Origin of the sequence: Variovorax sp. VNK109 (genome assembly GCF_049445855.1) — a bacterium.
Classification (GTDB): Bacteria; Pseudomonadota; Gammaproteobacteria; order Burkholderiales; family Burkholderiaceae_C; genus JAGOCV01.
In genome coordinates this window covers 113,395-167,980 of the sequence record NZ_JBMSDV010000005.1, presented here as the reverse complement: position 1 = coordinate 167,980, position 54,586 = coordinate 113,395, and the positions used below count along the sequence as shown (strand labels likewise).

Sequence of the window (54,586 nt, the reverse complement as noted above, 5' to 3'; positions counted from 1 at the left end):
CTCACCATCCGCCGCCACCAGACCATGATGTTCAGCGCGACGTTCGCGCCCCGCATCCAGCAGCTGGCTGCGCGCGTCATGCGCGAGCCGCAACGTGTGCAGATCGACTCGCCGCAGGAAAAGCACGCCAACATCCGACAGGTGATGTTCTGGGCCGACAACGGCCAGCACAAGCGCAAGCTGCTGGACCACTGGCTGCGCGATTCGAGTATCAACCAGGCCATCGTCTTTGCCAGTACGCAGATCGAATGCGATGCACTGGCCGAAGAGCTGCAGCAGGAAGGCTTCAGCGCTGTCGCATTGCACGGCGCGCTGAGCCAGGGCATGCGCAACCGCCGCCTGATGGCGCTGCGCAACGGCCAGGTGCAGATCCTGGTGGCGACCGACGTCGCCGCACGCGGCATCGACGTCCCCACGATCACCCACGTCTTCAATTTCGGCCTGCCGATGAAGGCCGAGGATTACACCCACCGCATCGGCCGCACCGGCCGCGCAGGCCGTGACGGCATCGCCGTGACCTTCGCGGAATTCCGTGACCGCCGCCGCATGTTCGAGATCGAGTCGTACAACCGCCAGCCGCTCAAGGCCGAGGTCATCCCCGGCCTGGAGCCGCAGCAGCGTGCTCCGTCCATGGGCGGCGGCCGTCCCGAAGGACGCGGCAATGGTGGCGGCCGTGGTCGCGGTGGCAACTTCGGCGGTGGCGGTTTCGGCGGCCAGCAGCGTGAACGTCGCGGCCAGGACTTCGACCGTGGCCAGAGCTTCGGGCGCAAGCCGGGTTTTGGCGAGAGCAACCCTGAAGCGCGCTTCGGCGCGCCGCGTGGCGGCAACTTCGACGGTGGCCGCGGCAACTATGGCAGCGACGACGGTCGGGGCCAGCGTGGTCATGGACAGCATGGTTACGGCCAACCCGGTCACATCCAGCCCGGACATGGCCATGGTGGGCCGGCTCGCCCGGGCAATGGTGGCAAGGTGTTCGTGCCGCGCGATGCAAAGCGCAGCTTCAGCAAGCCGGCCGGCGGCAAGCCTCCTGCTCGCGCCAAGCGCCCGTAAGCTGACGAGGCAGAGCGGGTCTGTTGTCAGACACGTCTGACTCCAACGCACGTGTAGTTCCGATACGCCCGGACAGGGCTTCTCCTTAGAGTCGGTTTCATGGACGGCACCTTCTGCGGTCCGAAACCCAGGAGTTGCCCATGGTTGCCCCCAGCGTCCCGCTCTCTTCCGTCGTGTTGAACCGATCTTCGCAAAACCTGCTTCGCGAAGATCGTCCCGCATGGGCGCGCCCGCAGACGCCGTGGCCTTTCCGTGTCATCGACCCGCAACAACACCGCCCCGGCCAGCCGGCCAAGGCCGCTCAGGGCTGGACTTCGTGATGGCGGCTTCCGCTGCTTCGCCCGTCAAGCGCCCAGCACAGCATTTGCTGGGCGGTTTGCATGTGGCGGTGCTCGCCACCGACGGATTCGAGCAGGTGGAAATGACTGGTCCGGTCGATGCACTCCATGAAATGGGCGTCATCACCAAGCTCGTGTCCCCCGGCAGCGGAAAGATCCAAGGCTTCCACCATGATCAGCCGGGTGATTTCTTCGATGTCGATCTGACGCTGGATGAAGCGCGCGCCGACGATTTCGATGCGGTGCTGTTGCCTGGTGGTGTGCAGAACTCGGATGCCTTGCGCACCGATGTGCGTGCGCAGAAGTTCGTGAAGCACATGGATCGCGCAGGCAAGCCGCTCGCAGTCATCTGCCATGGGCCGTGGCTGCTGGTGTCGGCAGGGCTGGTGAAGGGTCGGACCATCACCAGCTGGCCGAGTCTGGCCGATGACGTGCGAAACGCAGGCGGCAAATGGGTCGACGAAGCTGCGCACGTGGACGACAACTGGGTCAGCAGCCGCAAGCCCGACGACATTCCCGCATTCAACGATGAGTTGGGCCGCCTTCTCGCCCGCCGCACCAAGGAAAGCGTGCGCGGAACGGCAGACGACATTCCCGCCGCAGCCGGCACCGGTGGCTGAACAAGGAGTCAGACATGTACGCAGCAGACGCATTCACCCGACCCTCCCAGCCCATCAATGCGATGGCGGACTACGACTTCCTTCGGGCGACGTACGAGGCCTTGTTGCGCGCGCGCCAGCCCGACTTGCCCGCCATCCAGGCCGCCTTCGAGGCGCTCGATGCAGCCCATTCCCGCCTGAAAGTCATGCATCAGCGCATGATGGACAGCAATGCCGCGTTGCACTGAAAGGGACACCGTGTACCAATCTCCCGCAAGGCACGCGCAGACGAATGGCGGTGTTCCTCCGCCGGAGCCGTTTCCGCCGATCACCCCGGACCCCAAGCCCGGTTCGCCCGAGCCGGAAACGCCGGTGATCGACCCCGAAAAAGGCGTGATCGCGCCCGTCAAGCTTCCGGGCGATCCGGACCAGCCGAACCAGAAACGCGTGCACTGACCCGGCGCGGCGAGTCGCGTCATACTCCGCAGGTCCTACACGCGGAGACTCACCGATGAGCCAGGCGCCATCAATCACGACATCCCTTACCGATCTGCTCGGAACGTCGCTTCCGCTGGTTCAGGCGCCCATGGCCGGTGTGCAGGGCAGTGCTTTGACCATTGCCGTATCGAACGCCGGCGGGCTGGGCTCATTGCCCTGCGCCATGCTCGGCCTCGATGCGATGCGCAAGGAGATCGAAGCCATCCGCGCGCAGACGGACAAGCCGTACAACGTCAACTTCTTCTGCCACCAGCCGCCCGAACCCGATGAAGCGCGCGAAGCTGCATGGCGTCGGGCGCTGACGCAGTATTACGAAGAGCTCGGTATCGATCCGCAAAGCATTCCTGTCGGTCCGGGCCGCACGCCGTTCAGTCATGAAGCGGCCGACCTCCTCGAAGATTTCCGCCCGCCGGTCGTGAGCTTCCATTTCGGGTTACCGTCCAACGAATTGCTCGACCGCGTGCGTAGCTGGGGCTCGAAGATCCTCTCGTCCGCCACGACGGTGGACGAGGCCGTATGGCTGCAGGCGCACGGCGTGGACGCCGTCATTGCGCAAGGCATCGAGGCGGGCGGGCATCGCGGGCATTTCCTGCCTGGCGGCGTCGACACGCAGCCCGGCACCTTCGCGCTGTTGCCGCAGATTGTGAAAGCAGTGAAGCTGCCAGTGATCGCCGCCGGGGGCATTGCCGACGCGCAAGGCGTGAAAGCTGCGCTGGCGCTCGGTGCAGCCGGCGTGCAGGTCGGCACCGCGTACCTGCTGTGCCCCGAAGCCACGACCAGTGCCGTCCATCGCGCCGCGATCAAGAGCGATGCAGCGCGCACAACGGCGCTGACCAACCTGTTCACCGGCCGGCCCGCGCGCGGCATCGTCAACCGCGTCATGCGGGAGCTCGGGCCCATCAGCGCCCTGTCGCCGGAATTTCCGCTGGCCACTTCGGGCATCGCCCCGCTGCGCGCGGCCGCCGAGAAGCAGGGCAGTGGCGACTTCACGCCGCTGTGGTCCGGCCAGAACGCGAGTGGCTGCCGGGAAATCCCTGCAGCGGAAATGACGCGCGCGCTGATGAGTTGAAGGAGACGACGACATGCAACAACACCCGATCGACCAATGGCACAGGATCATGCAGCGCCGCGACCCGGTCGAGCTCGGCACTTTTCTGGCGGACGACTGCGTGTTCTTCTCGCCTGTGGTTCACAAGCCGCAAACCGGCAAGACGCTGACTGCCTGGTATCTCGCCGCGGCGTTCCAGGTGTTCTTCAACGACAGCTTCCGCTATGTGCGCCAGATCATCGGCCCGAACGACGCGATGCTCGAATTCGAAACGACCATCGACGGCACACTGGTCAACGGTGTGGACATCATCAAGTGGAACGACGAAGGCAAGGTCACCGAGTTCAAGGTGATGCTGCGACCGCTCAAGGCCGTCAACCTGATCCATGAGCGGATGGGGGCGATGCTTCATGCGTTGCAGCAGCAACAGTGAATGAAGGGTGACAGACAAAGAAAAAGGGACTTGGTCTGAACCAAGTCCCTTTGTCGGTGGTGGGTCCTGAGTGACTCGAACACTCGACCTACGGATTAAGAGTCCGCTGCTCTACCAACTGAGCTAAGAACCCACGCGAAAACTGTCATGGTGGAGAGGAGGAGGATCGAACTCCCGACCTTCGCATTGCGAACGCGACGCTCTCCCAGCTGAGCTACCCCCCCACAACGAGCTTTATTGTAGCAAGATGCGCTTGGAGTAGCAGCAAGCCCTCTATTATGCCGCAAAAATTGTTGCTTCCGGTAGCAACCGCCAGCGTCATGTGTCTGTGTCAATATCGCCCGTTGCCCGCAAGGGGTGCAGGAGCCAAGCTATGACTACCAACTACAACCCCGAGTGGCTGGACCGCATGTACAACAACAGGGCGCTGGTGCCCGATCATGCGGACTATTTCTCGCGCTGGGCGGCTCAGTCTGCGCTGGCGCGCGCGACGCAGCGTTGCGAGGTCGACCTCGCCTACGGCGATGGCCCGCAGGAGACGCTGGACATCTTCCCTGCGCGGTCGGGGCACGGCCTGGGCCCGGTGCTGGTGTTCATCCACGGTGGGTATTGGCGCTCGCTGGACAAGGCCGACCATTCCTTCATTGCGCCGGAGCTGACGCAAGCCGGTGCCTGCGTCGTCGTGCCGAACTACGCACTGTGCCCGGCCGTGACCATTCCCGACATCACGCTCCAGATGGTGAAGGCGCTGGCGTGGACATTCCGCAACATCGCGCGCTTCGGGGGCGATCCCGGGCGCATCACGGTGGTGGGGCATTCGGCCGGCGGCCATCTGGCGGCAATGCTGATGGCCTGCGTCTGGCGTGCCTACGACGCGACGCTACCGGAGCGGCTGGTGAAGAACGCGCTCTCCATTTCGGGTCTGTACGATCTCGACCCGATCATGCACACGCCTTTCCTGAAAGACGCGTTGCGTCTCACGCCGGAGCAGGCGCGCAAGGCCAGTCCGGCCCTGCTGCCCAAGCCGCGCAGCGGCGTGCTCTATACGGTCGCGGGCGCGGACGAAAGCGCGGAGTTCCTGCGCCAGAACGTGCTGATCCAGGAAGTCTGGGGCAAGAAGACGGTGCCGGTGTGCGAGGCGCATCTGCGACGCAACCATTTCAGCATTGTCGAGGCGCTGACGCAGCCTGGTGAACGGCTGCACCGGCTGGCTCTGGATCTGCTCGCCTAACCCCCGGAGGAGGGCTGGCGGGCGTGCCTACATCAGCAGGTGTTCGCCTGCGTTGTCGCCGCCGAGGATGACGTAGTTCACTTTGCGCACATCCATCAGCTTCTTGCCGCCGGCGTAGCTGATGGAGCTCTGCACGTCCTGTTCCATCTCGATGAGCGTGTCGGCGAGCTTGCCCTTGACCGGCTCCAGGATGCGCTTGCCTTCGACGTGCTTGTATTCGCCCTTGTTGAAGTCGCTGGCGGAGCCGTAGTACTCCTTGAACAGTTCTCCGTCGACTTCCACCGTCTTGCCGGGCGATTCCTCGTGGCCGGCGAACAGCGAGCCGATCATCACCATCGACGCACCGAATCGGATGCTCTTGGCAATGTCGCCATGACAGCGGATGCCGCCGTCCGCGATGATGGGCTTGGTCGCCACGCGCGCGCACCACTTGAGCGCCGACAACTGCCAGCCGCCGGTGCCGAAGCCGGTCTTGAGCTTGGTGATGCAGACCTTGCCCGGGCCGATGCCGACCTTGGTCGCATCCGCGCCCCAGTTCTCCAGGTCGATCACCGCTTCGGGCGTACCCACGTTGCCGGCGATCACGAACGAGGCGGGCAGCTTTTCCTTCAGGTAGCCGATCATGTTCTTCACGCTGTCGGCGTGGCCGTGCGCGATGTCGATGGTGATGTATTCGGGCACCAGGCCCTCGGCGACGAAGCGGTCCACCGTCTCGTAGTCCGCCTTCTTCACGCCCAGAGAGATGGATGCGTACAGGCCCTGCGCCTTCATGTCGCGCGTGAACTTCACGTTGTCCAGGTCGAACCTGTGCATGACGTAGAAATAGCCGTTCTTCGCCAGCCAGAGGCTGATGTCGTCGTCCACCACCGTTTTCATGTTGGCGGGCACCACCGGCAGGCGGAACTTGCGGCCGCCCAGCTCCACGCTGGCGTCGCATTCGGAACGGCTTTCCACGCGGCACTTGCGCGGCAGCAGCAGGACGTTGTCGTAGTCGAAAATTTCCATGATTGAAACCAAGCTCCAGAAGGAATCGTTGAGAAACGAGTGAGCGCTTGGCCTGGCCGGTCTTCGTGGCCTGAAACACCCTTGGAAGGGGTGCGGCAACAAAAAACCGGGCGCAAGAAACTTGGGCCCGGTGACTGATTCTACCCCCGTGCTGCGGCCCCTTCATATGCATGGACATATGAGGCCGACATGCGCGCTCATCTAGCGGCTTGCTGACGCGGAAAGGCCTGCCGGCTTCCTACAATGCAGGGATGCTTTTTCCCGATCCCCCGCAGACGCAGGACACGATTCCGCTGAGTCCTCTGATTGCCAGCCTCAACGACGAACAGCGCGCTGCCGTCATCCTTCCCGACGAGCCTGCGCTGATCCTGGCCGGCGCCGGCTCGGGCAAGACCCGCGTGCTCACCACGCGCATCGCCTGGCTGCTGCAGACGGGTCGTGTCACGCCGGGCGGGCTGATGGCCGTGACCTTCACCAACAAGGCCGCGAAGGAAATGATGACGCGCCTGACTGCCATGCTGCCGGTCAACGTGCGCGGCATGTGGATCGGTACGTTCCACGGCCTGTGCAACCGCTTCCTGCGCGCGCACTACAAGCTGGCAAACCTGCCGCAGTCGTTCCAGATCCTCGACACGCAGGACCAGCTCTCGGCCATCAAGCGGCTGATGAAACAGTTCAACATCGACGAAGAGCGTTTCCCTGCCAAGCAGACGCAGTGGTTCATCTCCGGTTGCAAGGAAGACGGCCTGCGCGCGAAGGACGTGGAAGCGCCCGACTCGGACACGCGCAAGAAGATCGAGATCTACCAGCTGTACGAAGACCAGTGCCAGCGCGAAGGCGTGGTGGATTTCGGCGAGCTCATGCTGCGCAGCTATGAACTTCTGCGTGACAACGACGCGGTGCGCGAGCATTACCAGCGGCGCTTCCGCCACATCCTGATCGACGAGTTCCAGGACACCAACAAGCTGCAGTACGCGTGGATCAAGATGTTCGCGGGGCAGCACAACGCGGTGTTCGCCGTGGGCGACGACGACCAGAGCATCTACGCTTTCCGTGGTGCGCGCGTGGGCAACATGGCTGACTTCGTGCGCGAGTTCAACGTGCAGCACCAGATCAAGCTGGAACAGAACTACCGCAGCTACAGCAACATCCTCGACTCGGCCAACGAACTCATCAGCCACAACCGCAACCGCCTCGGCAAGAACCTGCGCACGACGCAGGGGCCGGGCGAGCCGGTGCGCGTCTATGAATCGACAAGTGACCTCGCCGAGGCGCAGTGGATGGTCGACGAGATGCGTCAACTGGTGCGCGATGGCAACGAGCGCAAGGAAATCGCCGTGCTCTACCGCAGCAATGCGCAAAGCCGCGTCATCGAAACCGCGCTGTTCAATGTCGGCATGCCCTACCGCGTCTATGGCGGCCTGCGCTTTTTCGAACGCGCGGAAATCAAGCACGCGCTGGCGTATCTGCGCCTGCTGGAGAACCGCAACGACGACACCAGTTTCCTGCGTGTCGTGAACTTCCCGCCACGTGGCATCGGTGCGCGCAGCATCGAGCAGTTGCAGGACGCTGCGCGTGCCGCGGGCACGTCGCTCACCGAAGCAGCGGCCGCTGTGACCGGGCGAGCGGGAACGAATCTCAGCGCATTCGTGGCGAAGATCGACGTGCTGCGTGAGCAGACGCAGGGCCTCACGCTGCGCGAGATCATCGAGCTGATGCTGGAGCAAAGCGGGCTCATCGAGCACTATCGTGCCGAGCGCGAAGGCCAGGACCGCGTGGAAAACCTCGAGGAACTGGTCAACGCGGCGGAAAGCTTCGTCACGCAGGAAGGCTTTGGCCGTGATGCGGTGGCTTTGCCCATCGACGAGCTCGGCCCGGGCGTACTGCGCCAGAGTCCCGCGAGCCAGGGTCTGGACCCGAGCCTGCCCGAGACGAACGAGCCGGCGCCGGATTACGTGCCGCCCGACGCCGAGACCGGGGAAACGCTCAGCCCGCTGGCGGCCTTTCTCACGCACGCTGCGCTCGAGTCGGGCGACAACCAGGCGCAGGCCGGGCAGGACGCCGTGCAACTCATGACTGTGCACTCCGCCAAGGGCCTGGAGTTCGACTGCGTGTTCATCACCGGCATGGAAGAGGGCCTCTTCCCGCACGAGAACTCGCTGAGCGACTACCAGGGCCTGGAGGAAGAGCGCCGCCTGATGTACGTGGCAATCACGCGCGCGCGCAAACGCCTCTACCTCAGCCATTCGCAGACGCGCATGCTGCACGGGCAGACGCGCTACAACGTCAAGAGCCGGTTTTTCGACGAACTGCCCGAGTCGGCGCTCAAGTGGCTGACGCCGAAGCAGCAGCCGATGGCGGACCGCTATGGCTTCGGGGGTGGCGGATACAGCCGCGAGCGCTCTGGTGACGGTTGGCCTCCATCGAGCGGCGGGCGCAGTTCAGCGGGCGGCGCCAGCTGGGATGCGGCGCGCTACGCCAGCCCACCCACGCCGCCGCAGAAAGCGCCATCGGCCCACGGCCTCAAGCAGGGCATGCGCGTCTTCCACACCAAGTTCGGGGAAGGCACGGTGCTCATGCTTGAAGGCGCGGGAGACGACGCACGTGCACAGGTCAACTTCCCGCGCCACGGCGTGAAGTGGCTCGCACTCAGCGTGGCCAAGCTCACGCCGGTGGAGTGACGGACGAGCCGGCCCGCGCCGTCAGCGCACGGCCGGGTGCGGCGTGGCGGGCTGCTCGTCCATGTAGCCCTTGCCGTCCTTCACGCCCTTGCGGCCTGCAATCTGCCACGCCGTGCGCTGGTCGATGAGCTGCGCGAGAAACTCGAGTTCTTCGTCGGTATGGTTGATGGCACGCGCGGGCGTGAGCATGCGTCCGTTCTTCGGTTCGACCTCGCCCCAGAAGGCCTGGTGGTAGTCCGCGCGGCTGACGGCTGCATCGCCGCCCGCGTCCATGTTCACCACGCCATAGCAGTTGCAGAAGTAGCTGCGGCTGTTCTGCTCGGGAAAGACTTCGGTGTACACGCCCGTTCCACGGATGCCTGCCGTCAGCGTGGGCGTGACGATGGAGCGGTCGTAACCCTTACCCCACACGCTGGCGACAGCGCCTGTCACCAGCCGCAACAGGCTCACTGCAGTGAGCGATCGGCCGCGCTCCACGGTGAGCCGCGAGTTCTGGCGCACCTGGAAAGACGCATTGCCGATGACGAAGATCAGGCTTGCACCCGGCCCGGTCTGGATGTCGTCGCCGGTCTGCACGGTCTGTTGTGACGAAAAGCGCCGGCCGTTGACCTGCACGTCGCCCACCATCTGCACCACGTTGCTGCGCTGTTGGGCGTGCGCAGCTGCGAAGCCGCCCATCGCCGTCCATGCAGCGGCCGCCTGCAGGAAGCCGCGACGCTGGAACCAGAGGATCTCTTTTTCGGTACGGCCTTGCAGGTGGTGCTGTGTCATGGTGTGGGGTCCGGTGGGGGTGGAGAGCTTGGTACTTCTGCGGTGAAACTGTCGATGAACGTGAAGTAGATCGAGGTGAAGAACATGGCTGCCAGCGTGAGCACGACGGGCATCAGAATGGCCGGGGCGATCTGCGGCGAACCCAACATGGCGATGACCAGCGTGGCGACCATCAGGACTGCAGCGATGACCAGCGTCCACAGCAGTCCGTAGACGGTGAACGCGCTGAAGTTGCGCCACACCGCCACCACGCTGAAGAACAGGCTCTTGGCGGGCGTGATGCCGTGCCAGTGCACCAGCGCCGGCGCGAACCAGAACATCACCGCCAGCGGGAAGTGCAGGGCCAGCAACAGCAGCATGCCCTTGTCGACCTGCTCGCCGGGTGAAGAAGCAGGCGGCTGTCCCAGGATCAGCGTGGCGATCGCGTTGACCAGCAGCGAGCCGGCCGCATAGATGAAACCCAGCTGCATCATGCTGCGCAGCCGCTGGCGGCCAGCCTTGAACGCGCTGACCAGGACGGCGGGCATGGGGAAGCGGCCCTTGGTCGCTTCCTGCGTGGCGACCATGAGCCCCAGCGTCGCGGCCGGCGTGATGGCGAGCATGAGCACGAGGCCGATCCACGGCACGGCCGATAGCAGGGCCACGGCGGCCATGTACATGAAGAAGAGGCCGGTCAGCGCCAGCGGCTGCTGCCAGAACGTGCGGACACCGAGCTTGACCCACTGAACGCCGGTGCGCGCGGGGACCAGGTTGAGTTTCATGGCTTCAGTGCCTGTGCGGTCACGGGGTGCGAGACGCGTTCGCGCAGCACGCGTTCGAAGTGCGTCGGATCGTGGGGCTGCAGCATGGCGGCTTCACGCGGAAGGTGGAAGTCCCATAGACGGGAGATCCAGAAGCGCAGCGCACCCGCGCGCAGCATGGCGGGCAGCAGTTCGCGTTCTGCGCGGGCCAGCGGACGGGTTGCATCGTAGGCCGTGAACATGGCATGCGCGCGCCCTGCGTCGTGCCGGCCGGTGGACAGGTCGATGCACCAGTCGTTCATGCAGACGGCCAGGTCGAACAGCCAGGTGTCGACGCCTGCGAAATAGAAGTCGAAGAAGCCGGTGAGTTCGTCGCCGTCGAACATCACGTTGTCGCGGAACAGGTCGGCATGCACCGGGCCGCGCGGCAATGCGGCGTAAGCGGACGATGCGGCGACGTGGTTCTGGAAGGCCAGTTCGCCGCGCAGCAGCGTGGCCTGGCTCGGGTCGAGGAAGGGCAGGACGACGGGCACCGTCTCGTTCCACCACGGCAAGCCTCGGAGATTGGGCTGGCTGCGGTTGAAATCGCGCCCGGCCACGTGCATGCGCGCCAGCATGCGCCCCACGGCGGCGCAGTGCGCCATGCCGGGTGAGAGCTGGCTTTTGCCGCTCAACTTGTTCACCACGGCGGCAGGCTTGCCGCACACCGTGTGCAGCAGGTCACCGGCCTCGTCGGGCTGCGGGTCCGGCACCGGGATGCCCCGCAGTGCCAGGTGCTTCATGAGGTGAAGGTAGAAGGGCAGTTGCGCGAACGTCAGGCGCTCGAACAGTGTCAGCACGTATTCGCCACCGGAGGTGGTCGCGAAGTAGTTGGTGTTCTCGATGCCGCCTTCGATGCCGCGCAGCGATTGCAAGTCGCCCAGCCGCAGGCTCTCCATCAGGGCGCGTGCTTCGTCTTCCGGAACTTCGGTGAAAACCGCCATGGGTGCCGGCGGTCAGAACTTGCCGATGCTCCAGACCCGCGTGCCGCCGCCGCCGCTGGCGCCTTCGCGCACAGGCAGCGGCGCGCGCACGCCATCGGCCGGTTTGACTTCGTAGCCCGGCACATTGGTCTTGGGTTGCACGGTGATGCTCTGCGTCTGCCCGCCGACGCGGACTTCGTCCACGCGCGAACCGGCATCCTCCACGACGATGCGCTCGATCTTCTGGTTGCTGCGATCGGCCGGGACCGGCTCGCGCGCCAGATCGGGCGGGGGCGGCACCTGGGCCTGCGCCAGCGAGGCGGCGGCCAGCAGTGCGGCTGTCAGTAGGGAGGGCAGTACGTGGGATTGGAGGCGCATGGAGCCGATTGTAGGCGGGGCCACGGCGTGCACAATGCCCCTATGAGTGACACGACAAGCGACCGCAGAACCCTCGTCCTGGTGGACGGTTCCAGTTACCTTTACCGGGCCTTCCACGCCATGCCCGACCTGCGGGCCGTCCCCGGCGATCCGTCCAGCCCGGCCACCGGCGCCATCCGCGGCATGATCAACATGATGCAGAAGCTGCGCAAGGACGTGCGGGCCGACTACGCCGTCTGCGTGTTCGACGCGTCCGGCCCCACTTTCCGCGATGCGCTGTATCCCGAGTACAAGGCCAACCGTTCGCCCATGCCGGACGACCTGCGTTCGCAGATCCCGCCCATCCACGAGGTGGTGCGCCTGCTGGGCTGGAAGGTGCTGGCCGTGCCCGGCGTCGAGGCCGACGACGTCATCGGCACGCTGGCCGAGACGGCCGCGAAGCAGGGCGTGGACGTCATCATCTCCAGCGGCGACAAGGATCTGAGCCAGCTCGTGACCGAGCGCATCATGGTCATCGACACCATGAACGACCGCCGGCGCGACGTGGCCGGTGTCACCAGCGAATTCGGCGTGCCCCCCAGCCTGATGCTCGACTACCAGACCCTCGTGGGCGACAGCGTGGACAACGTGCCCGGCGTGCCCAAGGTCGGCCCCAAGACGGCAGTGAAATGGCTGATCGAATACGGATCGCTGGAGGCGCTGGTCGAACGCTCGGGCGAGATCAAGGGCGTGGCCGGCGAAAACCTGCGCGGCGCGCTCGACTGGCTGCCCAAGGGGCGCGAACTGCTCAAGATCAAGACCGACTGCGACCTTGAAGGACACGTGAGCGGGCTCCCGTCGCTGGAAGACTTGGCTATGGGCGGCCAGGATTCCGAGGCGCTGCGCGCTTTTTCCGAGAAGTATGGCTTCAAGGGCCTGGTGAAAGCGCTCGAAACGCAGGCGGTACAGCCGGAGCAACTCGAGCAGCATGTGGCCAGGCGTTCCGGCAGCGATTCACCCGGCCTGTTCGACGAACCGCCACCGGCAGCCACGCCGCAGGCGCGTACCAGCAACCTGAAGTACGACACGATTCTTTCGTGGGACGCATTCGACACGTGGCTGGCCCGGCTGGAAGCTGCAGACCTCACCGCCATCGACACCGAAACCACCTCGCTGGACGAGATGGTGGCGCAGATCGTCGGCCTCAGCTTCAGCGTGACGCCAGGCGAGGCGGCCTACATCCCGCTGATGCACAGCTACCCCGATGCACCGCAGCAATTGCCGATCGACGAGGTGCTCGCCCGCCTGAAGCCGTGGCTGGAGAACCCGGCAAGGCACAAGCTCGGCCAGCACATCAAATACGACCGCCACGTGTTTGCCAACCATGGCATCGAGGTGCGGGGCTACGCGCACGACACCATGCTGCAGAGCTACGTGCTCGAAGTGCACAAGCCGCATGGCCTTGCGAGCCTGGCCGAACGGCACCTGGGCCGCAGCGGCATCGCCTACGAAGACCTCTGCGGCAAGGGCGCACACCAGATTCCCTTCAGCCAGGTGGACATCGCGCGCGCGGCCGAATACTCCTGCGAAGACTCCGACCAGACGCTGGACGTGCACCAGGCGCTCTGGCCGCAACTGCAGGCCGACGACCGGCTGCGCTTCGTCTACGAGCTCGAAATGGAAACGAGCGAGACGCTCTACCGCGTCGAGCGCAACGGCGTGCTGATCGACGCGCCCACGCTGTCCACGCAAAGCCATGAACTCGGCCAGCGCATCGTGCAACTGGAAAAGGAAGCGCATGACCTGGCCGGCCAACCGTTCAACCTCGGCAGCCCCAAGCAGATCGGCGAAATCTTCTTCGTGAAACTCGGTCTGCCGGTGGTGAAGAAGACGCCCAGCGGCGCGCCGAGTACCGATGAGGAAGTGCTCGAAAAACTGGCGGAGGACTACCCGCTGCCAGCCAAGATCCTCGAGCATCGTGGCCTGTCCAAGCTCAAGGGCACGTACACCGACAAGCTCGCGCAGATGGCGCTGCCGCGCACGGGCCGTGTGCACACGCACTACGCGCAGGCGGTAGCGGTGACGGGCCGCCTGTCGAGCAACGACCCGAACCTGCAGAACATCCCCATCCGCACGCCCGAAGGCCGGCGCGTGCGGGAAGCTTTTGTCGCGCCCCCGGGCCGGCTGATCGCCAGCGCCGACTACTCGCAGATCGAGCTGCGCATCATGGCGCACATCAGCGGCGACGAGGCCCTGCTGCGCGCCTTCCACGACGGCATCGACGTGCACCGCGCGACGGCGGCCGAGGTGTTCGGCGTGGAGACGGCGCAGGTGTCGTCCGAGCAGCGCCGCTATGCCAAGGTGATCAACTTCGGGCTGATCTACGGCATGAGCAGTTTTGGTCTGGCCAAGGCGCTGGCCATCGACAACACGGCTGCCAAGAACTACATCGAGCGCTACTTCCAGCGCTTCGCAGGCGTGAAGCGCTACATGGACGAGACGCGCCAGAGCGCGAAGGAGCATGGCTATGTCGAAACCGTCTTCGGCCGGCGCCTGTACCTGCCCGAGATCAACTCGCCCAACGGCCCGCGTCGCGGCGGTGCCGAGCGCGCGGCCATCAACGCGCCGATGCAGGGCACGGCGGCCGACCTCATCAAGCTCAGCATGAACAAGGTGCAGTCGGTGCTCGACGCGGAGAAACCCGGCATCAAGATGATCATGCAGGTGCACGACGAACTGGTGTTCGAACTGCCCGAGCAGGAGCTCGAATGGGTGCGCCGCGAGATTCCGGCGCTGATGGCTGGAGTGGCCAATCTCAAGGTGCCGCTACTCGCCGAAGTGGGCGTGGGGCCGAACTGGGACAAGGCGCATTGACGGCCGGTACGACGCACATTGAACCAACGCGTTTCACGGGAATCAGTTAGCCTTGCGCGGTTTTCATTGCGCATTGACACGCAGAACTGATTTCAACCACCCTTGAATGGAGAGCAACATGGATCGCCAAGACCTGAAAGCCGACTTTGACGCGCTGCTGCCCGGGGAGACGAACGAAAGCGGCGCCACCCGCCGCACGGCGCTGAAGGCGGCGCTCGGCGTGGGCTACGCCGCCACCGCCATGCCGATCATGGCCCAGACCGCCGTGAAGACGCCGGCGGACGGCCTGACCGCCGGCGAAGTGAGTTTCGAGGTCAATGGCTTCAAGGTGCCGGCCTACCGCGCCGCCCCCGCCGGCAAGACCGGCCTGCCGGTGATCCTGGTCATCCAGGAAATCTTCGGCGTCCATGAGTACATCGCCGATACCTGCCGCCGCTTTGCGCAGCAGGGCTACCTGGCCATTGCGCCCGAGATGTTCGCGCGCCAGGGCAACCCGACGCAATACACGGAAATCGCCAGGCTGATGGCCGAAGTCGTCTCCAAGGTGCCGGACGCACAGGTGATGGCCGACCTGGACGGGGCCGTGAAGTGGGCCGCCGCCAACGGTGGCGATGCCTCGAAGCTCGGCATTACCGGCTTCTGCTGGGGCGGCCGCATCACCTGGCTTTATTCCGCCCACGCCCAGGTGAAGGCCGGCGTGGCCTGGTACGGCCGGCTGGTGGGCAATGCCACCGAACTGACGCCGAAGCACCCCGTGGACATCGCCGCCAACCTGAAAGGGCCGGTCCTGGGCCTGTACGGCGCGGCCGACACGGGCATCCCCCTTGACACGGTTGATAAGATGAAAGCAGCTCTGGCAGCCGGCAGTCCGGCCGCCAAGGCATCCCAGTTCGTGGTGTACCCCGACGCGCCGCACGCCTTCCATGCCGACTATCGCCCCAGCTACCGCCAGGGCCCGGCGCAGGATGGCTGGCAACGCGCCCTGGCGTGGTTCAAGGCGAACGGCGTGGCCTGACCCGGCTGCCCCGTGACCCCAAGCCGCCTCCGGGCGGCTTTTTCTTGGCTTTCCGTTTTCGATCATGGTCCTGCTTTTCATCATCCTTGGAACCCTGGCTGCCGGTGTAGGCAGCGTCTGGCTGGCTGCGCTCCTCAGCTTGGTCATGCTGGCGCGATATTCACAACACCTGCTCAGCCTTGCCGCCGGCGCACTGCTGGCCACGGCATTCATGCACCTGTTGCCCGAAGCCTTCGAGAGCACCGTGGAGGCGCACGACCTGTTTCCCGCGCTGCTGATCGGCCTGGTGTTCTTCTTCCTGCTCGACAAGGCCGAACTGTGGCACCACGGGCATGAGCACGGCAACCACGACCATGGCGGACATGACCATGGTCACGCGCACGGCCACGCGCATCATCACGGTACTGCGAAGAAGGGCGGCGGCTGGGCCGTGCTCACCGGCGACAGCGTCCACTGCTTCGGCGACGGCATCCTGATCGCATCGGCCTTCATGGCCGACACCCATCTCGGCGTCGTGGCTGCATTCGCTGTGCTGGCGCACGAGATTCCCCATCACATGGGCGATCTGGTCGTGCTGCGCCAGAGCAGCAGCGACCGCAGCGCGGCGATCCTGAAGGTGACGTTGGCCGGTGCCGTGACCATGCTGGGCGGCATCGTCGGCTACTTTCTGGTGGAGGCGTTGCACGGCCTGTTGCCGTACTTCCTCGTCATCGCGAGCAGCAGTTTCATCTACGTCGCGCTGGCCGACCTGATCCCGCAACTGCATAAGCGCCTGACTGCACGTGAGACCGCCGCCCAGGTGGCGTGGCTGGTCGCAGGCATCGGTCTGGTGTGGGTCGCCAGCCAGCTGGCGCACGGGCACGCGCACTGACGCGTCGTCGGGGCAAAAGTCAATGCGTTTCGATGCAAGCGCATGTGAAAAGCCGCGCATCCGGAAAGCGGCTGTGAGCGCGGGTAAGGGATAGTTCATGTCGGTCGTGTCCTACGGACCCGGTCGGGTTGCAGGCGTAAGGTGACTCCGTGGGCAGCACATGGATTGCCTACCAACTCAACAAAGGAGTCATTGCATGACACAGCAGAAAAACCAGCCTTCGCAGGACAAGCAACAGCAGCCGCAGGCCCAGAATCAGCAACAGGCGCAGAACCAGCGCGACGACCAGAACCAGCGTGACAATCAGGCCAACCGCGAGTCACCGCAAGACCAGAAAAGCCAGCCTCAGGCCCAGGGCCAGTCCCACCAGCCCCATCGCGATCAGCAGCGTGAGGACAAGCAAGGCGGCAACCAGGCCGGCAGCAATCAGAGCGCGAGCAACCAGCCCGGGAGCAATCAGTCCGGTCAGGGCAACAACCAGCAGCGCCGCTGACGGCGTAGCCGGTCAGTGCCGGCTTTTCTAGACAGTCTCTGAACGAGGTGCCTGCGTTCCCGCAAGGGGCGCAGGCACTGTGTCGAACGAGAAGTGGAATGTCGCGCCGGCATCCGGTGTGGCATTGGCGCAGATGCCGCCGCCATGACGCTCCAGGATTCTGTGGACCGTCGCGAGGCCGACGCCGCTGCCCGCGAATTCGTGTTCGTGATGCAGGCGGTTGAAGGGCTTGAAAAGCTTGTCGGCGTAGGTCATGTCGAATCCGACCCCGTTGTCGCGGATGAACACGACGAGCGGGCCCTGTCCCGCGCTCCCTGCCACCCTCCCGATCTCAATCAGCGCGGACTCCCGCGTGCCGGTGTACTTCACGGCATTGCCGATGAGGTTTTCCAGCGCAATCTGTGCGAGCGACTTGTCGCAGTCGCAGTGCAGGCCCGGTTCGACGCGCCACGTGATCTGTCGCGACTTCAATGGCTGGCAAGCAGACTCCAGGACCGAACCAGCCAGCGCACTCAAGTCGACCTTCTGCTTGTTCATTTCGCGTTTGCTGACCTTGGCGAGACCCAGCAGATCCGCAATCAGTTCGCCCATGCGGGACACATTGATCCGCACGCGGCCGAACATCCGTTTCTGCTCATCGCTCAGCGTGCCGGTGAGTTGGTCGCCCAGCAAGGCGGTGAATCCGTCGATGCCACGCAGGGGCGTCTGCAGGTCATGTGAAACGGAGTAGGCAAAAGACTCGAGTTCGGCGTTCGTGGCCTGCAGTTCCGCCGTGCGCGCCGCGACGCGGAGCTCCAGCGTTTCGTTGAGACGCAGGATTTCGCGTTCGCGCCTGAGACGCAGCAGTTCGGCATTGGCCCGGCTCGCGAAGATGCGCATCAGTGCATCGCGGTCCGCAGAGGCCTGCAGCGGCGAGCGCCATAGCGCGTTGAGGATGCCGATGGGCGATCCGTCCGCATCGCGCAGCGCCATGCCCATGTAGGCCCGGTAGTTGCCTTGGGCGAGGAAGACGTCTTCCGGAAAGATCTCGTGCACCCGGTCGATGTAGATGCACATGTCGTCCCAGCCGATGGCGATGTCGCACGGCGTGCCGTCCAGCGAGTAGCGCAGCGGCGCGGTGATATTGCCATCCGACATGAGCGCAAGCGACGCCACTTCACGCGAAGACACGAGCTCGCCGACCATGACGAGGTCAGCGCCCAGTGCCTTGCCCAGATGCTGCGCGAGCTGGCGGAAGAAGAGTTCGCCGACCTCGCCGGACACGCCGCGTGCCACGTCGAGCAACATCGCCTCGCGGCGTTTTTCCTCGACGATGCTCAGGGTGCAACTGAGGACGCAGGGTACTTCATCGATATCCACGATGACAGCCCAGACGCGGCAATCCACCACATGCCCCTGCCGGTGGCGCATGCGCGTCTCCATGCGCATGATCTGACCCTCGCGGCGCAGGCGTTCGACGAACTGCAGCCGATCTTCCTCGCTCAGCCAGGCGCCCATTTCCACCGACGAGCGGCCGACCAGTTCGGACGCCGTGTAGCCCTGCACCGTGTCTTCCGCGCCGTTCACGGCAAGGAACATGCCGTCGGACACGCGTGTGATCGTCATGTTCAGGGGGCTGAAGTTGAAGGCCTTGGAAAACAGCTCTTCCGACTTCTGTACGCGCTCACGCGCCTGCACTTCCGCGCTGATGTCGGTCACCGTGGAGACGATGATCCGGTCCGCGCCCTCGCCACCGATCTCGCTGGAGATCAGCGCGTTGAAGATCGTGCCGTCCTTGCGCCTGCAGGTCATCTCGCAGTTGGAGATGCGGCCTTCGGTCAGCAGCCTTTCGAGCAGGTTTTCACGCTGGTGGTCGTACACCCACAGCTTCTCGTTGTGGCGTGGCTCGAAATATTCATGGCGTTCATAGCCCCACATGCGTTCGAACGCCGGGTTGATGTCCACCACCAGCCGTGTCTGCACCGACTGCACCATGATGCCGGACGGGCTGATCTGGAACACGCGCTGCACCTGTTCCTGGCTGCGCCGGCGCTCACGTTCGGCTTCTTCGCGTCGCAGGTATTCCTCGCGCTGGTCGCGCAGCGCCTTCTGCACCATCAGCCGGCTGGTCGCCACACCGATGGACGCGCCGAGGATGGCCGTGACGTGCGTCAGCCAGAAATTTGACGTGACCGAGAAGTCGTCACGGTGCATGTGGCCGTGGATCTCGGCCCAGGTGAGCGCGCCCAGCAGGCCCAGCGAAAGCAGGATGGCCGCGGCCAGCACGCGGCGGCGCAGCATGATGCCCGCGCCGACCACTGCACACACATAGCCGATCACGCCCGCGCTGCGCACCGAGCCGTAGGCATAGATGTCCCAGGTGGTGTAGCCGATGATGGTGAAGATCAGCATCGGCGCGACCCAGCGTTCGCGGCCGGTGTGCAGCAGCCAGTAGAAGAGGTAGACGATGGCCGAGAGCACCGCAACGCCTGCGGACTGCAGCGGGTTGTTGTCGCGGGAGATCGACAAGACCAGCATCAGGGGCAGCGCGACCATCAACACCAGAAGGGTGTATTTCATGACCGGCGTGTAGCGGTCCTGAAGCAAATCGCGCGCGAGCTTGAGCGGCATGAAACCCCAACCTGAATTCTCTGTTTGTGCTGGCTATGCTAGCGCAGCCGGGGGTGCCTGGGCAGGGTGGTCAACCCTTGGCGAAAGGCCGCGAAGGATCGCTGCACCACTCGCTCCAGCTGCCGGCAAACAACGCGCTCTGGCCCAGACCAGCAATCTCCATGCCCAGCACGTTGGGAATGGCGCTCACCCCGCTCCCGCAGTGGTGCACCACGCTGGCCGGGTCCCGGCCGGCCAGCAATGTTTCAAACTCCTGCCGCAGCTGGTCGGCCGGCTTGAACAGGCCGTCCGCACCGATGTTCTGGGCAAACGGGCGGTTCAGTGCGCCGGGGATGTGGCCGGCCACTGGATCGAGCGGCTCGGTTTCGCCGCGAAAACGGGCGGGTGCCCGGGCGTCGATCAGCGTCTGTGCAGGACGGCCGAGGTCCTTCAGCACTTCTTCGGCGCTGACCAGTCGACGCAGCGGCGTGCCGAACGCGAAGTTGCTCTGGAAATGCGCAGCTTCCTCACCCGTGGCGACCGGCCCACCCGCCGCCTGCCAGGCTTGCAGGCCGCCGTCGAGCGCAGCCACGGCATCGTGGCCTGCCCATTTGAGCATCCACCAGAGGCGGCCGCAGTAATTGGCGCCATTGCGGTCGTAGACCACGGCCTGCATGTCGTTGCTGAAGCCCACGCTGCTGAGCCACGTGGCGAACGCCTCGCGCGAGGGCAGGGGGTGGCGGCCACCAGACGCCGGTCGGCCCGCGTCTGTCGCGATCACGCTGCCATCGCTGGACGGGGCGCCGTGCGGCGCGCTCAGCGCGGTATCCAGGTTGGCGTAGACGGCACCCGGGATGTGCGCCTGCAGGTACAGCTGCTGGCCCGAGGCCGGCTGCATCAGGTCGAATGTGCAGTCGAACACCATGAACGGCTTGCCGCTGCCGATGAGCGCCTGCAGTTGCGTGGTGGAGATGAGTGTGGTGTACATGGGGTTCCCCGGTGCGTGAAGGGTGTGTGAGAGGCGAGGGGTGAGTTGATCTTCAGGAATGTTCCTCGGCCGGCGCGTTGGGTGCGGCACGCGCGCGCAGGATGGTGGCCGCGATGCCGCTGACCACGATCATGCCCATGCCGAGCCAGCCCGACAACGGCAGCCTGTCGCCGAACAGCACGAGGCTGAAAATGGCGGCGAAGACGATGCCGGAGTACTGCAGGTTGGCCACCACCAGCGTAGGGCCGAGGCTGTAGGCGCGCGTCATGCACAACTGCGCGATCGCAGCCAGCAGGCCGATGGGCACGAGCCAGACCGAGTGCTGCCACGACCACGCCGAAACACCCGCGTAAGCCATGCCCAGCAGGCCGGCGACCACAGTGCCGACGGCGAAATAGGTGACTGTCCGTATTTCGGGCTCGCCCGCGCGTCCCAGCGCCATCACCTGCATGTAGGCAAAGGCCGAGCCGATGCCCGACAGCAGGCCGACCAGCGCCGCGAACATCTGGTTCTGCTCGACCGTGGGCCTGAGCATCAGCACCACGCCGGCGAAGCCGAGCAGCACCGTCAGCACGAGCGGGCCCTGGGCGAGCGGGCTGCCCTTGGCGGGCGTCCAGGTGATCAGCATGCCGCCGACCAGGAAAGCGGCGATCCACACGCTGCTCATGTAGTTGAGCGTCATGGCGGTGGCCAGCGGCAGATGGGCGATGGCGTAGAACCACGCGCTGAGCGCCGCGACGCCGATGACGCTGCGCCACAGGTGCATGACCGGGTACGAGGTACGCAGGCTCACGCCGCGCATGCGCGCGAAGATCACCATGAACACGACACCCACGACGCCGCGCCAGAAGACGATTTCACCGGGGTTGAAATGCTCTGCAGCGAACTTGATGCACACGCCCATGGTCGCAAAAAGCAGCGACGCGAGAACCATCCAGAGGGCGTGCATGAACCTCTCGTGAACCTGGAAGACTCAGGCGCCGCGCGCCGGCATCTTCGTGACGCCGCGGTACCACTCGTGGAAGTGCTGCATGCCGTCTTCCATCGGGCTCTGGTAGGGGCCGGCTTCGTCGTCGCCGCGCATCATCAGCGCCTTGCGGCCGGCGTCCATGCGCTCGGCGATCTCGTCGTCTTCCACGCAGGTTTCCATGTAGGCGGCCTGCTGGGCTTCGACGAACTCGCGCTCGAACGCGACGATTTCCTCGGGGTAGTAGAACTCCACCGAATTCAGCGTCTTCTGCGGCCCGAGCGGGTGCAGCGTGGACACGGTCAGCACGTGCGGGTACCACTCCACCATGATGTGCGGATAGTAAGTCAGCCAGATCGCGCCGTGCTTCGGCGGCTCGCCGTTGCGGTACTGCAGCAACTGGTCGTGCCAGCGCTGGTAGTTGGGGCTGCCGGCCTTGCCCAGGCGGTTGGCCACGCCGACCGTCTGCACCGAGTACTCGGGCTTGAACTCCCACTGCAGGTCTTCACAGGTGACGAACTGGCCCAGGCCCGGGTGGAAGGGGCCGACATGGTAGTCCTCGAGGTAGACCTCGATGAAGGTCTTCCAGTTGTAGTTGCACTCGTGCAGCTCGACACGGTCCAGCGCGTAGCCGGTGAAGTCCAGCGCGGCGCGCGGCCCCATGCCGGAGAGGTCTTTCGCGATGTCGCGGCCGTTGTCCTCGAACAGCAGGCCGTTCCACTCGCGCAGCGGGTAGTTGTTCAGGTTCAGGCACGGGTCCTGGGCAAAATGCGGCGCTCCGAGCAACTGGCCCCCGGGCGAATACGTCCAGCGATGCAGCGGGCAGACGATGTTGCCGCCCGCTGCCGCGCCCTGGCCCGCGTTCAGCGAACCGCGGCCCTTGAGCATGACGGCCTGCCGGTGGCGGCAGACGTTGGAGATGAGTTTCACCCCCTGCGGCGTATGCACGAGTGCACGCCCCTCGCCCTCCTGGGGCAGGGCGTAGTAATCGCCCATTTCGGGCACTGCGAGCTGGTGCCCCACATAACGGGGCCCGGGCTGGAAGATCGTTTCCATCTCGCGCCGGAACAGCGCTTCGTCGAAGTAACTGGAAACTGGTAGTTGGCTTGCGGCCTGCTGCAGTTGAAGACTTAAATCAGACATGGATGACCTGACCTAGAGACTCCCCCTATGAAGGGGCAGGAGGGTGCGCACAATCGCCGGAAGATTCGGGTCGAATGAAACGCGGGTACAAAACCGGAATGACCGGGCGGGAGCAGGGCATTGTACCCCGGGCCCCCGGTACAACCGCCCATCGACCGGCATTCCCGCACCCGTGCGGCGTGAATTGCCGGGGGGTGGCGGGCGATGGAAACACCCCGGCACATCCACCGCGTGCCAGCGACGCGGCCAGCGCCTAGAATCGTCACTTCCCCACGCCAAGCTTCCCACGATACGCATGCCCAAGGCCCCAGCCACGACCCCCGAAAATGCAGCACCGCTGCCGGAGAGCTATGAGGCCGCGCTGCAGGAGCTGGAGCAGCTGGTGAGCCGTCTCGAGTCCGGGCAATTGCCGCTTGAGCAACTGCTGGGCGGCTACCAGCGCGGCGCGGCGCTGCTGCAGTTTTGCCACCAGCGGCTGCAGGCAGTCGAAGACCAGATCAAGGTGCTCGACGAGGGCCAGCTCAAGACATGGACACCCGAGTGAAACGAGACCCCCAGCCTGCCGTGCCGTCTGCCGCTTTCGACCTGGCTGCATGGAGCGCGCACCAGCTCGGCCTTGTCGAGCAGGCGTTGTCGGACTGGGTGGCGCACGATGCGCCCGCCGGTCTGGGCGATGCCATGCGCTATGCCGTGCTAGACGGCGGCAAGCGCCTGCGGCCCTTGCTGGTGCTGGCCGCTGCGCAGGCCGTCGGCGGGCATGAGCAAGCCGCATTGCGCGCGGCGTGCGCCGTCGAAATCATCCACGCCTACTCGCTGGTGCATGACGACATGCCCTGCATGGACAACGACGTGCTGCGCCGTGGCAAGCCGACGGTGCATGTGAAATTCGGCGAGGCGGGTGCCTTGCTCGCGGGCGATGCGCTCCAGGCCCTGGCGTTCGAACTGCTTGCCCCGGAAGGCGACGAAGTGCCAGCTGCCGTGCAGGCGCGCCTGTGCCGCTTGCTGGCCAGGGCTGCGGGTCATGAGGGCATGGCCGGCGGCCAGGCCATCGACCTCGCCAGCGTCGGCAAGGCATTGACAGAAGACGAATTGCGCCAGATGCATCGCCTGAAGACCGGTGCCCTGCTCAAGGGCAGTGTGCTCATGGGCGCGGCCTGCGGGCAGGTCGATCCGGCCGCGCTGGCGAAGCTCGATGACTACGGCGCCGCCATCGGCCTGGCCTTCCAGGTGGTGGACGACATCCTGGACGTGACGGCCGACTCCGCCACCCTCGGCAAGACGGCAGGCAAGGACGCCGCCAACGACAAGCCGACCTACGTATCGCTCATGGGGCTGGACAACTCGCGTGCCCACGCGCGTGAGCTGTTGCAACGTGCCCACGCCGCGCTCGACGCCAGCGGCCTGGCCGACACGGCCGCGCTGCGCGCGCTGGCCAGCATGGTGGTGGACCGCCACAATTGAAGTTCTGACATCCGCATGGCTACCCTCCTCGAAACCATCCAGTCACCGGCCGACCTGCGCGCACTGCCGCGCCCGCAACTCAAGGTGCTGGCCGACGAACTGCGCGCCTACGTGCTGGAGAGCGTCTCCCGCACCGGCGGGCACCTGAGCTCCAACCTCGGCACGGTCGAGCTGACCGTGGCGTTGCACTACGTGTTCAACACGCCGCAAGACCGCCTCGTGTGGGACGTCGGCCACCAGACCTACCCGCACAAGATCCTGACCGGCCGGCGCGACCGCATGTCCACGCTGCGCCAGCTCGGCGGCATCTCCGGTTTCCCGCAGCGCGCCGAAAGCGAATACGACACCTTCGGCACGGCGCATTCGTCCACCTCCATCTCGGCCGCGCTGGGCATGGCGCTGGGTGCGAAGCAGAAGGGCGAGGACCGCCACGCGGTCGCGATCATCGGCGACGGCGCGATGACGGCCGGCATGGCTTTCGAGGCACTCAACAACGCGGGCGTTTCCGACTGCAACCTGCTGGTGGTGCTCAACGACAACGACATGAGCATCAGCCCGCCGGTGGGCGCGCTCAACCGCTATCTCGCGCAACTGATGAGCGGGCATTTCTACGCAGCCGCCAAGAACGTCGGCAAGAGCGTCCTCAAGGTCGCGCCGCCTTTGTTCGAGCTGGCCAAGCGCTTCGAGCAGCATGCCAAGGGCATGGTGGTGCCGGCCACGCTTTTCGAGCAGTTCGGCTTCAACTATGTCGGCCCGATCGACGGCCATGACCTCGATTCGCTGATCCCGACGCTGGAGAACATCAAGCAGCTCAAGGGGCCACAATTCCTGCATGTGGTCACGAAAAAAGGCCAAGGCTACAAGCTGGCCGAGGCCGATCCGGTGGCCTACCACGGCCCCGGCAAGTTCGACCCGGCGGTCGGCCTGCAGAAGGCGGCCAAACCTGGCAAGCCGACGTTCACCCAGGTGTTCGGCACCTGGCTGTGCGACATGGCTGAAAAAGACCAGCGCCTCGTCGGCATCACGCCCGCCATGCGCGAAGGCTCCGGCATGGTGGAGTTCGAGCAGCGCTTTCCCGGCCGCTACTACGACGTGGGCATCGCCGAGCAGCATGCCGTCACCTTCGCGGGCGGCCTGGCGTGCGAGGGCCTCAAGCCGGTCGTGGCGATCTATTCCACCTTCCTGCAGCGCGCCTACGACCAGCTCATCCACGACGTGGCGCTGCAGAACCTGCCGGTGGTGTTCGCGCTCGACCGCGCGGGCCTGGTCGGCGCAGACGGCGCGACCCATGCCGGCGCCTACGACATTTCGTACCTGCGCTGCATTCCCAACATGAGCGTGGCCTGTCCCGCCGATGAGCGCGAGTGCCGCCAGTTGCTGACCACGGCGTTCGAACAGGATCATCCGGTCGCCGTGCGGTATCCGCGCGGCGCGGGCGTCGGCGTCGATGCCGGCACCGAGCTGACGGCGCTGCCCTTCGGCAGGGCCGAGCCGCGCCGTGAAGGCAAGGGCATCGTCATTCTCGCGTTCGGTACGCTGCTCTACCCGGCGCTCGCCGCTGCAGAGAAGCTCAACGCCACGGTGATCAACATGCGCTGGGCCAAGCCGCTGGATACCGCGACGCTGCTCGACGTCGCGGCGCGCCACGACGCGCTGGTCACGGTCGAAGAGGGTGTGGTCATGGGCGGCGCAGGCAGTGCGGTGGCCGAGGCGCTGGCCGCAGCCGGCGTGCTGAAGCCGCTGCTTCAGCTTGGCCTGCCGGACCAGTTCATCGAGCATGGCGACCCGGCACGGTTGCTGTCGCTGCAAGGTCTGGACGCCGGGGGCATCGAGCGCTCCATCGAAGGCCGCTTCGGCAATTTCGTCGAACGCACCAAGCCGGGGCTCAAGATCGTCGGCTGACAAGCTGATGAATAGCTGACAGTCCTGCGGGCTTTCGAGGGAAAACCCCCGAGGCAACAAGGGAACGCATTTCTAGAATCCGGGCAGTTCGCGCGCGAGGGGAGAGTCGTCTCTGCGTGAACTGAGCCTCAACAATCCAAACCGGAGTCAAACATGGATCGTCGTTCAGTCATCAAGAATGCAGGTATTGCGGGCGTGCTCGCTGCCGGCGTCGCCCCGGCCGTGCATGCACAGGCCACCATTCGCTGGCGCCTTGCGTCCAGCTTCCCCAAATCCCTGGACACGATCTACGGCGCTGCCGAAGTGTTCTCCAAGCACATCAAGGCGATGTCGGGCGGCAAGTTCGAGATCTCCGTGCATGCTGCCGGCGAACTGATGCCCGCTTTCGGCGTTGTCGATGGCGTGGGTAATGGCACGGTGGAAGCCTGCCACACGGTGCCGTATTACTTCTTCGGCAAGAACGAAGCGTTCGCGATCGGCGCCGCCATCCCGTTCGGCATGAACAGCCGCCAGATGACGGCCTGGATGCAAGAAGGCAACGGCCGCAAGCTCATGAACGAGTTCTACGCCAAGTACAACCTGGTCAGCTTCGCCGGAGGCAACACCGGTGCCCAGATGGGTGGCTGGTATCGCAAGGAAATCAAGTCGCCGGCCGACATCAAGGGCCTGAAGTTCCGCGTCGGCGGCTTCGCCGGCAAGGTGATCGAGCGCATGGGTGGTGTTCCCCAGAACATCCCCGGCGGCGAAATCTATCAGGCACTGGAAAAGGGCACGATCGACGCCGCCGAGTGGGTGGGTCCGTACGATGACCAGAAGCTGGGCTTCAACAAGGTCGCACCGTTCTACTACTACCCCGGCTGGTGGGAAGGTGGTCCGGAAGTCGAGTTCTACGTGAACGACAAGGCCTACAACGCACTGCCCGCCGAGTACAAGGCCATGATCGAAGCCGCGTCGCTGGCTGCGCACGTGGACATGCAGGCCAAGTACGACGCCCGCAACCCGACCGCGCTCAAGCAACTGGTCGCGGCCAAGACCAAGGTCCTGCCTTTCCCCAAGAGCGTGCTGGACGCCTCGTTCGCTGCTTCGATGGAAGTCTATGCAGAGCTGGACGCCAAGAACCCGGACTGGAAGAAGATCTACGGCGACTACCGCGCCTTCCTGAAGGACCAGATCCTCTGGTTCCGATTCAACGAAGCCCGCTTCGACAGCTACATGCAGTCGGTCAAGCTGTAATCGACAGCCAGCGACCCGCATGGAAGGCACGCCGCAAGGCGTGCCTTTTTTATTGGCGGCGCGCAGCGCCTATTTCTTGAGCGAGTCCTGCAACGCCTTCATCGGGTCGACTTCAGTGCTGCTTTCGCTACCGGACTGCGACTCGCCGGCAGCGGGCTCGGTGGAAGGCGATTCTTCGCCCTCGGGCGTGCCCATGTCCTCGACGGGCGGCGCTTCGATGACGACACTGTTCAGGTCGATCTTCTCGACCTTGTCCAGGCCGCTGGAGACGATGCCCGGGAACGCGATGATCAGGCTCACCATGATGAGCTGGATGACCACGAAGGGCACGGCACCCCAGTAGATCTGCATGGTGGTGACCGGCTGCACCACCTGCTTGGTGACCTTGTCGACGTATTCCTTGGTCGGCGCGACGCTGCGCAGGTAGAACAGCGCGAAGCCGAACGGCGGGTGCATGAACGAGGTCTGCATGTTCACGCCCAGCAGCACGCCGAACCAGATCAGGTCGATGCCCAGCTTTTCGGCGACCGGGGCCAGCAACGGCACCACGATGAACGACAGTTCGAAGAAATCGAGGAAGAACGCCAGGAAGAAGATCATGATGTTCACCACGATCAGGAAGCCCAGCTGGCCACCCGGCAGGCTGGACAGCAGGTGCTCCACCCAGCGCGGGCCGTCCACACCCTGGAAGGTCAGGCCGAAGATCGTCGCACCCACCAGGATGAACACAACGAAGCAGGACAGTTTGGTGGTCGTGTTCAGCGCCTGCTTGAGCAGCGCCATCGACAGGCGCCCGCGCAGCATCGCCATGATGAACGCGCCCAGCGCACCCATCGCGCCGCCTTCCGTGGGGGTGGCAATGCCCAGGAAGATGGTACCCAGCACCAGGAAGATCAGCAGCAGCGGCGGGATCAGCACGAAGGTCACACGCTCGGCCATGCGCGACAGCAGGCCGAGACGGGTCACCTTGTTGATCACGGCGATCACGAAGGCCAGCAGCACGCCCGCCGCGGTCGAGATGACAATCTTCTCGTCCGTCGGCGCCGACAGGACTTCGGTGCCCTTCCACCAGGTCGCCACGGCGTTGTAGTTCTGTTCGTAGGCGAAGGCGACGCCGACGCATAGCACAGTCAGCACGAGCAAAGAAGGCAGGCCGCTGTTGCCGTTGGATTCGCGGATCGTCCGCGCTTCGGGCGGCAGGGCCGGCACCCATTGGGGTTTGACGATCGCCAGCAGCGCCACGTACGCGGAATAGAACGCCGTGAGCATCAGGCCCGGCACGAACGCGCCCTTGTACATGTCACCGACGCTGCGACCCAGCTGGTCGGCCAGGATGATCAGCACCAGCGAGGGCGGGATGATCTGCGCGAGCGTGCCGGACGCCGCGATCACGCCGGCCGCGATGCGCCGGTCATATCCGTAGCGCAGCATGATGGGCAGGGAGATCAGGCCCATCGAGATCACCGATGCGGCCACCACGCCGGTGGTGGCAGCGAGCAGGGCACCCACGAAGATCACGGCGAACGCCAGACCGCCGCGCACCGGGCCGAACAGCTGTCCGATGGTGTCCAGCAGGTCTTCGGCCATGCCGCTGCGCTCGAGGATCAGCCCCATGAGCGTGAAAAACGGAATGGCCAGCAGCGTTTCGTTCTGCATGATGCCGAAGATGCGCAGCGGCATTGCCTGCAACAGCGTTTCTGGCAGGGCGCCGACCTCGACGCCCACGAACGCGAAGAACAGGCCGCAGGCACCGAGGCTGAACGCCACGGGGAAGCCGAACAGCAGGAAGACGATGAGCCCCGCAAACATGATCGGGGCCAGGTTCTGGACGAAAAATTCCATGGCTTTGTCTCCCTCTTCTTATTCGGCCCTGGCGGCCTTGGATTGCGTGAGGTTGCGGATGGACTCCGCCAGTTCCTCCTCCGCCGTCTTCTCGATCTTCTTGGTCGTCGGATCCTCGATCAGGCCGCGCAGGAATGCGATGCGCTTGATGAGTTCCGAAAAGCCCTGCAGCATCAGCAGCGTGAAGCCCAGCGGCATCATCAGGTACACGGGCCAGCGGATCAGGCCACCGGCGTTCGACGACACCTCACCCGAACGCCAGGCCTGCAGGAAATACGGAATTCCGTAGTACAGGACCACGAGGCACATCGGCGTGAGGAACAGCGCGAAACCGATGATGTCGATCCAGATCTGTTTGCGCTTGGACAGGCGTCCCGAGATCACGTCGATCTTGACGTGTTCGCCATTGAGGAGGGTGTAACCCGCCGCCAGCATGAACGACGCGGCGAAGAGGTACCACTGCACTTCGAGATAGGCGTTGGAGCTCATGTTGAAAATCTTGCGGACCAGGGCATTGATGCCACTGATGACCACCGACGCCAGGATGAGCCAGATGACGTACTTGCCGATCTGGGCGCTCAGCCAGTCGATGCCCTTTGAGAGCTTGAGCAGCGCATTCATTGTTTTGTCTCCAAGTAGGTTTGGGCCAGTCCATAAACGTACCGGCACGACCGCTTTACGCAGGCGTGCCGGTAGATCTTGGCGCCGGGATTCTAGAGGGAGACTATAGGATCGAAGCTGACGGAAAGGTGACGGTGTAATCCCGGGGGCACCGCATAATGTCCGCATGACTTCACCGCTGGCGGTACCCCGGAGCATCGACTCGCCCGGCATGCGCCGGGCCGGGGGCGACCTGCTCTCGGTGGCGCTGATGGACGCGCGCAATCACACCTTGCGGCTGCTCGCGGCATTCGAGCAGGCGATCGGCATCGATGGCACCGAAACGGTGCCCGAGCAAACCGGCAGCGATTGCGCCGGCGCCCTCTGGCTGGCCGGGCACATCGGCTGGTTCGCCGAATACTGGATCGGCCGCAACACCCAACGCAGCCGTGGCGTGGCGTGCCCCGCGCAACCCACGCGACTGGCGTCCATCGAGCCCATGGCCGACCCGTTCTGGGATGCATCGCAGCAACGCGGATCCGGTCGCGCTGCGTCCGGCCTGCCGGACGCCACGGCCACCCGCGCCTGGTTGCGCGAAACACTGGAGGGCACCCTCGAACTGCTGGACAAGGCGCCCGGGACCGACGACGGCCTCTATTTCTTCCGGCTCGCGCTTTTCCATGAGGACTGGCGTGGCGAGCAACTTGTAGCGATGGCGCAGGCGCTCGGTGTTCCCCTGCAGGTGCCACCCGGTCCGGCTGGCGTGGTGCGCGAGCCGCTGCTCGTGCCGGCCACGCGCTGGCAGATGGGCACACCCGAGGGCGGCTTCATGTTCGACAACGAAGGCGCGCAGCACGCGGAATCCGTGCCCGAGTTCGAGATCGATGCGCAGCCGGTCACCTGGTCGCAGTACGTGGAATTCGTGGACGACAGCGGCTATGACCGCGAGGAACTCTGGTCGCCCGAAGGCTGGCAATGGCTGGAACGCGTGGCCGCCCAGGAGGGCCGGCGTGGCCCGCGTCACGTGGACGAGATCGGCACGGCCAGCGGCGCAGTCATGCAGTTGCGCTTCGGCAAGCGCGTGCGAGCAGCGGGCAACCAGCCGGCCACGCACGTGAGCTGGTGGGAGGCCGATGCCTGGGCGCGCTGGGCGGGCCGCAGGCTGGCGACGGAGATCGAGTGGGAAATCGCGGCGCACACTGCCGCGGGGCGTGGTTTCCGCTGGGGCGAAGTGCACGAGTGGACGGCAAACATGTTCCGTCCTTATCCCGGTTTCGTCGCTGGTCCGTGGGTGGACTATTCCGTGCCCTGGTTCGGCAAGGCCCGCGCGATGCGCGGTGCATCGTTCGCCACGCGGGCCCGCATGAAGCACCCGGGGCATCGAGGGTTTGCGCTGCCCGGGCGGGACGATCATTTCTCGGGGTTCAGGACCTGCAGCATCTGAGTCGCAACTGCAGGCCGCTCACGCCGGCCCGGTGGCTCGCGCCTTCTCGCGGCGGAAGCTCCACCATGGCAGCAGGCGGCGCATCGACAGCACTTCGCCGCTCTGGATCGGGGTGTAGCCGGGCAGGGCGCCCAGTTGCTGCTGCCACGCAAGCGTACGCAGCACGTCGAGCAGGGCCCGTGTTGCCGGTTGCTCCAGCGCCGACTTCAGACAGACGAGGTGATAGCGCTCCTGCAGCAGGGGAACGAAGTCCAGGCCCGCGGCGCGCGCAGCTGATTCGATGACAAGGCCTGCGTCCGCGCTGCCTGCGGCGACGGCCTGCGCCACGGCCGAGTGCGATGTCTCCGCGCGCTCGTAGCCGTTGAGCGCATTGCCGTCGCGCTTGCACTGCGCCAGCATTTCCTCAAGCAGCACGCGCGTGCCGGTGCCCAGCGGCCGGTTGACGTAGCGGAGCTTGCGCGAGATCACGTCGTCCAGCGAGGTGATGCGCTTGGGATTGCCTCGCGCGACCACCAGCCCCTGGCTGCGCAACGCGAAGCCGATGATCTTGTGCAGCCCGGGCTTGAGCAGCGGCTGGTAGATCTGCTGCGCGAGCGTGCCGGTGGCGGGCTGCTCGAGTGTGTGGAAGCCCGCCATCACGCAGCGCCCTTCGTTGAGCGCCTGGATCGCGTCCACACTGCCGGTGAAGCGGATGTCCAGGTGCAGCCGTGCATGCGCGGACGCATGCTCGCGCAACGCGACCAGCGCATCGTCATGGCTGGCGTAGAAGGTCAGGACGTGGGCCGCGTCGTCGAAGGCAACGGCGAAGGCGCGTTCCAGGTCGGCGTGCAATGCCTCGATCTGCGGCGCAAGACGGGCCTGCGCCTGCCGCTCGGCCCACAGCAGCTTGTCGCCGAACTCGGACAGACGCGCGGGCTGCCCCTTGTCCCAGACGATGAGCGAGTGGCCGAGCTCCTGTTCCCAGCGCTTGAGCTCACCCCATACATGGCGGTAGGACAGGTCCAGTGCCTTTGCCGCCCCGGAGATCGAGCCCTGCTCCCGCACGGCGTTGAGCAGGTCCATCAGCGGATTGCGGATCAGCGCGCCGGTGCTGCGTTGCCCGGCCAGCGAGTAGGAGAGTTCGACTTTGCGCACCGCAGGAGTGTGCCTGAAAGAGCTGCATCTCCGGGTGCACGGCTGGCTCGGCGAACCTATGCATGAGATTGCATAACTCGCCAACCCCGATGGAGGGTTGTTGCTCCTGCCGTTAGGATGCGACGCCCCATGAATGGTTTTTCATATGCCCTGAGCACGGCCTGGCAGCTGATCGTCTCTGTCGATCCTGCACTGATGGCCATCGTCGCGCGGTCCCTGTCGGTGAGCGCCACGGCCTGCGTGCTCGCCTGTACGTTCGGTCTGGTGCTCGGCGCATGGCTGGGCACGGCGCGCTTTGCCGGACGCGATGCGGTGCTCACCGTGCTCAACACCTTTCTCGCATTGCCCTCGGTGGTGGTGGGCCTTGTGATCTACCTGCTGCTGTCGCGCTCGGGCCCGCTGGGTTTCCTGGGCTGGCTGTTTTCGTTCAAGGCCATGGTGCTGGCACAGACGGTGCTGGTGCTGCCGATGGTGACCGCGCTGACCCGCCAGGTGGTGGAAGACGCAGACCGTGCCCACGGCGAGCAACTGCGCTCGCTCGGCGCGGGGACGCTGCGGCGCAGCCTGCTGCTGGTGGCCGATGAGCGCTATGCCTTGCTCACGGTGCTGATCGCTGCTTTTGGCCGTGCGGTGTCGGAAGTGGGCGCGGTGATGGTGGTGGGCGGCAACATCGACGGCTTCACGCGCGTCATGACGACGGCCATCGCGCTGGAGACGAGCAAGGGCGACCTGCCGCTGGCGGTGGCGCTGGGCATCGTGCTGCTGCTCGTGGTGCTGGTGCTCAACGCGCTGATTTCGGTCGTGCGCCGCTGGCGCGAACGCGTGGATGGCGGCGCCGCCGATCTGCCGCATGCCACGCGAGGCATCACCGCATGAGGACGGATGTCCTGCCGGCAGGCGAGGCACGGGGCGTGGCGACCACATCGCCACCGGTCGTCGGCTTGCGCCATGTGGATGTGCGCTATGGCGCCGTGCGCGCACTTCACGACGTATCGCTCACCGTGGCAGCGGGCGAACGTGTCGCGCTGATCGGCGCCAACGGCAGCGGCAAGAGCACGCTGCTGCGTGTGATGCACGGCCTCGTCACGACCAGCGGCGGCGCGGTGACACGCAGTGCGTCGGCGCGCCAGGCCATGCTGTTCCAGCGGCCGCACATGATGCGCATGAGCGTGCACACCAACGTGGCGCTCGGACTCTGGCTGGGCGGCATGGGCTGGAGCGACGCGAAAGCGCGGGCGCATGCGGCACTCGCGCGCACCGGCATGCAGGAGCTGGCCACGCGCAATGCACGCACGCTCTCGGGCGGCCAGCAGCAGCGGCTGGCGCTGGCCCGTGCGTGGGCCTTGCAGCCCGACGTGCTGCTGCTGGACGAACCCACGGCCAGCCTCGACCCGACCGCCAAGCGCGATGTGGAAGCACTGGTCGCCGAATTCGCGGCGCGCGATGGCATGACGCTCGTCTTCAGCAGCCACAACCTGGGCCAGGTGAAGCGCCTGGCCAGCCGCGTGATCTATCTCGAGCAGGGCCGGCTGGTGGCCGACCTGCCGGTGCACGAATTCTTCAACGGGCCGCTGCCCGAAGAAGCCCGCTTGTTTGTCAAAGGAGAACTCATATGAACGTCCATGCATCTTCCCGCCTTCGCCGCGCGCTGCTAGCCGCCGCATTCGTTGTGCCGCTGTTCGGCATGGCCTCTGCCGCCAGTGCGCAGGCCATCACGATGGCATCCACCACGTCCACGGAGCAATCGGGCCTCTTCGGCCATCTGCTGCCCGAGTTCAAGAAGGCCAGTGGCATCGACATCAAGGTCGTGGCCGTGGGCACCGGCCAGGCCATCGACATGGCCAGACGCGGAGACGCCGATGTGCTGTTCGTGCACGACACGGTGGCCGAGGAGAAGTTCGTTGCCGACGGCTTCGCAGCCAGGCGCCTTCCGGTGATGTACAACGACTTCGTGCTCGTCGGCCCCAAGGACGATCCGGCGAAGACCAGGGGCAACGACATCGTGGAAGCGCTCAAGAAGGTCTCGGCCGCCAACGCGCCGTTCATTTCGCGCGGCGACAAAAGCGGCACGCATGCGGCGGAACTGCGCTACTGGAACCAGGCGGGCCTGGCCAGCGCCAAGGGCACGGGCTACAAGGAATGCGGTTGTGGCATGGGCCCGGCGCTCAACATCGGTTCGTCATCCAACGGCTATGTGCTGGCCGACCGCGGCACCTGGCTGAGCTTCAAGAACCGTGGCGACCTGGTGGTGCTGGTGGAAGGTGACAAGCGCCTGTTCAACCAGTATGGCGTGATGGTGGTGAGCCCCGCGAAATTCCCGCACCTGAAGGCGGCCGAAGCGCAGAAGTTCGTGGACTGGATCGTGTCGCCGGCCGGGCAGTCGACCATCGCCGCGTACAAGATCGGCGGCGAGCAGTTGTTCTTCCCGAACGCGGGCAAGTAAGCCCGAGGCCTGCGGTTGGCCGGACCTCAACCCAGGACCGCGACGCCCTTGATCTGCGCGAACACACGCTGGCCCGGCGCGAGGGCCAGCGTTTGCGCCGACCGCTGCGTCACACGCGCGAGGATCCGCACGCCCGACACATCCAGCGCCACCATGCGCTGGCCCGGGCTGTCGTCTTCGACACCCGCCACCGTTGCAGGCAGGATGTTCAGGATGCTCGTGTCCTGTTGCGGCTGCAGCGTGAGGCTCACGTCGCGCGCCTGGATGCGCAGGCGCACCGCGTCGCCCGTCGCACGGGCCGTGGTGCTCGTGAGCAGCAGGCTCCCGCCTGCGAAGCCGACCTGCGTGAGGTGATCCGCTGCGTCATGCGCCATGACGCGCCCCTCGACGATGGCGCTGGCCGTGTCGCCGTGCGCGAGCGGCAGGTCCAGCCGTGTGAGCATGGCCTGCGTGTCCCCGCTCGCGACGACGCGGCCCGCATCCATCAGCACCAGATGATCCGCAAGACGCGCGACCTCATCGAGCGCATGACTCACATAGACCATCGGAATGTCGAGTTCCGCGTGCAGCTTCTCCAGGTACGGCAGAACCTCGGCCTTGCGCTGTGCATCCAGCGCCGAAAGCGGTTCGTCCAGCAGCAGCAGGCGCGGGCTCGTGGCGAGTGCGCGCGCGATGCCCACGCGCTGGCGTTCGCCGCCGGACAAGGTCTGCGGCTTGCGGTCCATCAGGTGCGGGATGCCCAGCAGTTCGACGGCCTGTTCCAGTGGCACGCGACGCCCGGCCGCCGGCACGCGCTTCATGCCGAACTCCACATTGCCGCGCACATCGAGATGGTCGAACAGGCTCGCTTCCTGGAACACGTAGCCCAAGGGGCGTCGATGCGTCGGGACGAAGGTCGCCGCGTCCTGCCAGACCTCGCCCTTCATGTGCAGATGCCCGGCCGGTGTGCGCTCGAGACCAGCCAGTGCACGTAGCGTCGTCGTCTTGCCGCAGCCCGACGGGCCGAACAGCGCGCTGATGCCGCTGCCCGGCAGGTCGAGCGCGACGTCGAGCGTGAAGGCCTCGCGCTCGATGCGGAAGCGCGCATCGATCCGGCCGGACGTGTGCGATGGAGATGCGCTCATCGCGTCCCCCGCCGTTGCCCCGTGGGATTGAGCAGGTACAGCGAGAGCAGCACCACGAACGAGAACGCCACCATGCCGCCGGCCAGCCAGTGCGCCTGCGCGTACTCGATGGCTTCCACGTGGTCGTAGATCTGCACGGAAACCGTGCGCGTTGTCCCGGGGATGTTGCCGCCGATCATCAGCACCACGCCGAATTCACCGACGGTGTGCGCGAAACCCATCACCGTGGCGGTGAGGTAGCCGGGGCGCGCGAGCGGCAACGCCACGTTGAAAAACGTGTCGAGCTTCGATGCGCGCAGTGTGGCCGCGGCTTCGAGCGGGCGGTCACCCATCGCCTCGAATGCGTTCTGGATCGGCTGCACGACGAAGGGCATCGAATACAGCACCGAGCCGACCACGAGGCCCGCGAAGCTGAAGGGCAGGATGCCGATGCCGATGGACTGTGTGAACTGGCCGATGGGGCCGTTCGGGCCCATGCTCACCAGAAGGTAGAAGCCCAGCACCGAAGGCGGCAACACGAGGGGCAGGGCGACCATCGCGCCCACGGGCCCCTTGAGCCATGAACGTGTGCGCGACAACCACCAGGCCAGCGGCGTGCCGACAAGCAGCAGGATGAGCGTCGTCAAACCCGCCAGCTTGAGCGTGAGGACGATGGCACTCAGGGCTGCGTCGGCACCGGGCATGGTCAGATCAGAGGTCGTAACCGTAGGAGCGGATCACGGTCTTGATCTTGTCGGTCCTGAGGTATTGCATGAGCGCGATGGCGGCCTTGTTGTCCTTGCCCTTGCTGAGCAGCACCGCGTCCTGGCGGATGGGGTTGTGCAGGTTGGCCGGCACGATCCAGCCCGAACCGCTCTTGATCTTGCCGTTGTCGTAGACCTGCGACAGCGCGACGAAGCCGAGTTCGGCGTTGCCGGTGGAGATGAAGGTGAAGGTCTGGCCGATGCTCTCGCCGGTGACGAACTTGGGTGACACGGCGTCCAGCAGATTCAGCTTCGTCAGCGCCTCGACCGCGGCAGCGCCGTAGGGCGCGAGCCTGGGCGCGGCGATGGCGATGTTGCGGAACGCGTTCTTCTTCAACACGTCGCCGTTCGCGTCCACCACGTCGGGCCGGGCGGACCACAGCACCAGCTTGCCGGTGGCGTAGGTGAAGCGCGAGCCCGCGACCGCGTCGCCTTCCCTGTCGAGTCGGGCGGGGGTTTCGTCGTCGGCAGCCAGGAACACCTCGAATGGCGCGCCGCTCTTGATCTGCGCGTAGAACTTGCCGGTGGCCCCGAAGGACAGCTCGGCCTTGTGACCGGTTTCCTTCTCGAAGGTTTCGGCGATGGCCTTCATCGGGGCGGTGAAGTTGGCCGCCACGGCGACCTGCACGGTGTCGGCCGCCGCAGCACCGGCGAAGAAGAAGGCACCGAAGGCGGCGGACAGGAGGGAAAACAGGGGGGAAGACAGGGACGGGAAGGGGGTGGAACGCATTGCAGCTCCGCTATTACCTTGATGAATAACGGGCGGAGTCTAGCACCGCTGCAAACCGGCGTCAGAAGACCTCGATCTGTTCGCGGGCAAAAAGTTGCGCGCGCAACCATCAGGGTAGACACCTAGTTGCGCGCGCAACCATCTGGTCTAGACTCTGCCGCACTGACCTGCATCAAGGTCTGCGTTTCATCCTGGAGATAAGCCCCTCATGTCCCGATTCAGCCAAGTGGCGCGCAAATTGCTGCCCGCTGTTCTTCTCGCGTCTGCAGTTGCCACCACCGTTTCCGCACAGACCTTTCCCAATCGCCCGATCGAATGGGTCGTGCCATACCCCGCCGGTGGCGGCACCGACATCGTGGCCCGCGTGCTGGCCCAGCCGATGAGCGGCACGCTTGGACAGCAACTCGTGATCATCAACAAGCCGGGTGCTGCCACCAACATCGGCGCCGACTACACCGCGAAGGCGAAGCCGGACGGTCATGTGCTGATGTCGGCCGACACCGCCACGCTCGCGGCCAATCCGTTCCTCTACAGCAAGCTGTCGTACAGCGCCGAAAAGGATCTCGCGCCCATCGGCCTGACGGTGCGCTTTCCGATGATCCTGGTCGTCAACCCGAACCTGCCGGTGAAAAATCTCGCCGAGTTCACCGCCTGGTCGAAGACGCAAGGCCAGGGTGCCAGCTACGCCACGCCTGGCTCGGGCAGCCCGCACCACCTCGCCTCCGAACTGTTCCGCGAGATGACCAGGCTGAACCTGGTGCACGTGCCGTACCGCGGCGCGGCGCCTGCCGTGCAGGACGTGGTGGGTGGCCAGGTGCCGTTCATGTTCGTCGACACCGCCAGTGGGCAGCAGTTCATCAGCAGCGGCAAGCTGCGCGCCATCGGCGTTGCCAGCCCGCAGCGCGTGAAGAACTTCGAGGACATCCCGACGCTTGCCGAGCAGGGCCTCAAGGGCTTCGAAGCGTTCGCCTGGCAAGGCGTGGCCGTGCCTGCCGGCACGCCGGCGGATGTGGTGGAGAAGCTGAACAAGTCGTTGCTTGCCGCGCTGGACAACACCGAGGTGAAGGCACGCCTGCAGGCCATGGGCCTGGAAGTCACGCCGGGCAGCCCGAAGCAGATGGCCGACTACGCCGCTGCCGAGCGCGCGAAGTGGGGCAAGGTCATCAAGGCTGCCGGCATCAAGGTCGACTGATCCCATGCCCCGGCTGCTCACCGGCGTGTCGCTGGATCGCACCTTCACCTACCGGCTGCACCTGTTGCACAAGGTGACCGATCTGGAGAGCCAGCGTGCCTACGTCGAGGAAACCGGTCTGTCCATCGGCGACGGCCGTTGTCTTTCCGCCGTCGGTGCCTTCGGCCCGCTGTCGGTGAACGACCTGGCCCGCGCGGCCAACCTCACCAAGGGCCAGGCCAGCCGTTCCGCCCAGTACCTGGTGGAGCAGGGCCTGGTGCGCAAGGACAACGATGCCGAGGACGGCCGTGGCGTCGTGCTTGCGCTCACGGCGTCCGGCCGCAAGTCATGGCAGAAGGTGATCGACCTCGTCGAGCGCCGCAATCAGGAAATCTTCGGCTGTCTGGACGACGAAGACCTGGCCACGCTGAGTCGCCTGCTCGACCGGCTGAACGCCCACGCCGCTGACGAAGGCGGCACACCAGAAGAATGATTGGCTGAACGCCCCATGCACACGCCCACGCGCGAGCCGCGCAGTTCCATCTACTACGACTACAAGGTCTTCGAGGCCTGGGTTCCTTCTGCGCATCCGCAGGTGCAGGAAGCGCAGGTGGTCATTGCCGGCACGGGCCCGGCCGGCCTGACGGCAGCGCTCGAACTCGCACGCCATGGTGTGCGCAGCGTGCTGCTGGAGTCCGAGCTCCAGGTGTCCGAAGGCAGCCGGGCCATTGTCTTCACACGCCGCTCCATGGAAATCCTGCAGCAGGTCGGCGTGGCCCACCGAGTGGTGGCAAGCGGCCTGCCCTGGCGTCATGGCAATTCGTTCTATCGCGGCCAGCGCGTGTTCCGCATGGAAGCGCCGCACAGCGATGACGACCGCTTCTTTCCGATGACCAACCTCCAGCAGCAATATCTGGAGGAATACCTCGTCGATGCGGCGCTGGCCCATCCGCTCATCGAACTGCGCTGGGGAAACCGCGTGCAGAACGTGAGCCAGGACGCCGATGCGGTGAGCCTCGACATCGACACGCCCGAAGGTCCGTACACACTCAAGGCCGGCTGGCTCGTCGCCGCCGATGGCGCACGTTCGGGCATCCGCAGCCAGCTCGGCGTGAAGATGGAAGGCGCGTCCTACGAAGGCCGCTTCGTCATCGCCGACATCCGCATCGACCTGCCGCTACCCACCGAACGCCTCGCGTTTTTCGACCCCGAGTGGAACCCCGGCAACACCGTGCTGATGCATCGCGAGCCGCACGGCATCTGGCGGGTGGACTACCAGTTGCCCGCTGGCGAAACACCCGAACAGGCGCTGACCACCGGATCGCTCACCACGCGCATCAACGCACTGCTCGCGCAAATCGGCCATGGCGACAAACCGTGGGAGATGGACTGGAGTTCTGTCTATTCCGCGCGCACGCTCACGTTGCCGGATTACGTGAATGGCCGCGTGCTTTTCATCGGGGATGCGGCGCACATGCTGCCGATCTTCGGCGTGCGCGGCGCGAACACCGCGTTCCAGGACGCGCAGTCCCTCGGCTGGCATCTGGGACTCGTCGCCAGCGGCAGGGCCTCGCGCGCGCTGCTGGGCAACTTCAGCCGCGAACGCGTGGGCGCTGCGCGCGAGATCATCGACGAAGCGGGCAAGAGCACGCGCTTCATGACGCCGCCGTCGCGGGGCTTCCGGCTGCTGCGCGATGCGGTGCTGTCGCTCTCGCTCACCGAGGAGTTCGTGCGGCCGCTGTACCACTGGCGTACGTCGCGACCGCACGAGTACACGAACTCCGCCCTCAACGCGGCGGACGACGATAACCTGCGCTTCACGGCCGGCCTTGCCAATGGCGCGCCGCCGCGCAACGTCAAACTGGGCGAAGGCAACCATCTGCTCGATCACCTGGGGGGTGGCTTCGACCTGCTGTATTTCGGTGACGCTGTTCCTGCAGACATCACCGCTGTCGTGGACGCGGCGAAGAAGCGCGGGCTGCCCGTGCGCGTCACCGCTGTCGGTGCGAACCCGTCCGCCGACGGCACTGACCAGACGCTCGTGGATGCCACGGGCCGTGTGCATGCGGCATACGGCGTGGAAGAGACGGGCGCTGCCTACCTGCTGCGGCCCGACCAGCACACCTGTGGCCGCTGGCTCGTGCTCGATGCGGCGCGACTGAAATCCACGCTCGACCGTCTGCTCGCCGTCTGAAGGCAGGGAAAGACATCCATGAACGCAATCGACCCTACCTCGCCCACCACGCCGAAGCTCGACATCGGCGGACTCGAAGCCGTTTACGACGCGCTGGCCACCGCCATCGACGCGGCGGGATCGAAGTCCGAGCTGATGCTCGTCAAGCTCGCGCTGCTCCATGCGCGCGACACTGGCGAAGAGGCTTTCCTGCGTCATCTCGAGAGTGCCGCGCGCGACCTCTGAATACTTCCAGACACGCAATACACACCGGAGAACTCCATGCTCGTCAAAAGCGTCCATCACGTCGCCTACCGCTGCATCGATGCGAAGAAAACCGTCGAGTGGTACGAAAAGCACCTGGGCATGAAATTCGTGCTCGCCATCGCCGAGAACGAAGTGCCTTCCACCAAGGCACCCGACCCCTACATGCATGTCTTCCTGGACGCCGGCAACGGCAATGTGCTCGCGTTTTTCGAGCTGCCCAGCCAGCCGCCGATGGACCGCGACCGCAACACCCCGGCCTGGGTGCAGCATCTGGCACTGAAGGTCGAGTCCATGGACGCGCTGCTCAAGGCCAAGGCCAGCCTCGAAGCCGCAGGCGTCGAGGTGCTGGGCCCGACCGATCACACCATCTTCAAGTCGATCTACTTCTTCGACCCGAATGGTCACCGCCTCGAACTCGCGGCCGACACGGCCACGCCGAAGATGATGAAGATGCTCGACGACGTGAAGTGGGACATGCTCAATGAATGGGCAGAAACCCGCCGCGCACCCAACCATGCCGCCTGGATGCATGATGGCAGCCTGGCCGCCGAACACGCCTGAACTTCCGAGACACCATGAGCCCACTGCTGAACGAAACCCATGATCCCGCGCTGAAGAGCTGGGTCGCATCCGCCAACCTCGCCGGCGCCGACTTCCCGATCCAGAACCTGCCCTTTGCCGTCTTCCGTCGCAAGGGCAGTGCCGAAGCCTTCCGTGGTGGCGTTGCCATCGGTGACCAGGTGCTCGACCTTGGGGCTGCAGGTGAAGCGGGCGTTCTCGGTGCAGCGGGATCTCCCGCCGCCGTGGCTGCAAGTGCCGGCGGCAGGGAGAGCTTGAACGCGTTGATGGCACTGGGCACGAAGCACTGGAGTGCGTTGCGGACGGCGCTCTCCCGTGCGTTGCGCGAAGGCGCGGCGGAGCAGGCTCCGCTCGCTGCGTGCCTCGTTCCGCAGGCCGACGTCGAATACACCACGCCCGCGCGCATCGGCGACTACACCGACTTCTACACCTCGGTGCACCACGCCACCAACATCGGCCGCCAGTTCCGTCCGGACAACCCGCTGCTGCCCAACTACAAGTGGGTGCCGATCGGCTATCACGGCCGTGCGTCGAGCATTGCCGTGTCGGGACAGAAGTTCGCCCGGCCGGTGGGGCAAGTGATGGCGCCCGGCGCCGAAGCGCCCGTGGTCAAACCGAGTGCCAGGCTGGACATCGAACTCGAACTCGGCATCTTCATCGGCAGCGGCAATGCGCTGGGCGACCCGATCCGCATGACGGAAGCGGAAGACCACGTCTTCGGCATCTGCCTGCTCAACGACTGGTCGGCACGTGACCTGCAGGCATGGGAGTACCAGCCCCTCGGCCCGTTCCTTGCCAAGAATTTCGCGACCACCATCTCGCCGTGGATCGTGACGCTGGAAGCGCTTGCGCCTTATCGCGTCGCGTTCGAGCGGCCCGAGGGCGACCCGCAACCGCTGCCGTACCTCGATTCGCCTGCCAACCGTGCGCAGGGTGCGTTCGACATCCAGCTGCAGGTGCTGCTGCAGACCGCCAATGCCGCGAAAGCCGGCACCGCGCCGCACGCCATCGTGCAGACCAGCTACCGCCACGCCTACTGGACGGTGGCGCAGATGGTGACGCACCACACCGTGAACGGCTGCAACCTGCAGCCCGGCGACCTGTTCGGCAGCGGCACGCTCTCCGGCCCCACGCTGGACCAGGCCGGTGCACTGATCGAACTCACCACCGGCGGCAAGAACCCGATTTCGCTGCCGGGCGGCGAGACGCGCACCTACCTCGAAGATGGCGACACTGTCGTACTGCGCGGCTGGTGCGAGAAGCCGGGTGCCGCGCGCATCGGGTTTGGTGATTGCGCGGGAACGGTGCTGCCCGCGCGTGCCTGAGCGCCGGCTTCTGGCTCAGGCGCATGCTGCGCGACAATGCGCTGCATGCCCAAGCCACTGCGCCCCGCTGACCCGCGCCCTGCCTACACCTCCGCCTTGGGGCAACCCTCAGCGGACAAGCGCATCGACATCCTGCGCCTCATCGCGCGCAGCGGTTCCATCTCGCAGGCCGGGCGTGATGCCGGCGTGAGCTACAAGGCCGCGTGGCAGGCCATCGACACGCTGACCAACCTGGCCGGTGTGCCACTGGTGGAGCGTGTGGTGGGTGGCACTGGCGGCGGAGGTGCGCAGGTGACCGAAGCAGGGCGGCAACTGCTCGCTGCGGCAGACGAACTCGACCGTGCGCGTGCGCAGGTCCTGGCACGGCTCCAGTCGGGCAATGCGCCGGACTCTTCTCCTCGCACGCTTTCGCGCCTGGCCATCCGTACCAGCATGCGCAACCAGTTGCCGTGCACCGTTGCATCCATCGAAGGGCAGGGGCAGATCGTGCGTGTGATCTTGCGGCTGCCGGAAGGCGATGCGCTGTTGTCGAGCATCACACGTGAGAGCGCAGAACTGCTGGGACTCGTGGAGGGGCTGCAGGTGCTCGCGCTGTGCAAGGCCACGGCCGTTTCGATCACACGTACCGAAGCACCCGACGTGGCATCGAACACTGCAACGCAGCTCGAAGGTCGCGCTTCACGCGTGTCACGCGGCGAAACGGGCGACGAAGTGGCGGTGTCGATCGGTGGTGGCCTGCAGCTCGTCGGCTTCGCGCCGCCGGGCTCGGGTCTGCGAACCGGCAGCCGTGTCGCGTTGCGCGTGGAGGCATCGGCCGTCGTCATCGCATTGGCAGAATAGCGGCACAGAACAACAAGCGGAGGCCGCGCCTGCGCCTATGACCGCGGCTTCTGCCCCAGCTTGCGGTACACCGTCGCGCGGCTGATGCCCAGCACGCGGGCGGCTTCGGCCACGTTGCCACGGGCGTCGTCCACGGCCTTGCGGATCCATGCGTGTTCCGCGTCACGCAGCGGCACGGCCTTCCGTGTTGGTCCATGCATGCCGTGCTTGTCGTCGCGGGGCAGCGCCAGCGCCTGAAGACGCAGGCCTGACCACAGCGGCACGTCCTGCGGCGCGGCTTCGGTACCGACCTGCGCACGCCGCGCCGCGTCGAAGAGGAGTTCCCACGGCATCGCGAAGAGATCGCTGCAATGCAGGCGCCCCGCCTGCATGAGGACGGGCTGCGGCAGCATCTGCCGCGCGACCGGGTTGCTCCCGGTGACGAAGCCATCCTCGTCGAGTGCGAGCAGGCCGTCCGACTCGCCGCCCATGTCCCGGCCGGGCCAGTTCAGGCGCAGCAGGACCGCATGCGGCTGGCCGAGCACGAGCGCGTTCTCGATGCTGCGGGCGGATTGCGTGACCAGGTGCTTGAGTTCGGGGCGCTCGGGTACTTCGATGCCCGTGAGGTCGAGCATGCCGGCGCACTGGCCGTCGGGGCCCATGAGCGGCGCGCCCGCGCAACTGTAGATGCTGGTGTCCTGGAAGAAATGTTCGCCACGATGCAACCACACCGGCATGCGCTCGCTGAGCGCGGCGCTGATGGCAGTCGTGCCGACGGAGCGCTCGGACAGATCGACGCCGACGCGCGCGATCATGCTGGCACGACGGTCGTTGCGGTCGATGACGCCATGCGTGTCCACCACCGTGCCATGGGCGTCGGTGAGGATGGCGAAGTAACGGGTGTTGGCAATGGCGTGCGCCAGGCGCTCGAGCACTGGCCTCGCAGCTTCCACCAGCGGCCGGTTCGCTTCACTCGTGTGGCGCATCGCCTGTGCGGACACGACGTCGAAAGCAACTTCCTGCGAAGGCGTCTGGCCGCTCGCGAGGCAGCGTTGCCACGACTGCGCGATCCACGGCGCAACGCGCGTGTCGGTGCTGGCGCCGTCCTGCAGGACGGCGTGACGGGCCTGCTCGATCAGGGCGAGGCGGTCGGCGGCGACTTGTTGCGGTGCGGCATTCATGGCGAGTTGTTCCATTTTGAGAATTTCCCGGTTTTGCCGCAAGCCTCTAGGGTTTTTGCTAACCGGGGTCGTCAGGTCGGCTTCAACAATGAATCGGCGACAGACCTCAATACAAACCCACGATCGGAGACAAACCATGAAGGTCCAGTTCAAGGTCAATGGCCAGGGCGCGAGCGTTGACGTTCCCCCCAACACGCTCCTGGTTCACGCGATACGGGAGCACCTGCAGCTCACCGGCACGCACGTCGGCTGCGACACCGCGCAATGCGGCGCATGCACCGTCATGCTGAACGGGCGTGCCATCAAATCGTGCAATACGCTGGCCGTGCAGCACGACGGCGCCGAGATCACCACCATCGAAGGGCTCGCTTCGGCCGACGGCACCATGCACCCGATGCAGGCGGCGTTCAAGGAGTGCCACGGCCTGCAATGCGGGTTCTGCACGCCCGGCATGGTGATCAGCGCGGTGGACCTCTGCCAGCGCCATCCCAAGGCGGGCGAGGGCGAGATCCGCGAACTGCTCGAAGGCAACATCTGCCGCTGCACCGGTTACCAGAACATCGTCAAGGCCGTGCAGCAGGGCCGCACCGCCATGGCTTCGGCCTGAACGAAGGAGAAGGCACATGGGCGCATCCGACTTCTCCAAGCTGCCGCACATCGGCGAGGCTGTCCGCCGCAAGGAGGACTACCGCTTCCTCACCGGCGCGGGCAACTACACCGACGACATCAACCTGGCCAACCAGAAGGTGGCCGTGTTCGTGCGCTCGCCGCATGCGCACGCGACCATCCACAAGATCGACACATCGCGTGCCAGGGCGGCGCCGGGCGTGAAGGCCGTCTTCACCGGCGAGGACGTGGCCAACGACAAGATCAACGGGTTGCCTTGCGGCTGGCTCATCACCAGCACTGACGGCACGCCGATGAAGGAGCCGCCGCACCCGATCCTTGCGCAGGGCAAGGTGCGCTACGTGGGCGACCACGTGGCCATGGTGGTGGCCGACACGCTCGAGAACGCGAAGAACGCCGCCGAACTGGTGGACGTGGACTACCACGTGCTCGACGCCGTGGTGCACGTCTCGGACGCGGCGCGCAAGCAGGGCCCGGCACTGCATGACGCCGCGCCCGACAACCACTGCTACAAGTGGGCCATCGGCGACAAGTCGCAGGTGGATGCGGCGTTCGCCAAGGCCGCGCATGTGACGAAGCTCGACCTGTACAACAACCGCCTCGTGCCGAACGCGATGGAGCCGCGCGCGGCCATCGGCTCGTACAACCGGGCGAGTGACGAGTACACGCTCTATGTCTCCAACCAGAACCCGCACGTCGAGCGGCTGCTGATGACCGCCTTCGTCATGGGCCTGCCCGAGCACAAGGTGCGCGTGATCGCACCCGACGTGGGCGGCGGCTTCGGCTCGAAGATCTACCTGTACGCGGAAGACGTGTGCCTGACCTGGGCTGCGAAGAAGCTCAACTGTTCGATCAAGTGGACGGCCGACCGCAGCGAAGCGTTCCTGTCGGACGCGCACGGGCGGGACCACATCAGTCACGCCGAGATGGCCATGGACAAGGACGGCAAGTTCCTTGCGCTGCGTGTGCACACCGACGCGAACCTGGGCGCTTACCTGTCCACCTTCTCGACGGCGGTGCCGACCATCCTCTACGCCACGCTGCTTGCGGGTCAGTACACGACGCCGCAGGTGTATGTGGAAGTGGATGCGTGGTTCACCAACACCGCACCGGTGGACGCGTACCGCGGCGCAGGCCGGCCCGAGGCGACCTACCTGCTCGAGCGCCTCGTCACGCGCTGCGCCTGGGAGATGAACCTGGGGCAGGACGAAATCCGCAAGCGCAACTTCATCACGAGCTTCCCGTACCAGACACCGGTGGCGCTGCAGTACGACGTGGGCGACTACCACGCGTGCATGGACAAGGCGAAAGATCTCGCCGACGTGAAAGGCTACGACACACGCAAGGCCGCGACCGAAGCGAAAGGCCTGAAGCGTGGCATCGGCTATTCGAGCTACATCGAGGCCTGCGGCATCGCACCCTCGAACATTGCAGGTGCGCTCGGCGCGCGGGCGGGCCTGTTCGAATGTGGTGAGGTGCGCGTGCATCCGACGGGCAGCGTGACGGTGTTCACCGGATCGCACAGTCATGGCCAGGGCCACGAGACCACGTTCGCGCAGGTGGTGGCCAGCCGCCTCGGCATCGCGGTCGAAGCGGTGGACGTGGTGCATGGCGACACGGGCCGCGTGCCGTTCGGCATGGGCACCTACGGTTCGCGCTCCATCTCGGTGGGTGGCGCCGCCATCATGCGCGCGCTCGACAAGATCGAGGCCAAGGCCAAGAAGATTGCGGCGCATCTGCTGGAAGCGAGCGACGCCGACATCGACTTTGCCAATGGCGAGTTCACCGTCCGAGGCACCGACAAGAAAGTGCCGTTCGGCCAGATCGCACTCACCGCCTATGTGCCGCACAACTATCCGCTCGACAAACTGGAGCCGGGCCTGAACGAAACCGCGTTCTACGACCCGACCAACTTCACCTTCCCCGCAGGCACCTACATCTGCGAGGTGGAAGTGGACCCTGCCACCGGCGTGGTGCGCGTGGACCGCTTCACGGCGGTGGACGATTTCGGCACCATCATCAATCCGATGATCGTCGAAGGCCAGGTGCACGGCGGGCTGGTACAGGGCATCGGACAGGCGTTGCTGGAGAACTGCGTGTACGACCGCGACACCGGCCAGTTGCTCACCGGCAGCTTCATGGACTACGCCATGCCGCGCGCCGATGACTTTCCCGAGTTCAAGCTGGATACCGTCTGCACACCCTGCAGCCACAACCCGCTGGGCACCAAGGGCTGCGGCGAAGCAGGCGCCATCGGCTCACCGCCGGCGGTGATCAACGCCGTGCTCGACGCGCTGCGTCCGCTGGGCGTGAAGGACTTCGACATGCCCGCATCGCCCAGCCGCGTGTGGGAAGCCATCCAGGTCGCCAAGGCCTGAACCCTGAAGGAGACACACCATGTATGCATTCACCTTCGAACGTGCTTCCACCGTCGCCGACGCAGCGCGCCATGCGGGCGCCGGCGGCAAGCTGCTGGCCGGCGGGCAGACGCTGCTCGCTTCGATGAAGCTGCGCCTGTCCAGCCCGGAAACGCTGGTCGATCTGGCTGGCGTGAAGGAGCTCGCAGGCGTGCGGCGCGAGGGCAATTCGCTGGTCATCGGTGCCATGACGCGGCATGCCGATGTCGCGACGAACGCCGATGTGAAATCGGCCATTCCCGCGCTGGCCGATCTGGCCAGCCATATCGGTGACCGGCAGGTCCGCGCGATGGGCACACTCGGCGGCTCGGTGGCCAACAACGACCCTTCTGCCTGCTACCCGAGCGCCGTGCTGGCGCTGGGCGCGACGGTGCACACCGACAAACGCAAGATCGCCGCCGACGATTTCTTCCAGGGGATGTTCACCACGGCGCTGGAAGAGGGCGAGATCATCACCGCGATCAGTTTCCCTGTGGCCAAGCGCGCGGCATACCTGAAGTTCAAGCAGCCGGCCTCACGCTTTGCGCTGATCGGCGTGTTCGTTGCGCAGACCGATGGCGGCGTTCGCGTGGCGGTCACCGGCGGCGGCAACGGCGTATTCCGCCACAAGGGGCTGGAGGATGCGCTGAACAGGAGTTTCACGCCCGAGGCGGCCGCCTCGGTGAAGATCGACGCGGGCGATCTGAGCACCGATATCCACGCCTCGGCGGCGTACCGCGCAAATCTGATCAGCGTGCAGACGCAGCGCGCGGTGGCGAAGGCGCTGGCCGGATGACTGGATGAATTCGATCGATGCTGTCACGCAGGCCCTCGCGCTGGCGGGCTATCTCTCGGACCGGCGGCTCGCCACCGCCGTGTTCCTTGCGCTGAAACTCGGTCGCCCCCTGCTGCTCGAAGGCGAGCCGGGCGTCGGCAAAACCGAACTTGCCAAGGCGCTCGCCGCGGCGCTGTCACGTGAGCTCGTGCGCCTGCAGTGCTACGACGGGCTGGAGCAGCGCGAAGCGCTCTACGAATGGAATTACGCAGCGCAACTGCTGCACATGAAAGCGGCCGAGGCGGCACGCACCGGACAGGAGGCCGGGCATGTCGAGAGCGAGGTCTACCAGCCGCGCTATCTCATCCGCCGGCCGCTGCTGCAGGCCCTGCAGGCACCCGAGCCGGGGGCGGTATTGCTGATCGACGAGGTGGACCGTGCCGACGAACCCTTCGAAGCCTTCCTGCTCGAATACCTCGGCGAATACCAGGTGAGCATTCCGGAGCTGGGCACCATCCGCGCGACGCACGCGCCCGTGACCATCCTCACCAGCAACCGCACGCGTGAGCTCAACGACGCCGTGAAGCGGCGCTGTCTCTACCACTGGCTCGACTACCCGGACCGCGAGCGTGAACTGTCCATCGTGCGGGCCCGGGTGCCTGAAGCCGCGCCGCAGCTGGCTGATCAGGTGGCGGGTTTTGTCGGCAAGCTGCGCAGCGAGCCGTTCCGCAACGCGTTCCATCGCCCGCCCGGCATCGCGGAAAGTGTGGAGTGGGCCAAGGCGCTGGTCGCACTCGACACGCTGGCGCTGGACCCGGAGGTCGTCGCCGACACGGCGGGCATCCTTTTCAAGCAACGCGAGGACGTGGCCGCTCTCACGCACGAACTCAGCACGCAACTGCTGACCGGGGAGGCGTGACCCATGCTGCTTGGCGACGCGCGCTCCGGCAAGCTGGCCGACAACCTGTCCGGCTTCGGGCGTGCGTTGCGTCGCGCGGGTGTGCCGGTCGACAGTGCGCGCATTGCCCTCGCGCATGAGGCCGCATTGACGGTGGGCGTGCAAAGCAAGCCGGACTTCTCCGCTGCACTCGAAGCGGTATTCATCAGCCGCGAACAGGACCGCTTCGTGTTCCGGGAGCTTTTCGATGCGTACTTCCGTGACCCCGAGGTCGCGCAGAAACTGCTGTCGCAGATGCTGCCCACGGCGCAAGGCAAGGCCGAGCCCTCGAAGCGGCGGCCGCGTGTGAGCGAGGCACTCGCACCGCAGAAGAAATTCGGTTCCCCCGGGCCGGCAGCCGCGGAAACGCCCGTCGAGTTCGATGCGGCGATGACGGCCAGCGATGGTCAACGCCTTCGCAACGCGGACTTCAACCAGCTCACCGCCAGCGAGTACCTGCTGGTGGAGCGGCTTGCGCGCGAAGTGCCCTTGCCGCTGCCGACCTTCCCCGCGCGCCGGACGCGGGCGGGGCAACGTGGCCGCGCCGTGCACTGGCCGCGCGTCCTGCATGAAGCCGCACGCAGCGGGGGCGAGCCGTGGCGTCTGGCGCGCCGCACGCGACGCGAAGAGCCGTTGCCACTGCTGGTGCTGGTCGATGTCTCGGGGTCGATGGAACGCTACGCCCGCATGCTGCTCGCATTCCTGCATGCCGCCACGCGCGCCAACCGCCGGCGCGATGTCTTCGCATTCGGTACCGGCCTCACCGACCTGACCGAGGCCTTCCGCATCCGCGACGGCGACATGATGCTCACGCATGTGTCCAGCCTGATCACCGATTTTGCGGGCGGCACGCGGCTGGGCAATGCGCTCGCGCAACTGCGCCAGCATCATGCGCACCGCCTTGTCGGCCGCCGCACGCTGGTCCTGCTCATCAGTGATGGGCTGGACACCGGTGAGCCGGCGGAACTCGAACACGAACTCGCGTGGCTCAAGCGCCACTGCGGTCGCCTGCTATGGCTGAACCCGCTGCTGCGCTTCGAAGGTTATGCGCCCGTGGCGCGCGGCGCGGCCGTCCTGCATGACAAGGCAGACCGCATGCTCGCCGTCCACAACATCAGCCGGCTTCAGGACCTGGCCGGCAGTCTGGCACGGCTCGTGCGTCATGATCGACGTCACGTATAAAGGGACCCCGCAAACAAGGAAGCCACCGATATGGAGATGCAAGGAACGCGCAGTCTCGCCATCACGCAGCAGCAGGCATGGGACGCGTTGAACGACCCCGCGATCCTCAAGGCCTGTGTGCCGGGTTGCGACCGCCTGGAACCGGCCGGGGAGAACCAGTACGCCGTCGGCATGACGGTGAAGATCGGCCCGGTGTCGGCCAAGTTCTCCGGGAAGATCGTGCTGTCGGATATCGATCCACCGAAGAGCTACACCATCGCCTTCGAAGGGCAAGGTGGTGCAGCCGGCTTCGGCAAGGGCCAGTCGAAGGTCATCCTCGTGCCGCAGGAAGGCGGATGTGAACTCCAGTACACGGTGAATGCGCAGGTCGGCGGCAAGATCGCGCAGCTCGGTCAACGGCTCATCGACGGTGCGGCCAAGTCCATGGCCGAAGACTTCTTCAAACGCTTCGACGCCGAGATGAAGAAGCAGTACCCCGATGCATATGCGGCGCGTGAAGACGCGCAGGCGCAGGCCAAGGCCGAGCGATCGTTCGCGCCGACGGTGGCCATCTCCGGCGGTGCAGCGGGTACAGCCGCTGCTTCCACCGAAGCAGAAGACATGCCGTCCACGAAATCCGGTGTGCCGCCCTGGGTCTGGATCGTCGGCGCTGCGGTGGTGCTGGGTGCCATCGTCATGCTGATGTAGGCCGCTCCAGGGAACATCATGGAAAACCTCGATGTGATGGTGCTTCGCACCTTGCGCGACTGGCGGGCTGCCGGTCGCCGCGCCCTGCTGGCGACGGTGGTGCGCACCTGGGGCTCGTCGCCCCGGCCGGTGGGCTCGATCATGGCCCTGTGCGAAGACGGCTCGGTCGTGGGCTCCGTGTCCGGGGGTTGCATCGAAGACGACCTCATCTACCAGTACAGCCGCGCGTACAAGGAAGGGCAGTCCATGCCTGTCGGTGCGCCAGCCTTCGTGAAGTACGGAATCACCGCCGACGAGGCGCACCGATTCGGCCTGCCGTGCGGCGGTACGCTCGAACTGCTGCTCGAATACGACCCCGACACGCAGGCATTGACCGATCTCGTGACGGCGCTCGAATCCGGACGCCTGATGCAGCGCATGGTTCGGCTGGCGGACGGCGTGGTGTCGCTGAACGAAGCAACGGCACCCGAAGAACTGCGCGTCGACGACACCGGACTCGTCAACACCTTCGGCCCGGAGTACCGCATGCTGCTCATCGGCGCCGGCCAACTCACCGAATACCTGGCGACCATGGCGCTCTTCAGCGGCTTCGCCGTCACGGTGTGCGACCCGCGCGAGGAATACCGCGGTGCGTGGCATGTACAGGGCGCGAATGTGGTCGCGGACATGCCCGACGATGTCGTCACCGCGTTCCGGCCCGACCGCCGCAGCTGCGTCGTCGCGCTCACGCACGATCCGAAGCTCGACGATCTGGCGCTGCTCGAAGCCCTGAAGACAGAGGCCTTCTACGTCGGCGCCATCGGCTCGCGCCGCAACAACGAAGCGCGCCGTGAACGGATGATCGAGCATTTCGGCGAGACGGAAGAATCACTCGCGCGCCTGCGTGGGCCGATCGGCATCTACATCGGCAGCAAGACTCCGTCGGAGATCGCGGTGAGCGTGATGGCCGAGATCCTGGCGGTGAAGAACGGCGTCGCGTTGCCGCGCGACATGGAAGTGGCCAACGCGAAGAACCTGCGGACGGCTCAGTTGCCCGCGTGATCCTGGCCCGGTTCGGCCCTGACCCGGCTCAGCAGCGGCGGCACCGACTTGCTGCCCGACTGCCGCAGCCGGAACAGGGCGGTGCGCGCCAGCATGATCGTCGTCACCGGCACGGTGATGGACAGCAGGACGATGATCATCCACGCGTGCAGTTCCAGCGTGTGGCGGCCGAACGAGAAGTACAGGATGTAGGCCAGCGTGACGCACCATGCGCCGGCGGTGAAGGCGAGCGCGGGCGGGTGCATGCGCTGGAAGAACTCCTTGAGCCGGATCATGCCGACAGCGCCGATGAGCGCGAGCAGGCCGCTCGTGACCAGCAGCAGCGCGATGATCGCCTCGACCCAGAGCGGCAGCGTCTCGATCATTCGATCACCTCGCCGCGCAGCAGGAACTTGGCCATGGCCGTGGAACTGACGAAGCCGAACAGCGCGATGAGCAAGGCGGCCTCGAAGAACACGTCGCTGACGTACCGCATGCCCATCACCATCATCATCAGCATGCCGCAGATGTAGATGTAGTCCAGCGCCAGCACGCGGTCCTGTGCGGCGGGACCGCGGAACAGGCGCACGAGACTCAGCGCCATGGCGATGGCATAAAGCGCCAGCGTCACGAAGATGGCGGTGCCGAGCAGCGGACTCATTCGAAGATCTCCATGAGCGGTTTTTCGTAGCGTGTCTTCAGGTGCTGCACTTCCAGCGGCTCGTCCTTCAGGTCGAAGACGTGCACCAGCAGCTTGCTGCGGTCGAGCGACAGTTCGGACCACACCGTGCCCGGGATCACGCACATGATGATGGCGAGCGCCGCCAGCCCGTTCGGGTCGCGCAGGTCCAGCGGGATGATGACGAACGCGCCGTTGGGCGCGTGCTTGCGCGAGGCAAGAATGCCGGTTGCCACGCGGTAGTTCCACACCAGAACGTCCCAGCCGACGGTGAGGATCAGCTTCGCGATGACGAGCGGCTTGCGGATGCGCACCGGCGTCGGCCTGAGCGAAGCGGTCAGCAGCGGCACGGCAACGGCCAGCAGGGCGCCGAACAGCACATGACCCGGACTTGCCGAGGCGTTGAGCACCAGCCAGAGCGCGAGCAGCGCGGCCGACAGCAGCGGGGACGGAAGGACGGCGCCGAAGAACTTCTTCATCATGGACTGTCCTCCTTCATGGCGACCGGACCCGGGCGCGGTTTCGTGCTCATCACGGCATCGACATAGCGGGCGGGGTCGTGCAGCATCTGCGCAGTGGCGCGCGCGTAGCGCATCACCGGTTCGGCCTTGATGGTGAAAAGCACGCACAGCGCGATGAGCGCGACGATCGGTGCACATTCGATCACGCGCAGTCGCGGCGCTGTGCGACCCTGCGGTGCCCAGAAGAAGCGCATGCCGACACGTGTCATGGCTATCAGCGCAAACAGGCCGGAGACGATGAGCAGCGAGAGCAGCATCCATTCGCGCATGCCGGGCGCGCCGGTGGCCAGCAACGCGGACAGGATGGCGAACTTGCCGATGAAACCCGAGAGAGGCGGCAGCCCCGCCACCAGCAGCGTGCAGCACAGGAAGGTCAGCCCCAGGAAGGCGATGGCCGCCGGGATGGCGCGGCCGATGAGCGCGGTCTCGTCCTCGGCGAGGTTCACGCCTTCGGGAACGTCGTCCTCGCCCAGTTCCAGATCGGCCAGCGCGAAGGGCAGCCGGTCTTCTTCGTCCTCGGGTGCCAGCTGTTCGCCGGGCTCCGGGTCGCGCGAACGCTCCACCAGTTCCACCAGCAGGAAGAGTGCGCAGATGGCCAGCGTCGAACTCGGCAGGTAGTAGAGCGCTGCAGCGGTGATGGGCACCTGCCCGAAGCCGATGGCCGACATCAGCGTGCCGGACGACATGATGACGGCGTACCCGGCCAGGCGCGTGGGCCGTTGGGACGACAGCATGCCCAGCGCGCCGAAGCCCAGCGTCGCCATGCCGCCCCAGAGCAGCCAGTCCGATCCGAAGCCGGCCGATGCACCGGCCTCCGGCGGGAACAGCAAGGTCGAAAGCCGCAGCAGCACGTAGATGCCCACCTTGGTGAGCAAAGCGAAGATGCATGCGGCGGGCGCGGCCGCTGCGGAATACGCAGGCACCAGCCAGAAATTGAG

At 65.7% G+C, this 54,586-nt stretch carries 55 protein-coding genes and 2 tRNA genes (2 of these 57 running past the window's edge); 35 read left to right on the top strand and 22 right to left on the bottom strand.

Annotation, left to right across the window (positions count from 1 at the left end; all coding sequences use genetic code 11):
* The 7 genes from ACO2Q9_RS17205 to ACO2Q9_RS17175 all read left to right on the top strand — a co-directional run.
* Positions 1-1,050: the 3' portion of a DEAD/DEAH box helicase gene (locus ACO2Q9_RS17205; protein ID WP_423313006.1), read on the top strand. The gene continues 807 nt to the left of window position 1, outside the view; only the last 1,050 of its 1,857 coding nucleotides appear in the window; its start codon lies beyond the left edge, outside the window; its stop codon occupies positions 1,048-1,050.
* Between the two features lie 140 nt (positions 1,051-1,190).
* Positions 1,191-1,370: a hypothetical protein gene (locus tag ACO2Q9_RS17200; protein WP_423313005.1), complete on the top strand. Its 180-nt coding sequence runs from the start codon at positions 1,191-1,193 to the stop codon at positions 1,368-1,370.
* Entirely contained in the window at positions 1,370-2,008 is a 639-nt protein-coding gene (locus ACO2Q9_RS17195; RefSeq protein ID WP_423313004.1) for a type 1 glutamine amidotransferase domain-containing protein, read from the top strand. The genes ACO2Q9_RS17200 and ACO2Q9_RS17195 overlap by 1 nt, the downstream gene beginning before the upstream one ends.
* A gap of 14 nt (positions 2,009-2,022) precedes the next feature.
* The gene (locus tag ACO2Q9_RS17190; protein WP_423313003.1) at positions 2,023-2,235 is read left to right on the top strand and encodes a hypothetical protein; all 213 of its coding nucleotides are present in this window, start codon (positions 2,023-2,025) and stop codon (positions 2,233-2,235) included.
* Positions 2,236-2,245: 10 nt separating this feature from the next.
* Complete coding sequence (locus tag ACO2Q9_RS17185) at positions 2,246-2,443, top strand: hypothetical protein (protein WP_423313002.1); 198 nt, start codon at positions 2,246-2,248, stop codon at positions 2,441-2,443.
* Positions 2,444-2,498: 55 nt separating this feature from the next.
* Positions 2,499-3,554 (top strand): NAD(P)H-dependent flavin oxidoreductase, encoded by a 1,056-nt coding sequence (locus ACO2Q9_RS17180; RefSeq protein ID WP_423313001.1) that lies wholly within the window; start codon positions 2,499-2,501, stop codon positions 3,552-3,554.
* 13 nt (positions 3,555-3,567) lie between these two features.
* Positions 3,568-3,966: a nuclear transport factor 2 family protein gene (locus tag ACO2Q9_RS17175; RefSeq protein WP_423313000.1), complete on the top strand. Its 399-nt coding sequence runs from the start codon at positions 3,568-3,570 to the stop codon at positions 3,964-3,966.
* A 57-nt stretch (positions 3,967-4,023) separates the two neighbouring features.
* Here ACO2Q9_RS17175 and ACO2Q9_RS17170 read toward each other — a convergent pair.
* A tRNA-Lys gene (locus ACO2Q9_RS17170) sits at positions 4,024-4,099 on the bottom strand.
* A gap of 15 nt (positions 4,100-4,114) precedes the next feature.
* A tRNA-Ala gene (locus ACO2Q9_RS17165) sits at positions 4,115-4,190 on the bottom strand.
* Positions 4,191-4,339: 149 nt separating this feature from the next.
* Here ACO2Q9_RS17165 and ACO2Q9_RS17160 point away from each other — a divergent pair.
* Entirely contained in the window at positions 4,340-5,197 is an 858-nt protein-coding gene (locus ACO2Q9_RS17160; RefSeq protein ID WP_423312999.1) for an alpha/beta hydrolase, read from the top strand.
* Between the two features lie 27 nt (positions 5,198-5,224).
* Here the strand turns inward: ACO2Q9_RS17160 and ACO2Q9_RS17155 are convergent, their stop codons facing one another.
* Complete coding sequence (locus ACO2Q9_RS17155; RefSeq protein ID WP_423312998.1) at positions 5,225-6,202, bottom strand: GMP reductase; 978 nt, start codon at positions 6,200-6,202, stop codon at positions 5,225-5,227.
* Positions 6,203-6,453: 251 nt separating this feature from the next.
* Between ACO2Q9_RS17155 and ACO2Q9_RS17150 the strand changes: the two genes are divergently transcribed.
* Entirely contained in the window at positions 6,454-8,883 is a 2,430-nt protein-coding gene (locus tag ACO2Q9_RS17150) for a UvrD-helicase domain-containing protein (protein ID WP_423312997.1), read from the top strand.
* Positions 8,884-8,904: 21 nt separating this feature from the next.
* Here the strand turns inward: ACO2Q9_RS17150 and ACO2Q9_RS17145 are convergent, their stop codons facing one another.
* The 4 genes from ACO2Q9_RS17145 to ACO2Q9_RS17130 are packed head-to-tail and all read right to left on the bottom strand — an operon-like array spanning position 8,905 to position 11,734.
* Positions 8,905-9,654, bottom strand: a complete 750-nt coding sequence (locus tag ACO2Q9_RS17145; protein ID WP_423312996.1) for an iron dicitrate transport regulator FecR — start codon at positions 9,652-9,654, stop codon at positions 8,905-8,907.
* Positions 9,651-10,415, bottom strand: a complete 765-nt coding sequence (locus ACO2Q9_RS17140; RefSeq protein WP_423312995.1) for a BPSS1780 family membrane protein — start codon at positions 10,413-10,415, stop codon at positions 9,651-9,653. Before ACO2Q9_RS17140 ends, ACO2Q9_RS17145 begins: the two co-directional genes overlap by 4 nt.
* Positions 10,412-11,377, bottom strand: a complete 966-nt coding sequence (locus ACO2Q9_RS17135) for a homoserine kinase (protein WP_423312994.1) — start codon at positions 11,375-11,377, stop codon at positions 10,412-10,414. The genes ACO2Q9_RS17140 and ACO2Q9_RS17135 overlap by 4 nt, the downstream gene beginning before the upstream one ends.
* Before the next feature lie 12 nt (positions 11,378-11,389).
* The gene (locus tag ACO2Q9_RS17130; RefSeq protein WP_423312993.1) at positions 11,390-11,734 is read right to left on the bottom strand and encodes a hypothetical protein; all 345 of its coding nucleotides are present in this window, start codon (positions 11,732-11,734) and stop codon (positions 11,390-11,392) included.
* A gap of 42 nt (positions 11,735-11,776) precedes the next feature.
* On the opposite strand from ACO2Q9_RS17130, the gene polA reads away from it, so the two are divergent.
* The 4 genes from polA (at position 11,777) to ACO2Q9_RS17110 (ending at position 16,966) form a co-directional block, all read left to right on the top strand.
* On the top strand, positions 11,777-14,587 hold the full coding sequence (polA, locus tag ACO2Q9_RS17125) for a DNA polymerase I (protein WP_423312992.1): 2,811 nt from the start codon (positions 11,777-11,779) through the stop codon (positions 14,585-14,587).
* 118 nt (positions 14,588-14,705) lie between these two features.
* Positions 14,706-15,602, top strand: coding sequence for a dienelactone hydrolase family protein (locus ACO2Q9_RS17120; protein ID WP_423312991.1), 897 nt, complete (start codon positions 14,706-14,708; stop codon positions 15,600-15,602).
* Between the two features lie 64 nt (positions 15,603-15,666).
* Complete coding sequence (locus ACO2Q9_RS17115) at positions 15,667-16,473, top strand: ZIP family metal transporter (protein WP_423312990.1); 807 nt, start codon at positions 15,667-15,669, stop codon at positions 16,471-16,473.
* 196 nt (positions 16,474-16,669) lie between these two features.
* The gene (locus ACO2Q9_RS17110; RefSeq protein WP_423312989.1) at positions 16,670-16,966 is read left to right on the top strand and encodes a hypothetical protein; all 297 of its coding nucleotides are present in this window, start codon (positions 16,670-16,672) and stop codon (positions 16,964-16,966) included.
* Between the two features lie 27 nt (positions 16,967-16,993).
* Here ACO2Q9_RS17110 and ACO2Q9_RS17105 read toward each other — a convergent pair whose 3' ends face one another.
* From ACO2Q9_RS17105 to ACO2Q9_RS17090, 4 genes are all read right to left on the bottom strand, one after another.
* A complete protein-coding gene (locus ACO2Q9_RS17105) occupies positions 16,994-19,576 on the bottom strand; it encodes a PAS domain-containing sensor histidine kinase (RefSeq protein ID WP_423312988.1) in 2,583 nt (860 codons plus the stop codon).
* 70 nt (positions 19,577-19,646) lie between these two features.
* Positions 19,647-20,543: a sulfurtransferase gene (locus ACO2Q9_RS17100; protein ID WP_423312987.1), complete on the bottom strand. Its 897-nt coding sequence runs from the start codon at positions 20,541-20,543 to the stop codon at positions 19,647-19,649.
* 52 nt (positions 20,544-20,595) lie between these two features.
* Positions 20,596-21,492 (bottom strand): DMT family transporter, encoded by an 897-nt coding sequence (locus tag ACO2Q9_RS17095; RefSeq protein ID WP_423312986.1) that lies wholly within the window; start codon positions 21,490-21,492, stop codon positions 20,596-20,598.
* A gap of 24 nt (positions 21,493-21,516) precedes the next feature.
* On the bottom strand, positions 21,517-22,653 hold the full coding sequence (locus ACO2Q9_RS17090) for an aromatic ring-hydroxylating oxygenase subunit alpha (protein ID WP_423312985.1): 1,137 nt from the start codon (positions 22,651-22,653) through the stop codon (positions 21,517-21,519).
* 295 nt (positions 22,654-22,948) lie between these two features.
* Between ACO2Q9_RS17090 and ACO2Q9_RS17085 the strand changes: the two genes are divergently transcribed.
* The 4 genes from ACO2Q9_RS17085 (at position 22,949) to ACO2Q9_RS17070 (ending at position 27,249) form a co-directional block, all read left to right on the top strand.
* The gene (locus ACO2Q9_RS17085) at positions 22,949-23,197 is read left to right on the top strand and encodes an exodeoxyribonuclease VII small subunit (RefSeq protein ID WP_423312984.1); all 249 of its coding nucleotides are present in this window, start codon (positions 22,949-22,951) and stop codon (positions 23,195-23,197) included.
* A complete protein-coding gene (locus tag ACO2Q9_RS17080) occupies positions 23,194-24,114 on the top strand; it encodes a polyprenyl synthetase family protein (RefSeq protein WP_423312983.1) in 921 nt (306 codons plus the stop codon). The genes ACO2Q9_RS17085 and ACO2Q9_RS17080 overlap by 4 nt, the downstream gene beginning before the upstream one ends.
* Before the next feature lie 15 nt (positions 24,115-24,129).
* Complete coding sequence (gene dxs / locus ACO2Q9_RS17075; RefSeq protein WP_423312982.1) at positions 24,130-26,016, top strand: 1-deoxy-D-xylulose-5-phosphate synthase; 1,887 nt, start codon at positions 24,130-24,132, stop codon at positions 26,014-26,016.
* A gap of 153 nt (positions 26,017-26,169) precedes the next feature.
* A complete protein-coding gene (locus ACO2Q9_RS17070) occupies positions 26,170-27,249 on the top strand; it encodes a TRAP transporter substrate-binding protein (protein ID WP_423312981.1) in 1,080 nt (359 codons plus the stop codon).
* 69 nt (positions 27,250-27,318) lie between these two features.
* Here ACO2Q9_RS17070 and ACO2Q9_RS17065 read toward each other — a convergent pair whose 3' ends face one another.
* A complete protein-coding gene (locus ACO2Q9_RS17065; RefSeq protein ID WP_423312980.1) occupies positions 27,319-29,091 on the bottom strand; it encodes a TRAP transporter large permease in 1,773 nt (590 codons plus the stop codon).
* An 18-nt stretch (positions 29,092-29,109) separates the two neighbouring features.
* Positions 29,110-29,712, bottom strand: coding sequence for a TRAP transporter small permease subunit (locus ACO2Q9_RS17060; protein ID WP_423312979.1), 603 nt, complete (start codon positions 29,710-29,712; stop codon positions 29,110-29,112).
* Positions 29,713-29,878: 166 nt separating this feature from the next.
* Between ACO2Q9_RS17060 and ACO2Q9_RS17055 the strand changes: the two genes are divergently transcribed.
* A complete protein-coding gene (locus tag ACO2Q9_RS17055; RefSeq protein WP_423312978.1) occupies positions 29,879-31,135 on the top strand; it encodes an SUMF1/EgtB/PvdO family nonheme iron enzyme in 1,257 nt (418 codons plus the stop codon).
* Positions 31,136-31,153: 18 nt separating this feature from the next.
* Here the strand turns inward: ACO2Q9_RS17055 and ACO2Q9_RS17050 are convergent, their stop codons facing one another.
* Positions 31,154-32,269, bottom strand: coding sequence for a substrate-binding domain-containing protein (locus ACO2Q9_RS17050; protein ID WP_423312977.1), 1,116 nt, complete (start codon positions 32,267-32,269; stop codon positions 31,154-31,156).
* A gap of 129 nt (positions 32,270-32,398) precedes the next feature.
* Here ACO2Q9_RS17050 and ACO2Q9_RS17045 point away from each other — a divergent pair, with 129 nt between their 5' ends.
* The 3 genes from ACO2Q9_RS17045 to ACO2Q9_RS17035 all read left to right on the top strand — a co-directional run bounded on the left by ACO2Q9_RS17045 (position 32,399) and on the right by ACO2Q9_RS17035 (position 34,712).
* Positions 32,399-33,145 (top strand): ABC transporter permease, encoded by a 747-nt coding sequence (locus tag ACO2Q9_RS17045; RefSeq protein ID WP_423312976.1) that lies wholly within the window; start codon positions 32,399-32,401, stop codon positions 33,143-33,145.
* On the top strand, positions 33,142-33,885 hold the full coding sequence (locus ACO2Q9_RS17040; protein WP_423312975.1) for a phosphate ABC transporter ATP-binding protein: 744 nt from the start codon (positions 33,142-33,144) through the stop codon (positions 33,883-33,885). Before ACO2Q9_RS17045 ends, ACO2Q9_RS17040 begins: the two co-directional genes overlap by 4 nt.
* A 68-nt stretch (positions 33,886-33,953) precedes the next feature.
* Complete coding sequence (locus ACO2Q9_RS17035; RefSeq protein WP_423313252.1) at positions 33,954-34,712, top strand: extracellular solute-binding protein; 759 nt, start codon at positions 33,954-33,956, stop codon at positions 34,710-34,712.
* A gap of 26 nt (positions 34,713-34,738) precedes the next feature.
* Here the strand turns inward: ACO2Q9_RS17035 and modC are convergent, their stop codons facing one another.
* Genes modC through modA form a run of 3 tightly spaced genes read right to left on the bottom strand, consistent with a single transcriptional unit; the run spans position 34,739 to position 37,309 of the window.
* Entirely contained in the window at positions 34,739-35,836 is a 1,098-nt protein-coding gene (modC, locus tag ACO2Q9_RS17030) for a molybdenum ABC transporter ATP-binding protein (RefSeq protein ID WP_423312974.1), read from the bottom strand.
* Positions 35,833-36,519 carry a molybdate ABC transporter permease subunit gene (gene modB, locus ACO2Q9_RS17025; protein WP_423312973.1) on the bottom strand — a complete coding sequence of 229 codons (687 nt, stop codon included), beginning with the start codon at positions 36,517-36,519 and terminating at the stop codon, positions 35,833-35,835. The genes modC and modB overlap by 4 nt, the downstream gene beginning before the upstream one ends.
* 7 nt (positions 36,520-36,526) lie before the next feature.
* A complete protein-coding gene (gene modA, locus ACO2Q9_RS17020; RefSeq protein WP_423312972.1) occupies positions 36,527-37,309 on the bottom strand; it encodes a molybdate ABC transporter substrate-binding protein in 783 nt (260 codons plus the stop codon).
* A 208-nt stretch (positions 37,310-37,517) separates the two neighbouring features.
* Between modA and ACO2Q9_RS17015 the strand changes: the two genes are divergently transcribed.
* From ACO2Q9_RS17015 to ACO2Q9_RS16985, 7 genes are read left to right on the top strand one after another with little or no spacing between them, the layout of a single operon-like run.
* Positions 37,518-38,501 (top strand): Bug family tripartite tricarboxylate transporter substrate binding protein, encoded by a 984-nt coding sequence (locus ACO2Q9_RS17015; protein ID WP_423312971.1) that lies wholly within the window; start codon positions 37,518-37,520, stop codon positions 38,499-38,501.
* A gap of 4 nt (positions 38,502-38,505) precedes the next feature.
* Positions 38,506-38,973: a MarR family winged helix-turn-helix transcriptional regulator gene (locus ACO2Q9_RS17010; RefSeq protein WP_423312970.1), complete on the top strand. Its 468-nt coding sequence runs from the start codon at positions 38,506-38,508 to the stop codon at positions 38,971-38,973.
* A 15-nt stretch (positions 38,974-38,988) separates the two neighbouring features.
* Positions 38,989-40,674, top strand: a complete 1,686-nt coding sequence (locus ACO2Q9_RS17005; RefSeq protein ID WP_423313251.1) for an FAD-dependent monooxygenase — start codon at positions 38,989-38,991, stop codon at positions 40,672-40,674.
* An 18-nt stretch (positions 40,675-40,692) separates the two neighbouring features.
* Positions 40,693-40,899 (top strand): DUF2783 domain-containing protein, encoded by a 207-nt coding sequence (locus tag ACO2Q9_RS17000; RefSeq protein WP_423312969.1) that lies wholly within the window; start codon positions 40,693-40,695, stop codon positions 40,897-40,899.
* A gap of 36 nt (positions 40,900-40,935) precedes the next feature.
* Complete coding sequence (locus tag ACO2Q9_RS16995; RefSeq protein ID WP_423312968.1) at positions 40,936-41,481, top strand: VOC family protein; 546 nt, start codon at positions 40,936-40,938, stop codon at positions 41,479-41,481.
* Between the two features lie 14 nt (positions 41,482-41,495).
* Entirely contained in the window at positions 41,496-42,824 is a 1,329-nt protein-coding gene (gene fahA / locus ACO2Q9_RS16990; RefSeq protein WP_423312967.1) for a fumarylacetoacetase, read from the top strand.
* 45 nt (positions 42,825-42,869) lie between these two features.
* Positions 42,870-43,664 (top strand): TOBE domain-containing protein, encoded by a 795-nt coding sequence (locus ACO2Q9_RS16985; RefSeq protein ID WP_423312966.1) that lies wholly within the window; start codon positions 42,870-42,872, stop codon positions 43,662-43,664.
* A gap of 35 nt (positions 43,665-43,699) precedes the next feature.
* Here the strand turns inward: ACO2Q9_RS16985 and ACO2Q9_RS16980 are convergent, their stop codons facing one another.
* Entirely contained in the window at positions 43,700-44,839 is a 1,140-nt protein-coding gene (locus ACO2Q9_RS16980; protein WP_423312965.1) for a sigma-54-dependent Fis family transcriptional regulator, read from the bottom strand.
* Between the two features lie 121 nt (positions 44,840-44,960).
* On the opposite strand from ACO2Q9_RS16980, the gene ACO2Q9_RS16975 reads away from it, so the two are divergent.
* Genes ACO2Q9_RS16975 through ACO2Q9_RS16945 form a run of 7 tightly spaced genes read left to right on the top strand, consistent with a single transcriptional unit; the run spans position 44,961 to position 52,469 of the window.
* On the top strand, positions 44,961-45,431 hold the full coding sequence (locus ACO2Q9_RS16975; protein WP_423312964.1) for a (2Fe-2S)-binding protein: 471 nt from the start codon (positions 44,961-44,963) through the stop codon (positions 45,429-45,431).
* A 16-nt stretch (positions 45,432-45,447) separates the two neighbouring features.
* Entirely contained in the window at positions 45,448-47,829 is a 2,382-nt protein-coding gene (locus ACO2Q9_RS16970; protein WP_423312963.1) for a xanthine dehydrogenase family protein molybdopterin-binding subunit, read from the top strand.
* A gap of 19 nt (positions 47,830-47,848) precedes the next feature.
* On the top strand, positions 47,849-48,643 hold the full coding sequence (locus tag ACO2Q9_RS16965) for an FAD binding domain-containing protein (protein WP_423312962.1): 795 nt from the start codon (positions 47,849-47,851) through the stop codon (positions 48,641-48,643).
* Positions 48,644-48,647: 4 nt separating this feature from the next.
* Positions 48,648-49,541 carry an AAA family ATPase gene (locus tag ACO2Q9_RS16960; protein WP_423312961.1) on the top strand — a complete coding sequence of 298 codons (894 nt, stop codon included), beginning with the start codon at positions 48,648-48,650 and terminating at the stop codon, positions 49,539-49,541.
* A 3-nt stretch (positions 49,542-49,544) separates the two neighbouring features.
* Positions 49,545-50,741, top strand: coding sequence for a vWA domain-containing protein (locus tag ACO2Q9_RS16955; protein WP_423312960.1), 1,197 nt, complete (start codon positions 49,545-49,547; stop codon positions 50,739-50,741).
* 30 nt (positions 50,742-50,771) lie between these two features.
* Positions 50,772-51,428 (top strand): CoxG family protein, encoded by a 657-nt coding sequence (locus ACO2Q9_RS16950; RefSeq protein WP_423312959.1) that lies wholly within the window; start codon positions 50,772-50,774, stop codon positions 51,426-51,428.
* An 18-nt stretch (positions 51,429-51,446) separates the two neighbouring features.
* Entirely contained in the window at positions 51,447-52,469 is a 1,023-nt protein-coding gene (locus ACO2Q9_RS16945; protein WP_423312958.1) for an XdhC family protein, read from the top strand.
* Here ACO2Q9_RS16945 and ACO2Q9_RS16940 read toward each other — a convergent pair.
* The 4 genes in view from ACO2Q9_RS16940 to ACO2Q9_RS16925 are tightly spaced (each overlapping or abutting the next) and all read right to left on the bottom strand, a layout consistent with a single transcriptional unit that may run on beyond the window.
* Complete coding sequence (locus ACO2Q9_RS16940) at positions 52,454-52,834, bottom strand: Na+/H+ antiporter subunit G (protein WP_423312957.1); 381 nt, start codon at positions 52,832-52,834, stop codon at positions 52,454-52,456. The genes ACO2Q9_RS16945 and ACO2Q9_RS16940 overlap by 16 nt on opposite strands.
* Entirely contained in the window at positions 52,831-53,109 is a 279-nt protein-coding gene (locus ACO2Q9_RS16935) for a K+/H+ antiporter subunit F (protein ID WP_423312956.1), read from the bottom strand. The genes ACO2Q9_RS16940 and ACO2Q9_RS16935 overlap by 4 nt, the downstream gene beginning before the upstream one ends.
* Entirely contained in the window at positions 53,106-53,609 is a 504-nt protein-coding gene (locus ACO2Q9_RS16930; RefSeq protein WP_423312955.1) for a Na+/H+ antiporter subunit E, read from the bottom strand. The genes ACO2Q9_RS16935 and ACO2Q9_RS16930 overlap by 4 nt, the downstream gene beginning before the upstream one ends.
* Positions 53,606-54,586, bottom strand: the 3' portion of a protein-coding gene (locus tag ACO2Q9_RS16925) for a monovalent cation/H+ antiporter subunit D (RefSeq protein ID WP_423312954.1). Its footprint extends 711 nt past the window's final position; the window shows 981 of its 1,692 coding nt (coding positions 712-1,692); its start codon lies off the right edge, out of view; its stop codon occupies positions 53,606-53,608. The genes ACO2Q9_RS16930 and ACO2Q9_RS16925 overlap by 4 nt, the downstream gene beginning before the upstream one ends.

Bases quoted from the DNA above. Each gene is read 5' to 3' on its own strand.
- ACO2Q9_RS17085 (WP_423312984.1), top strand. From the start codon at position 22,949: ATGCCCAAGGCCCCAGCCACGACCCCCGAAAATGCAGCACCGCTGCCG.
- polA (WP_423312992.1), top strand. From the start codon at position 11,777: ATGAGTGACACGACAAGCGACCGCAGAACCCTCGTCCTGGTGGACGGT.
- ACO2Q9_RS17065 (WP_423312980.1), bottom strand. From the start codon at position 29,091: ATGGAATTTTTCGTCCAGAACCTGGCCCCGATCATGTTTGCGGGGCTC.
- ACO2Q9_RS16940 (WP_423312957.1), bottom strand. From the start codon at position 52,834: ATGATCGAGACGCTGCCGCTCTGGGTCGAGGCGATCATCGCGCTGCTG.
- ACO2Q9_RS16995 (WP_423312968.1), top strand. From the start codon at position 40,936: ATGCTCGTCAAAAGCGTCCATCACGTCGCCTACCGCTGCATCGATGCG.
- ACO2Q9_RS17005 (WP_423313251.1), top strand. From the start codon at position 38,989: ATGCACACGCCCACGCGCGAGCCGCGCAGTTCCATCTACTACGACTAC.
- ACO2Q9_RS17100 (WP_423312987.1), bottom strand. From the start codon at position 20,543: ATGTACACCACACTCATCTCCACCACGCAACTGCAGGCGCTCATCGGC.
- ACO2Q9_RS16985 (WP_423312966.1), top strand. From the start codon at position 42,870: ATGCCCAAGCCACTGCGCCCCGCTGACCCGCGCCCTGCCTACACCTCC.
- ACO2Q9_RS17090 (WP_423312985.1), bottom strand. From the start codon at position 22,653: ATGTCTGATTTAAGTCTTCAACTGCAGCAGGCCGCAAGCCAACTACCA.
- ACO2Q9_RS17040 (WP_423312975.1), top strand. From the start codon at position 33,142: ATGAGGACGGATGTCCTGCCGGCAGGCGAGGCACGGGGCGTGGCGACC.
- ACO2Q9_RS17015 (WP_423312971.1), top strand. From the start codon at position 37,518: ATGTCCCGATTCAGCCAAGTGGCGCGCAAATTGCTGCCCGCTGTTCTT.
- ACO2Q9_RS17130 (WP_423312993.1), bottom strand. From the start codon at position 11,734: ATGCGCCTCCAATCCCACGTACTGCCCTCCCTACTGACAGCCGCACTG.
- ACO2Q9_RS17195 (WP_423313004.1), top strand. From the start codon at position 1,370: ATGGCGGCTTCCGCTGCTTCGCCCGTCAAGCGCCCAGCACAGCATTTG.
- ACO2Q9_RS16935 (WP_423312956.1), bottom strand. From the start codon at position 53,109: ATGAGTCCGCTGCTCGGCACCGCCATCTTCGTGACGCTGGCGCTTTAT.
- ACO2Q9_RS17060 (WP_423312979.1), bottom strand. From the start codon at position 29,712: ATGAATGCGCTGCTCAAGCTCTCAAAGGGCATCGACTGGCTGAGCGCC.
- ACO2Q9_RS17010 (WP_423312970.1), top strand. From the start codon at position 38,506: ATGCCCCGGCTGCTCACCGGCGTGTCGCTGGATCGCACCTTCACCTAC.
- ACO2Q9_RS17145 (WP_423312996.1), bottom strand. From the start codon at position 9,654: ATGACACAGCACCACCTGCAAGGCCGTACCGAAAAAGAGATCCTCTGG.
- ACO2Q9_RS17055 (WP_423312978.1), top strand. From the start codon at position 29,879: ATGACTTCACCGCTGGCGGTACCCCGGAGCATCGACTCGCCCGGCATG.
- dxs (WP_423312982.1), top strand. From the start codon at position 24,130: ATGGCTACCCTCCTCGAAACCATCCAGTCACCGGCCGACCTGCGCGCA.
- ACO2Q9_RS17095 (WP_423312986.1), bottom strand. From the start codon at position 21,492: ATGCACGCCCTCTGGATGGTTCTCGCGTCGCTGCTTTTTGCGACCATG.
- ACO2Q9_RS17175 (WP_423313000.1), top strand. From the start codon at position 3,568: ATGCAACAACACCCGATCGACCAATGGCACAGGATCATGCAGCGCCGC.
- ACO2Q9_RS16945 (WP_423312958.1), top strand. From the start codon at position 51,447: ATGGAAAACCTCGATGTGATGGTGCTTCGCACCTTGCGCGACTGGCGG.
- ACO2Q9_RS16930 (WP_423312955.1), bottom strand. From the start codon at position 53,609: ATGATGAAGAAGTTCTTCGGCGCCGTCCTTCCGTCCCCGCTGCTGTCG.
- ACO2Q9_RS16955 (WP_423312960.1), top strand. From the start codon at position 49,545: ATGCTGCTTGGCGACGCGCGCTCCGGCAAGCTGGCCGACAACCTGTCC.
- ACO2Q9_RS17140 (WP_423312995.1), bottom strand. From the start codon at position 10,415: ATGAAACTCAACCTGGTCCCCGCGCGCACCGGCGTTCAGTGGGTCAAG.
- ACO2Q9_RS17150 (WP_423312997.1), top strand. From the start codon at position 6,454: ATGCTTTTTCCCGATCCCCCGCAGACGCAGGACACGATTCCGCTGAGT.
- ACO2Q9_RS17105 (WP_423312988.1), bottom strand. From the start codon at position 19,576: ATGCCGCTCAAGCTCGCGCGCGATTTGCTTCAGGACCGCTACACGCCG.
- ACO2Q9_RS17200 (WP_423313005.1), top strand. From the start codon at position 1,191: ATGGTTGCCCCCAGCGTCCCGCTCTCTTCCGTCGTGTTGAACCGATCT.
- ACO2Q9_RS16975 (WP_423312964.1), top strand. From the start codon at position 44,961: ATGAAGGTCCAGTTCAAGGTCAATGGCCAGGGCGCGAGCGTTGACGTT.
- modC (WP_423312974.1), bottom strand. From the start codon at position 35,836: ATGAGCGCATCTCCATCGCACACGTCCGGCCGGATCGATGCGCGCTTC.
- ACO2Q9_RS16980 (WP_423312965.1), bottom strand. From the start codon at position 44,839: ATGGAACAACTCGCCATGAATGCCGCACCGCAACAAGTCGCCGCCGAC.
- ACO2Q9_RS17135 (WP_423312994.1), bottom strand. From the start codon at position 11,377: ATGGCGGTTTTCACCGAAGTTCCGGAAGACGAAGCACGCGCCCTGATG.
- ACO2Q9_RS17115 (WP_423312990.1), top strand. From the start codon at position 15,667: ATGGTCCTGCTTTTCATCATCCTTGGAACCCTGGCTGCCGGTGTAGGC.
- modB (WP_423312973.1), bottom strand. From the start codon at position 36,519: ATGCCCGGTGCCGACGCAGCCCTGAGTGCCATCGTCCTCACGCTCAAG.
- ACO2Q9_RS17120 (WP_423312991.1), top strand. From the start codon at position 14,706: ATGGATCGCCAAGACCTGAAAGCCGACTTTGACGCGCTGCTGCCCGGG.
- modA (WP_423312972.1), bottom strand. From the start codon at position 37,309: ATGCGTTCCACCCCCTTCCCGTCCCTGTCTTCCCCCCTGTTTTCCCTC.
- ACO2Q9_RS17045 (WP_423312976.1), top strand. From the start codon at position 32,399: ATGAATGGTTTTTCATATGCCCTGAGCACGGCCTGGCAGCTGATCGTC.
- fahA (WP_423312967.1), top strand. From the start codon at position 41,496: ATGAGCCCACTGCTGAACGAAACCCATGATCCCGCGCTGAAGAGCTGG.
- ACO2Q9_RS17180 (WP_423313001.1), top strand. From the start codon at position 2,499: ATGAGCCAGGCGCCATCAATCACGACATCCCTTACCGATCTGCTCGGA.
- ACO2Q9_RS16965 (WP_423312962.1), top strand. From the start codon at position 47,849: ATGTATGCATTCACCTTCGAACGTGCTTCCACCGTCGCCGACGCAGCG.
- ACO2Q9_RS17035 (WP_423313252.1), top strand. From the start codon at position 33,954: ATGGCCTCTGCCGCCAGTGCGCAGGCCATCACGATGGCATCCACCACG.
- ACO2Q9_RS16950 (WP_423312959.1), top strand. From the start codon at position 50,772: ATGGAGATGCAAGGAACGCGCAGTCTCGCCATCACGCAGCAGCAGGCA.
- ACO2Q9_RS17110 (WP_423312989.1), top strand. From the start codon at position 16,670: ATGACACAGCAGAAAAACCAGCCTTCGCAGGACAAGCAACAGCAGCCG.
- ACO2Q9_RS17160 (WP_423312999.1), top strand. From the start codon at position 4,340: ATGACTACCAACTACAACCCCGAGTGGCTGGACCGCATGTACAACAAC.
- ACO2Q9_RS17000 (WP_423312969.1), top strand. From the start codon at position 40,693: ATGAACGCAATCGACCCTACCTCGCCCACCACGCCGAAGCTCGACATC.
- ACO2Q9_RS16960 (WP_423312961.1), top strand. From the start codon at position 48,648: ATGAATTCGATCGATGCTGTCACGCAGGCCCTCGCGCTGGCGGGCTAT.
- ACO2Q9_RS17190 (WP_423313003.1), top strand. From the start codon at position 2,023: ATGTACGCAGCAGACGCATTCACCCGACCCTCCCAGCCCATCAATGCG.
- ACO2Q9_RS17155 (WP_423312998.1), bottom strand. From the start codon at position 6,202: ATGGAAATTTTCGACTACGACAACGTCCTGCTGCTGCCGCGCAAGTGC.
- ACO2Q9_RS16970 (WP_423312963.1), top strand. From the start codon at position 45,448: ATGGGCGCATCCGACTTCTCCAAGCTGCCGCACATCGGCGAGGCTGTC.
- ACO2Q9_RS17070 (WP_423312981.1), top strand. From the start codon at position 26,170: ATGGATCGTCGTTCAGTCATCAAGAATGCAGGTATTGCGGGCGTGCTC.